The sequence below is a fragment of the Shimia sp. MMG029 genome (assembly GCF_027947445.1).
Classification (GTDB): Bacteria; Pseudomonadota; Alphaproteobacteria; order Rhodobacterales; family Rhodobacteraceae; genus Shimia.
In genome coordinates, this window is sequence record NZ_JAQJIM010000009.1 from 57,672 (window position 1) to 114,097 (window position 56,426).

General features: G+C 57.2%; 53 protein-coding genes and 1 pseudogene (2 of these 54 cut by a window edge). 20 read left to right on the forward strand and 34 right to left on the reverse strand.

Annotated features, from left to right (window positions below; translation table 11 throughout):
• Window positions 1-2,803: the 5' portion of a calcium-binding protein gene (locus PJL69_RS17765; RefSeq protein WP_271310867.1), read on the reverse strand. Its footprint begins 167 nt before the window's first position; 2,803 of the gene's 2,970 nt are visible here — the first part of the coding sequence; it begins with the start codon at window positions 2,801-2,803; the stop codon falls past the left edge of the window.
• Window positions 2,804-3,026: 223 nt separating this feature from the next.
• Between PJL69_RS17765 and PJL69_RS17770 the strand changes: the two genes are divergently transcribed.
• Complete coding sequence (locus PJL69_RS17770; protein ID WP_441347509.1) at window positions 3,027-4,268, forward strand: serine hydrolase domain-containing protein; 1,242 nt, start codon at window positions 3,027-3,029, stop codon at window positions 4,266-4,268.
• A 98-nt stretch (window positions 4,269-4,366) separates the two neighbouring features.
• On the opposite strand, the gene PJL69_RS17775 is transcribed toward PJL69_RS17770, so the two are convergent.
• The 3 genes from PJL69_RS17775 to PJL69_RS17785 are packed head-to-tail and all read right to left on the reverse strand — an operon-like array spanning window position 4,367 to window position 6,409.
• Window positions 4,367-5,167 (reverse strand): metal ABC transporter permease, encoded by an 801-nt coding sequence (locus PJL69_RS17775; RefSeq protein ID WP_271310938.1) that lies wholly within the window; start codon window positions 5,165-5,167, stop codon window positions 4,367-4,369.
• A 1-nt stretch (window position 5,168) separates the two neighbouring features.
• Complete coding sequence (locus PJL69_RS17780) at window positions 5,169-5,927, reverse strand: metal ABC transporter ATP-binding protein (protein ID WP_271310868.1); 759 nt, start codon at window positions 5,925-5,927, stop codon at window positions 5,169-5,171.
• Window positions 5,924-6,409: a transcriptional repressor gene (locus PJL69_RS17785; RefSeq protein WP_209098134.1), complete on the reverse strand. Its 486-nt coding sequence runs from the start codon at window positions 6,407-6,409 to the stop codon at window positions 5,924-5,926. The genes PJL69_RS17780 and PJL69_RS17785 overlap by 4 nt, the downstream gene beginning before the upstream one ends.
• A gap of 92 nt (window positions 6,410-6,501) precedes the next feature.
• Between PJL69_RS17785 and PJL69_RS17790 the strand changes: the two genes are divergently transcribed.
• Window positions 6,502-7,665, forward strand: coding sequence for a zinc ABC transporter substrate-binding protein (locus PJL69_RS17790; protein ID WP_271310869.1), 1,164 nt, complete (start codon window positions 6,502-6,504; stop codon window positions 7,663-7,665).
• 18 nt (window positions 7,666-7,683) lie between these two features.
• On the opposite strand, the gene PJL69_RS17795 is transcribed toward PJL69_RS17790, so the two are convergent.
• On the reverse strand, window positions 7,684-9,345 hold the full coding sequence (locus tag PJL69_RS17795) for an ABC transporter substrate-binding protein (RefSeq protein WP_271310870.1): 1,662 nt from the start codon (window positions 9,343-9,345) through the stop codon (window positions 7,684-7,686).
• 257 nt (window positions 9,346-9,602) lie between these two features.
• Here PJL69_RS17795 and PJL69_RS17800 point away from each other — a divergent pair, with 257 nt between their 5' ends.
• From PJL69_RS17800 to PJL69_RS17815, 4 genes are all read left to right on the forward strand, one after another.
• Entirely contained in the window at window positions 9,603-10,682 is a 1,080-nt protein-coding gene (locus PJL69_RS17800) for a glycosyltransferase family 2 protein (protein WP_271310871.1), read from the forward strand.
• Between the two features lie 44 nt (window positions 10,683-10,726).
• Entirely contained in the window at window positions 10,727-12,991 is a 2,265-nt protein-coding gene (locus tag PJL69_RS17805; protein ID WP_271310872.1) for a glycosyltransferase family 2 protein, read from the forward strand.
• Window positions 12,992-13,090: 99 nt separating this feature from the next.
• On the forward strand, window positions 13,091-14,632 hold the full coding sequence (locus tag PJL69_RS17810) for a hypothetical protein (protein ID WP_271310873.1): 1,542 nt from the start codon (window positions 13,091-13,093) through the stop codon (window positions 14,630-14,632).
• Window positions 14,629-15,534: a phosphoadenosine phosphosulfate reductase gene (locus PJL69_RS17815; RefSeq protein WP_271310874.1), complete on the forward strand. Its 906-nt coding sequence runs from the start codon at window positions 14,629-14,631 to the stop codon at window positions 15,532-15,534. Before PJL69_RS17810 ends, PJL69_RS17815 begins: the two co-directional genes overlap by 4 nt.
• Before the next feature lie 20 nt (window positions 15,535-15,554).
• Here the strand turns inward: PJL69_RS17815 and PJL69_RS17820 are convergent, their stop codons facing one another.
• The 4 genes from PJL69_RS17820 to PJL69_RS17835 all read right to left on the reverse strand — a co-directional run bounded on the left by PJL69_RS17820 (window position 15,555) and on the right by PJL69_RS17835 (window position 19,321).
• A complete protein-coding gene (locus PJL69_RS17820; protein ID WP_441347510.1) occupies window positions 15,555-16,571 on the reverse strand; it encodes a LacI family DNA-binding transcriptional regulator in 1,017 nt (338 codons plus the stop codon).
• A gap of 96 nt (window positions 16,572-16,667) precedes the next feature.
• Window positions 16,668-18,221, reverse strand: a complete 1,554-nt coding sequence (locus tag PJL69_RS17825; RefSeq protein ID WP_271310876.1) for a DUF427 domain-containing protein — start codon at window positions 18,219-18,221, stop codon at window positions 16,668-16,670.
• A 121-nt stretch (window positions 18,222-18,342) separates the two neighbouring features.
• Window positions 18,343-19,047 (reverse strand): winged helix-turn-helix domain-containing protein, encoded by a 705-nt coding sequence (locus PJL69_RS17830; RefSeq protein ID WP_271310877.1) that lies wholly within the window; start codon window positions 19,045-19,047, stop codon window positions 18,343-18,345.
• On the reverse strand, window positions 19,019-19,321 hold the full coding sequence (locus tag PJL69_RS17835; RefSeq protein ID WP_271310878.1) for a hypothetical protein: 303 nt from the start codon (window positions 19,319-19,321) through the stop codon (window positions 19,019-19,021). Before PJL69_RS17835 ends, PJL69_RS17830 begins: the two co-directional genes overlap by 29 nt.
• Before the next feature lie 174 nt (window positions 19,322-19,495).
• On the opposite strand from PJL69_RS17835, the gene PJL69_RS17840 reads away from it, so the two are divergent.
• The 4 genes from PJL69_RS17840 (at window position 19,496) to PJL69_RS17855 (ending at window position 23,472) form a co-directional block, all read left to right on the forward strand.
• On the forward strand, window positions 19,496-19,957 hold the full coding sequence (locus PJL69_RS17840; RefSeq protein WP_271310879.1) for a hypothetical protein: 462 nt from the start codon (window positions 19,496-19,498) through the stop codon (window positions 19,955-19,957).
• 106 nt (window positions 19,958-20,063) lie between these two features.
• Window positions 20,064-20,696 (forward strand): ribonuclease HII, encoded by a 633-nt coding sequence (locus tag PJL69_RS17845; RefSeq protein ID WP_271310880.1) that lies wholly within the window; start codon window positions 20,064-20,066, stop codon window positions 20,694-20,696.
• Window positions 20,697-20,789: 93 nt separating this feature from the next.
• The gene (locus PJL69_RS17850) at window positions 20,790-21,905 is read left to right on the forward strand and encodes a site-specific DNA-methyltransferase (protein ID WP_271310881.1); all 1,116 of its coding nucleotides are present in this window, start codon (window positions 20,790-20,792) and stop codon (window positions 21,903-21,905) included.
• Between the two features lie 172 nt (window positions 21,906-22,077).
• A complete protein-coding gene (locus tag PJL69_RS17855; protein WP_271310882.1) occupies window positions 22,078-23,472 on the forward strand; it encodes an adenylate/guanylate cyclase domain-containing protein in 1,395 nt (464 codons plus the stop codon).
• 39 nt (window positions 23,473-23,511) lie between these two features.
• Here PJL69_RS17855 and PJL69_RS17860 read toward each other — a convergent pair whose 3' ends face one another.
• Complete coding sequence (locus tag PJL69_RS17860) at window positions 23,512-24,645, reverse strand: alkane 1-monooxygenase (protein ID WP_271310883.1); 1,134 nt, start codon at window positions 24,643-24,645, stop codon at window positions 23,512-23,514.
• Window positions 24,646-24,708: 63 nt separating this feature from the next.
• Window positions 24,709-25,761, reverse strand: coding sequence for an A/G-specific adenine glycosylase (gene mutY, locus PJL69_RS17865; protein ID WP_271310884.1), 1,053 nt, complete (start codon window positions 25,759-25,761; stop codon window positions 24,709-24,711).
• An 86-nt stretch (window positions 25,762-25,847) separates the two neighbouring features.
• On the opposite strand from mutY, the gene PJL69_RS17870 reads away from it, so the two are divergent.
• The gene (locus PJL69_RS17870; RefSeq protein WP_271310885.1) at window positions 25,848-26,363 is read left to right on the forward strand and encodes a DUF721 domain-containing protein; all 516 of its coding nucleotides are present in this window, start codon (window positions 25,848-25,850) and stop codon (window positions 26,361-26,363) included.
• Window positions 26,364-27,047, forward strand: coding sequence for a DsbA family protein (locus tag PJL69_RS17875; RefSeq protein ID WP_271310886.1), 684 nt, complete (start codon window positions 26,364-26,366; stop codon window positions 27,045-27,047).
• A gap of 27 nt (window positions 27,048-27,074) precedes the next feature.
• On the opposite strand, the gene lpxK is transcribed toward PJL69_RS17875, so the two are convergent.
• From lpxK to PJL69_RS17950, 15 genes are all read right to left on the reverse strand, one after another.
• Window positions 27,075-28,082, reverse strand: coding sequence for a tetraacyldisaccharide 4'-kinase (lpxK, locus tag PJL69_RS17880; RefSeq protein ID WP_271310887.1), 1,008 nt, complete (start codon window positions 28,080-28,082; stop codon window positions 27,075-27,077).
• Between the two features lie 10 nt (window positions 28,083-28,092).
• Complete coding sequence (locus PJL69_RS17885) at window positions 28,093-29,307, reverse strand: 3-deoxy-D-manno-octulosonic acid transferase (protein WP_271310888.1); 1,215 nt, start codon at window positions 29,305-29,307, stop codon at window positions 28,093-28,095.
• A gap of 7 nt (window positions 29,308-29,314) precedes the next feature.
• On the reverse strand, window positions 29,315-29,557 hold the full coding sequence (locus PJL69_RS17890) for a DUF4170 domain-containing protein (protein WP_271310889.1): 243 nt from the start codon (window positions 29,555-29,557) through the stop codon (window positions 29,315-29,317).
• A gap of 126 nt (window positions 29,558-29,683) precedes the next feature.
• Window positions 29,684-30,475 carry a 3'(2'),5'-bisphosphate nucleotidase CysQ gene (locus PJL69_RS17895; protein ID WP_271310890.1) on the reverse strand — a complete coding sequence of 264 codons (792 nt, stop codon included), beginning with the start codon at window positions 30,473-30,475 and terminating at the stop codon, window positions 29,684-29,686.
• A complete protein-coding gene (locus PJL69_RS17900) occupies window positions 30,462-31,808 on the reverse strand; it encodes a TldD/PmbA family protein (RefSeq protein WP_271310891.1) in 1,347 nt (448 codons plus the stop codon). Before PJL69_RS17900 ends, PJL69_RS17895 begins: the two co-directional genes overlap by 14 nt.
• A gap of 55 nt (window positions 31,809-31,863) precedes the next feature.
• A complete protein-coding gene (locus PJL69_RS17905) occupies window positions 31,864-32,622 on the reverse strand; it encodes a TIGR02186 family protein (protein ID WP_271310892.1) in 759 nt (252 codons plus the stop codon).
• On the reverse strand, window positions 32,622-33,539 hold the full coding sequence (locus PJL69_RS17910) for a sulfite exporter TauE/SafE family protein (protein ID WP_209098156.1): 918 nt from the start codon (window positions 33,537-33,539) through the stop codon (window positions 32,622-32,624). The genes PJL69_RS17905 and PJL69_RS17910 overlap by 1 nt, the downstream gene beginning before the upstream one ends.
• Before the next feature lie 109 nt (window positions 33,540-33,648).
• Window positions 33,649-34,659 (reverse strand): ABC transporter permease, encoded by a 1,011-nt coding sequence (locus PJL69_RS17915; RefSeq protein ID WP_271310893.1) that lies wholly within the window; start codon window positions 34,657-34,659, stop codon window positions 33,649-33,651.
• Window positions 34,659-35,753, reverse strand: coding sequence for an ABC transporter permease (locus PJL69_RS17920; RefSeq protein WP_271310894.1), 1,095 nt, complete (start codon window positions 35,751-35,753; stop codon window positions 34,659-34,661). Before PJL69_RS17920 ends, PJL69_RS17915 begins: the two co-directional genes overlap by 1 nt.
• A complete protein-coding gene (locus PJL69_RS17925) occupies window positions 35,746-37,329 on the reverse strand; it encodes an ABC transporter ATP-binding protein (RefSeq protein WP_209098159.1) in 1,584 nt (527 codons plus the stop codon). Before PJL69_RS17925 ends, PJL69_RS17920 begins: the two co-directional genes overlap by 8 nt.
• On the reverse strand, window positions 37,326-37,682 hold the full coding sequence (locus PJL69_RS17930; RefSeq protein WP_271310895.1) for a molecular chaperone GroEL: 357 nt from the start codon (window positions 37,680-37,682) through the stop codon (window positions 37,326-37,328). Before PJL69_RS17930 ends, PJL69_RS17925 begins: the two co-directional genes overlap by 4 nt.
• Window positions 37,683-37,768: 86 nt before the next feature.
• Window positions 37,769-38,758, reverse strand: coding sequence for a BMP family lipoprotein (locus tag PJL69_RS17935; protein WP_271310896.1), 990 nt, complete (start codon window positions 38,756-38,758; stop codon window positions 37,769-37,771).
• A gap of 166 nt (window positions 38,759-38,924) precedes the next feature.
• Window positions 38,925-39,338 carry a GNAT family N-acetyltransferase gene (locus tag PJL69_RS17940; RefSeq protein ID WP_271310897.1) on the reverse strand — a complete coding sequence of 138 codons (414 nt, stop codon included), beginning with the start codon at window positions 39,336-39,338 and terminating at the stop codon, window positions 38,925-38,927.
• Between the two features lie 6 nt (window positions 39,339-39,344).
• Window positions 39,345-39,938, reverse strand: a complete 594-nt coding sequence (tsaB, locus tag PJL69_RS17945; RefSeq protein ID WP_271310898.1) for a tRNA (adenosine(37)-N6)-threonylcarbamoyltransferase complex dimerization subunit type 1 TsaB — start codon at window positions 39,936-39,938, stop codon at window positions 39,345-39,347.
• Window positions 39,939-39,947: 9 nt separating this feature from the next.
• Window positions 39,948-40,511, reverse strand: coding sequence for a NifU family protein (locus PJL69_RS17950; RefSeq protein WP_209098164.1), 564 nt, complete (start codon window positions 40,509-40,511; stop codon window positions 39,948-39,950).
• Window positions 40,512-40,963: 452 nt separating this feature from the next.
• Here PJL69_RS17950 and PJL69_RS20415 point away from each other — a divergent pair.
• From PJL69_RS20415 to PJL69_RS17975, 6 genes and pseudogenes are all read left to right on the forward strand, one after another.
• Window positions 40,964-41,122: pseudogene (locus PJL69_RS20415) on the forward strand (double zinc ribbon domain-containing protein); the annotation flags it as partial.
• 18 nt (window positions 41,123-41,140) lie between these two features.
• Complete coding sequence (locus tag PJL69_RS17955; protein ID WP_271310899.1) at window positions 41,141-44,335, forward strand: adenylate/guanylate cyclase domain-containing protein; 3,195 nt, start codon at window positions 41,141-41,143, stop codon at window positions 44,333-44,335.
• A 64-nt stretch (window positions 44,336-44,399) separates the two neighbouring features.
• On the forward strand, window positions 44,400-45,341 hold the full coding sequence (locus PJL69_RS17960; RefSeq protein WP_271310900.1) for a hypothetical protein: 942 nt from the start codon (window positions 44,400-44,402) through the stop codon (window positions 45,339-45,341).
• Complete coding sequence (locus tag PJL69_RS17965; protein ID WP_271310901.1) at window positions 45,328-45,795, forward strand: hypothetical protein; 468 nt, start codon at window positions 45,328-45,330, stop codon at window positions 45,793-45,795. The genes PJL69_RS17960 and PJL69_RS17965 overlap by 14 nt, the downstream gene beginning before the upstream one ends.
• Window positions 45,792-47,699, forward strand: coding sequence for a GMC oxidoreductase (locus PJL69_RS17970; protein WP_271310902.1), 1,908 nt, complete (start codon window positions 45,792-45,794; stop codon window positions 47,697-47,699). The genes PJL69_RS17965 and PJL69_RS17970 overlap by 4 nt, the downstream gene beginning before the upstream one ends.
• On the forward strand, window positions 47,696-48,781 hold the full coding sequence (locus PJL69_RS17975) for a ferritin-like domain-containing protein (RefSeq protein ID WP_271310903.1): 1,086 nt from the start codon (window positions 47,696-47,698) through the stop codon (window positions 48,779-48,781). Before PJL69_RS17970 ends, PJL69_RS17975 begins: the two co-directional genes overlap by 4 nt.
• A 75-nt stretch (window positions 48,782-48,856) precedes the next feature.
• On the opposite strand, the gene PJL69_RS17980 is transcribed toward PJL69_RS17975, so the two are convergent.
• The 8 genes from PJL69_RS17980 to PJL69_RS18015 form a co-directional block, all read right to left on the reverse strand.
• Entirely contained in the window at window positions 48,857-49,153 is a 297-nt protein-coding gene (locus PJL69_RS17980; RefSeq protein WP_058238271.1) for a 50S ribosomal protein L23, read from the reverse strand.
• The gene (rplD, locus tag PJL69_RS17985) at window positions 49,150-49,767 is read right to left on the reverse strand and encodes a 50S ribosomal protein L4 (protein WP_209098173.1); all 618 of its coding nucleotides are present in this window, start codon (window positions 49,765-49,767) and stop codon (window positions 49,150-49,152) included. The genes PJL69_RS17980 and rplD overlap by 4 nt, the downstream gene beginning before the upstream one ends.
• The gene (gene rplC, locus PJL69_RS17990) at window positions 49,764-50,483 is read right to left on the reverse strand and encodes a 50S ribosomal protein L3 (RefSeq protein WP_209098175.1); all 720 of its coding nucleotides are present in this window, start codon (window positions 50,481-50,483) and stop codon (window positions 49,764-49,766) included. Before rplC ends, rplD begins: the two co-directional genes overlap by 4 nt.
• A 12-nt stretch (window positions 50,484-50,495) precedes the next feature.
• The gene (gene rpsJ, locus PJL69_RS17995; protein WP_044028221.1) at window positions 50,496-50,804 is read right to left on the reverse strand and encodes a 30S ribosomal protein S10; all 309 of its coding nucleotides are present in this window, start codon (window positions 50,802-50,804) and stop codon (window positions 50,496-50,498) included.
• 308 nt (window positions 50,805-51,112) lie between these two features.
• Entirely contained in the window at window positions 51,113-51,706 is a 594-nt protein-coding gene (locus tag PJL69_RS18000) for an ORF6N domain-containing protein (protein ID WP_271310904.1), read from the reverse strand.
• 113 nt (window positions 51,707-51,819) lie between these two features.
• Complete coding sequence (locus tag PJL69_RS18005) at window positions 51,820-52,275, reverse strand: universal stress protein (protein WP_209098177.1); 456 nt, start codon at window positions 52,273-52,275, stop codon at window positions 51,820-51,822.
• A gap of 96 nt (window positions 52,276-52,371) precedes the next feature.
• A complete protein-coding gene (locus PJL69_RS18010; RefSeq protein ID WP_271310905.1) occupies window positions 52,372-53,235 on the reverse strand; it encodes a branched-chain amino acid aminotransferase in 864 nt (287 codons plus the stop codon).
• A 181-nt stretch (window positions 53,236-53,416) separates the two neighbouring features.
• The gene (locus PJL69_RS18015; protein ID WP_271310906.1) at window positions 53,417-54,919 is read right to left on the reverse strand and encodes a DUF2125 domain-containing protein; all 1,503 of its coding nucleotides are present in this window, start codon (window positions 54,917-54,919) and stop codon (window positions 53,417-53,419) included.
• Window positions 54,920-55,083: 164 nt separating this feature from the next.
• On the opposite strand from PJL69_RS18015, the gene PJL69_RS18020 reads away from it, so the two are divergent.
• On the forward strand, window positions 55,084-55,836 hold the full coding sequence (locus tag PJL69_RS18020) for an SDR family oxidoreductase (protein ID WP_271310907.1): 753 nt from the start codon (window positions 55,084-55,086) through the stop codon (window positions 55,834-55,836).
• Window positions 55,833-56,426, forward strand: the 5' portion of a protein-coding gene (locus PJL69_RS18025; protein ID WP_271310908.1) for an enoyl-CoA hydratase/isomerase family protein. It continues 24 nt past the right edge of the window; only the first 594 of its 618 coding nucleotides appear in the window; its start codon is at window positions 55,833-55,835; its stop codon lies off the right edge, out of view. The genes PJL69_RS18020 and PJL69_RS18025 overlap by 4 nt, the downstream gene beginning before the upstream one ends.

Genomic DNA, 56,426 nt, shown 5'->3' on the forward strand with positions numbered 1-56,426 from the left:
GCCCGCCCCCACCGTGCAATAGATCCCCTCTGCCTCGGGCCACCAGAATATCATTGCCATCTCCGCCCAGCAGCACATCACGCTTGCCCGTGCCCTCCAGCCGGTCGCGCCCGTCGCTGCCCAGATAGATACCACCATGCAAAAACGCATCTTTCGTGCGCGCCTCCGTCCAATGCGCGCCCTCCAGATTATAGGCGGTCAGCGTCTCGTGCCGTGGGCTCTTGTCCCACAGATGGCGCAGATGCCCCCAGCTGCCCCATTTGCTGGGGCGCCCAACATCGCTATAGCCATTGAACCCCTGTCCGCCCAAAGCACGCCACGCGGCAAGCATTTCACTGTATACTTCTGCCAGTTCGTCGCTGGTGCTGAACGCGGTGAACATATCCGTAAGCGCATCATCGTTGGCCTCTTCGCCTACGCCCACCACATGGCTGCCGCCTTCATACATCAGGAGATCCAGGCCCTCCGCACGGGCGCGTTCAGCGTGATAGGGCAGATACTCCTCGGTCATCTGCCGCAGATCGCCGGTGCGCAGCGCCTCAGCGGCTTTTGCAAACACCCCATCATGGCGGCGCGCCTGCACAAAACTGCGCAACGCCGCCCGTTGCAGCCCCTCCGCCGCGCCCGCTGCCTCAGCGGTGGCGCGTGCCTCTTGGAGCCAGCCACGCACCATTTCCGCGCCGTCTTCAACCCCCAGCGAGACACCGAAATAGCCTGTGACAGCGTAGGCCTCAAACAGATCGACCGGCGCTGGATGGCCTTCTGCCTGCCACAGCGGCGCCTTGAGCAAATCGTCCTCATATCCGGGCCAGCCTGTGTGCACAGCGATCACACGACGCAGGCGTGTGTCCGCGTCATCGCCGTAAACATCCCCCCAGATCTGCGCCATTTCCGCGGCTTTCATTCCGGCAAACTGCATCTGCACATTGCTGCCGTTGCCCCAGCGGGCCTCACCTTCGCGCAACACCCATTGCGCCTGTTCAAACCCCCAGTTCCAAAGCTCGTTGGAATATTCCACATGGGCCACAAGCTCAGGATCAAGGTGGTCGCGCACATAGGTGGCAAAGCGTGTGATATAGTCCGGCTCAGCGAGATGCGGCATGTTAAACCACGGATCAGCGCCGATTTGATTGGCCAACGCCACCATCACCTCAACCGGGACGCCACGCCAGGAATAGGTAAAATCCTGTGTCGCGGGCCGCGCAGCCCAGGCGGATTGCGTGGAGGCATTGGTCTGCATCCAATCCATAAACCGGACCTGCCGCAGGTCATCCACAACATTCAACCAGTCCGGGTTGAAAATCATACCCGCCCGGGCCAAGGGGATATGGACCATCGCCAGCACTTCAATGTCGCGGATGTAGTCCCCTGAAAGATCTGGGTCAGGATTGCTGATCCTGAGCCCAACCAACCCCTCGCCAGGGGTGTAGTCAAACCAGATGGTATTGGCCTCTTCGCGCACCACACGTGCGCGGCCCGTCACCTCGATTGCCCCCTGACCTGTCCAGGTCACGCGGTAGCGTCCGGCCAGTCCTGTGGACTCCTCCGGCTGATCCGTGAACAGTACCGTTTCAATGGCTTCAATGTCCTCAGGCAACCCCCAGATCCAACCTTGGTCATCCACAAGCCCAAGATCCTGCAAATCTTCGAAGTTCAATGCGCCCCAGCGGCCATCGACGTGGCCCACCCAGGGGCGCGCTGTCTTCATGCGATTGAGAAATGGGTGCTGGGTTGACCAGTCTTTGACTTCGCTCAGCCCCATGGATAGCGCTGGGTTTGCCAGTCCCAGGCCAGCCAGTGAGGCGGCGCTGTCTTGCGCCGCTGACAGCCCGCTCTGCGCCAGTTGGATGCGTTTCTTTTCTGCCTCAATCGGGCGCAGCACCAGCCGGTGAATTTCATCGCGCACGGCTTCCCAATAGGTGCGCACATCTGGATCGATGGTGGCAGGCAGCGCAACGGCCAAAGGCAGCTCTGCTTCAAACAAAGTTACATATGTGATCGCCCCGGCGAGCAGATAGAGGGTGGCCGTGCCATGGGGGGCATCGTCGGTGAAAAGCACATCAGAAGGGATCCCTTCCAGAACGCCGCCATCCAAAAGCTGAGTGAGCACTGTCGCCACGGGAACAAGGTCAATTTGCACCTCCGGCCGGGCCGCGCGCAGTTGGGCCATATAGGTGTCAAACCAGTCGCGATACGCGCCCGTGTTGTGGCGCAGATATCTGACCATCTGTTCCGCATCCGGCGGAAAACTGTCGATCTGATTGCCCATATACGCCCAGCCCTCATAAATCGCGTAGCGCACAGGGGCAGCGTCTTGCAGGCGTCCTTCAATATTGTCGATGACCGCCAAAGTGGCAGAGAGCGGCGACGCATTGGAGGGGTTGCTGTCTTCATAAGGCAGCTCTGGGGCGCGGTATTGAATGAAATTGGCGGGGGTGATCAGCACCGTGTCCCAGCCAACATCGCCAAAATTGCGATAGGCACGGGTCCAGGCCCGTTCAACGTCTTGCAGGCGCCAGTTGGCAGAGGGTCGGCCGCTTTCGGCAAAATCGCGCAAAAACCCCCATTGCCCATCAAGGCGCAGCTCGGTTCCGGCCGCTTCAGCCAAAACAGCCATCCAGTGTGGCACTGTGGTCTCGTCGCTGTCCGTGAGATGATGAACCAGACTGTTGCCATAAACATATATGCGCTGGTCGTCAGTTTTGTCGGTGTTGGCGTCTGTCTGTGCCAGCGCACCCTGCGCAGCGCACATCATGGCGACCAACGCCAGACCGCGTCTGATCCACAATATCGTATCGATCATGGTTTCTCCCTGACCCGCAGCTTCTTGCCGCCCGAATTCCTGTCCGAAGTCACATCTACACAATCACTATGCTGTGATTCCCACACAGCATCAAAGCCGATGAGCTTTAATAGATCGTGCCATTGCGTGGTTTTGTTCAAAAACTACGTAGTCTTACCACCTTGCCCGCCCAGAGGGCTGCGGGCAGTGTTTGGGCATGTGCGATGGACTTGGGAGGAGCACAATGATCGGCAATGCGCGTCCGGAAACCCGTGGCTTTGCGCCACAGCGACTTGCGGTCCTGTCTGGCTGGATGGATCAGTTGGTGACAGATCGCAAATATGCGGGCTGTGGCCTTCTGATTGCGCGCGAGGGGGATGTGGTGTTCGATCACAGCACCGGACAGCGCAGTCTGTCGCGCAACCTGCCGTTTGAACGTGACACCGTTGCCCGTATTTACTCCATGACCAAACCGATCACCACGGTTGCCCTCATGATGCTGGTTGAACGGGGGCTGGTGCATCTGGATGCCCCGGTGTCTGAGTTCATCCCAGGCTTTGCAGACAGCCACGCATTGATTGCTGGCGCGACGTCAATGGATCAGGTGACGCCCTGCGCCAGCCCGACCTTGCATCAACTGGCAACCCACACCAGCGGTCTCACCTATCCGTTCAATCCGGGCCTACTGGCGCAGGCGATGGAGGCCGACGATCTGATTTTCAAACCCAATCAGGGTCCTCTTGAAGGCGTCGTCAACAAAGTTGCCGCGCTGCCGCTTGCCTTTGTGCCGGGGCAGCGGTGGGAATACTCTGTGGGCATCGACATTCTGGGCCGGGTGATCGAAGTGGTTTCGGGCAAGTCTCTCGAAGCGTTTCTGCGCACAGAGATCCTTGATCCGCTTGGCATGACCGAAACAGGGTTTTCCGTGGCGCCTGGCACACAGTCGCGCTTTGCCGATCTTTACACCCCGCTGGAAGGGGACGCGATGGCGCTCAACGCAGCCAAGGCTGGTGCGGATACTCTGCGCGAGGTCGACAGCGCTGAGAGCTCGCCTTTCCTGAAGGCGGAGACGTTCTCCGGTGGTGGCGGGCTTGTGGGCACCATGGATGACTACTTGCGATTTGCCGAAATGCTGCGGCGGGGTGGCGCGCTGGGCGAGGCGCGTCTGCTCGCGCCACGCACCGTGGATTTCATGATGGCCAATCACCTGCCCGGAGACATCGCCTCCATGGGGCCTCAGAGTTTTGCCGAGCAGCCGATGGATGGCATGGGCTTTGGGCTCGGTGGTGCTGTCGTGCTGGATCCCGCGCGTGCACGTTGCCCGGGCAGCGTCGGCGATTTCAGCTGGGGGGGCATGGCCTCAACCTTCTTCTGGGTCGACCCAAAAGAAGCCCTATCCGTGGTCTTCTTCACGCAGCTGTCTCCATCAAGCTCCTATCCAACGCGCGCGCAGCTCAAAGCACTGGTGCAGGCAGCGCTCCTGTAGAAGGGCTGCCACAAATGTTAACGCGTTTTGGTGGGCCGAAATTCCACCTACGCAATACCGTTGGGATACCGACGCAATACCGACGTCTCTGCAAATGGTTAATTTTGCGCTGGGCGCAGCACGCGCCCTGTGATGGTCATCACCAGAAACAGCACCGCTGCCACGCAGACCACTGACGGTCCAGCCGGCGTATCCATTTGATAAGACAGGCCCAATCCGCCCACAGCCGCCGCTGCACCAATCGCTGCCGCCCCAAAGGCCATCGCTTCCGGAGACCGCGCCACAGCCCGCGCCCCTGCCGCTGGAATGATCAGCATCGCCACAATCAAAAGCGCCCCAACCACCTTGATCGCCACCGCCACAACAATGGCCAGCGCAAAGGTCATAAGCTGTTGTTCTATATGGGGATTCAGCCCGCTGGCATAGGCCAGATCCCGGTTGAGCGTGGCCGTCAGCAGCGCTTGCCAGCGCCAGGCCATGATGCCCACAACCAGCGCAGCACCCGCCCAAATCACAATCAGATCCGTCTTGCTGACCGCCAGAATGTCACCAAACAGATAAGACATGAGGTCCAACCGCACCCCTTGCAAGAAGGACACCGCCACCAGTCCAAACGCAAGCGCCGAATGGGCTAGAACCCCCAGCAGCGTGTCCACGCCAAATCCTTTTTCTGAAAGATTTGAAACGGTTAGCGCCATCGCGAGCGCAATCGCCATGGCCCCAGCAAAAATCGACACGCCAAGCGCCAAAGACAGCGCGACCCCAAGGATCGCCGCATGGGCCGTGGCGTCCCCGAAATAGGCCATCCGACGCCAGACCACAAAACAGCCTAAAGGCGCCGCAGCAAGGGCGACGCCAACGCCTGCGAAAAGCGCGCGAACAAGAAAGTCGTCAAACATATCAGGAGGTTCCGTGATCGTGATGCGCGTGGTCGTCGCAATTGTCGTGATGATCGTGGTGGTGATCATGCTCGTGTCGATAGAGTGCCAGCGCGCCATGCGTACCCGTGCCAAACAATGCACGATATTCGGGAGCCGAGGCGACAATTTCCGGTGTGCCGTGGCAGCAAACATGCCCATTCAGGCACACAACCCGATCAGAGGCGCTCATCACAACATGCAGCTCGTGGCTGACCATCAAAATGGCTGCCCCTGTGTCCTGACGGACCTGTTCAATTTGTGTGTAGAGGTCGGCCGATCCGGGCTGATCCAGCCCCGTTGTGGGTTCGTCCAAAATCAGCAGATCTGGCGCGTCCATCAGCGCACGCGCCAAAAGCACCCGCTGAAATTGTCCGCCTGAGAGGCCCGCCATGGGCCGGTGTTCCAGGCCTTGTGCGCCGACTTGCGCGAGCGCTTCTTGTACCTGTGCTTTGCCGCGCTTGACGGGCAGCGACAAAAAGCGGGCTGCTGTCAAAGGCATCGTTGCATCAATTGCGAGGCGCTGTGGCACATAGCCGATGCGCATGCCGGCTGCCCTTAAAATGGTGCCGTGATCTGGTTTCAGCGCGCCGATAATACAACGCAAAAGTGTCGATTTGCCGCTGCCGTTTGGCCCCACGATGGTGACAATCTCGCCTTTGTCTATCGTTAGATCCACGTTGCTGAGCGCCTGATGCGAGCCGCGTTTCACCGACATTTTGTTGACGGTCACCAGTCTCATGCGGGCGCATCCGCCATTGGTGCGCAGTCCGGGCAAAGGCCCTCGGCCTCAACCACCGTGCTTTCGACGACAAAGCCCATTGATTTCGCGGCTGCGCCCAAGGTGGATTTCAAAGACGCAGCGGTTTCCCCAACTGTGTTGCATCCTCGGCAGATCAAGAAAATTGGCGTGTGTGTGTCACCGGGATGGGCGCAAGCCACGTAGGCGTTGAGTTTCTGTACCTTATGGACAAAGCCATTAAGGACCAGAAAATCGAGCGCACGATATACAACTGGAGGCTGTGAGGCGTAGCCCTCATCTGAGAGGATGCCCAGAATGTCATAGGCCCCCATCGCACGGTGTTCTTGCAGTAGAATTTCCAGCACGCGCCGACGCCCTTTGGTCAGTCGCAGGCCTTTGGCTGCACAGGTTTCTTCCGCTGCGCGCAATCCACTTCCCACACAGGCCGTATGGTCATGGCTTTGAAATCCCACGGTTTGCATGGTGTCTCCTGATGGTTTCAGACGATTTGTCACTTGATATAGTATAACGTTTCAAATACAGCCAGCCCCGTAACAACAAAAGGAGCGCTGACATGCGATTCATTCCTATGGTCTTCGCGGCGACCTTACTCGCTGCGCCTCTGCGGGCAGAAGCGCCTCGCGTTGTCACCGATATCCTACCAGTCCAAGCTCTGGTCGCCAAGGTCATGGAAGGTGTTGGAACACCTGAGCAACTTCTCCCCGCAAATCAATCTCCCCACAGCTACGCCCTACGCCCGTCAGAGGCCCGTGCGCTGCAAAACGCCGATCTGGTGGTTTGGATCGGTGCCGAACTCTCGCCAGCGATGGACGAAGCAATCGACAGCCTTGTGAGCGAAGGGGAGGCATTTTCCCTACTCCATTTGAATGGCACGCGCGAGCTGGAGTTCCGCGAAGAAGGGGCTTTCCTTGAGATCTCGTTGAACGAAGATGGCGATCACGACGATCACGGCCACGACGATCATGCGGATGACGGTCATGATGATCACGGTCATGATGATCATGACGATCATGCAGACGAACATGATCACGACGATCACGCGGATCACAAAGACGACGATCACGCGGGGCACGACGATCATGATCATGGTGAGGAAAAGCATGCCGATCATGACGCGCACGACGCACATGAAGGCCACGACGATCACGATGATCACGCAGAAGCAGGCCATGATGATGAACATCATCACGACCACGATGGTGTCGATCCTCATGCGTGGCTCGACCCTCAGAATGCACAGTTCTGGATGGGCGCAATTGCCGAGAAACTGGCAACGCTTGATCCTGAAAACGCCGAAACGTACCGCGCCAATGCCGCCGCAGGTCAGGCCGAACTGGAAGCGTTGAGCACGGAAATCGCGGCAGAGTTGGCCCCGCTGAAAGGCCACGGTTTTGTGGTCTTCCATGACGCTTACCAGTATTTTGAAACGCGTTTTGGTCTGTCAGCGTCCGGCGCGATCTTGTCGGGTGATGGCGCGGCCCCAAGCGCCGCGCGCTTGGATGCGGTGCGGGATGTCTTGCACAAAGAAGGCGTCACCTGTGTCTTCACTGAGCCACAGTTCAACGCAAAAGTTGTGAAAGCGATCAGCTCAGGTTTGGATTTGCATTCCGAAGAGCTCGACCCCCTCGGCGCGACGCTTGAAACAGCGGATTATCCCGCTCTGCTCCGCAATATGGCAGAGCAATTTGAGCATTGCCTTGGTGGTCACGACCACTAAGCAATCGCCTTTATAGCGTCAGGTCCAGCGCAATTCGGCGGGGCGTATTTCAAAGGAAATATGATGCGCCCCGCCTTCCAGCCCTTCAACGGTATGGTTTGCCAAAGCGCGCCAATAGGGTTGGATGGTCACGGCGTCGTCCTGTAGCATCCGCTCCCCGCGCTCGACCAGCGCGCGCCGCTTGTTTAAGTCAAGCGTACCGATGGCCTCATCCAGCAAGGCGTCAAATGCGGGGTTTGCATATCCAAACTCATTCCAGGCTTCGCCGCTGCGATAGGCCAATGCCCAGATCTGCACACCCAGTGGGCGGTGGTTCCAGTCCGTCGCGCTGAAGGGAAATCTGTCCCAGTTTTCCCAATAGACATGGCTGGGCACAATCGTGGTTTTGGCCTTGAAGCCCGCGTCGCGCAATTGGGCAACCACCGCATCGGTGGTATTCTTGCGCCAGAGATCGTCAATGGTATGGACCTCCATTTCAAACCCGTCCATGCCCGCGTCTTTTAGCAACGCGAAGGCTGCACGTGGATCATACGCGGGCTGCCCTATATTGGTGTATTCTGGATGCGCGGGGCCGATATGGTGATTTTCCGCGGGCATGCCGTGTCCGTCATTGCCCAGTTCGAGCACAATCTCATTGTCCACCGCCATGGCAATCGCACGCCGCACACGTGGGTCTGCATAGGGGGTCTGGCCGCCCACTTCTGCAGTTTGGCGCGGGCGCACGACCACCGTTGCCATTGAGATCACGTCGTTTTTGATCCAGTTTTCGGTCCCGCCAATCAAATCTGCATATTCGCCTTCAACGGAGTAGGTCATGTCAATTTCGCCAGCTCTTGCTGCGCGAGCCCACACTGCGGGGTTTGTTCCCAAATCAATGAAGTCGATCTGATCAACCCATGCGCCGTTGCCAGCGTTCCACCATGTATGATCCATATTGCGCTTCAATACGCCACGTACGCCAACCTCCAGGCTTGCAGGCAGATAAGGTCCGGATCCTATAGGGTTTTCCAGCATGGTCTCAGCATCAAAATCGGCCGGCACTATCGCCGCCGGGTAATCTGTCATGCTTGGAATCAGCGTGATGTCGGGTTTGGGAAGATTGAGCCGCACAGTGTGCTGATCCAAAAGCTCGATGGCGCCCGCCAAAGCGGAGTTGGTGCTAGGATCGATCAATGTGGAAAAGCGCCCCGCCATGGAGTTGCCAGCAACATTGCGTTCGCACCACCGCATAATATTGCGCGCCACGTCTTCTGCCGTGAACGCCGCGTCATTGTTCCAGCGCACGCCTTTGCGCACGTTTAGTGTATAGGTGCGCGCATCTTCTGAAATCTCCCAGCTTTCCAAAAGGGCAGGGCGAAATGTGCCATCGGTCTCATAGGTGACAAGATACTCCAGCCAACCTCGTGTGAAGTTCGCAATTTGTGGCCAATCAAATAGTCTTGGATCCTTGAGGGCGCGCACGTCTTGCTGAATGCGCACAACACCGCCGCTGGAGGCAACGGCCTGTGCCATAGCGGGGCGGGTTTGTCCAAGCATCGCATAGGCCGTGGAGGCGCTGGCGCCAAACGAACTTGCGAGGGTCAGAAATTCTCGTCGCGAAACCTGATCGCGTCCAGCGATTTGCGCCTGGTCAATCAGGCTTTGTGGCAGTGGGGTTCCTGTGCGGCTCAGAAAAAGCATTGGCGTCCCTTTGGGGGTGGCTAGCGTATGTGCGAATAATTCTGTTTGTCGGAATGTTTGGCCTTCATGGCTCAAATGTCAAAGCTTCGCGGTTCATAATTCGGGCTGAGGGCGCATTTCTTTTTGCAGTAGCCCGCAGTTTTTTCGGCACATACTCTACGGCGTATGTGTACCTGCGAAGTCTCATGTGTGATGCAACCTTTGAGGATTTTGTCGCAGAGGCTTTGCACGCCCTTTCCCTGTGATATGCAGACCCTATGAAACTTGCCCGCGACATGGCGCGAATGCGCATTCTCAGCGTCACTTCCGTGCGAAATGAGGCGCCATATCTGTTGGAGTGGATCGCACACCACAAAGCTGCGGGCGTCACGGATTTTCTGATTTTCTCCAATGATTGCGATGATGGCACACACGAGATGCTGGCCACGCTAGACAGTGCTGGTGTTCTCACCCATGTGCCGCACGCGCCCACGTCAGGCAAAAGCATCCAGTGGCAGGCGCTGCGCCAAGCCTGGAAGCATTCGCTTCGTAAAAAAGCTGATTGGATTTTGGTCTCCGATATAGACGAGTTTCTAAATATTCATGTGCCCGGTCATCGGATCCCTGATCTGCTTGCCGAGTTGCCTGACGAAACTGACGCGATTGTCCTGCCTTGGCGGTTGTTTGGGAACAGTGATCAGGTGTTGATTGAGGACCGTCCGGTCACAGAGCAGTTCACGCGGGCGATCGCGGCTGATGCGCAATATCCCGTTGCGGCAAGCCTGTTCAAAATGCTGTTCCGTACCTCGGGTCCATTTAATCAGCTTGGGGTGCATCGACCAAAACAAAAGGCCTCGGAGAAGGCGGGTTTGCCCAATATCTGTGATGGCTCTGGTTACCCTGCGCATCCGTATTTGGCAGAAAACCCAGCAAGGCTGTCTCTCTATGGGCTTGGTGTGGCGCGTAACTTGGTCGAACTCAATCATTACGCCGTGCGTTCAGCAGCATCGTTTGTCGTGAAAAACGAACGCGGTCTGCCCAATCGGACAGGCAAGAAGGTTGATCTGGCCTATTGGGTCGAACGAAACTTCAATTCCGAAGACTGCCGCTCCATTGCGAAGATGCGCCCAGCCACCGAAGAGGTGCTGGGGGAATTGTTGTCGATTTCTGGGATCGCGGATCTCCACAAGGCAGCTGTGACCTGGCACCAAGAACGGTTTGTGACGCTTGTGACGCGACCAGAGGGGCAAGAGCTTATGTCTCAAATTCTGACTGCAGGCAGCAGTCAGGTGCCACCCCAGCATTTGCAGCGGCAGTTGGTAAGGTGGTATCAACGTGCAAACAATAAAATGTCCTGAGGGTAACTTGCAGTCAGGACAGCAGGCGAGGCAAAGGCGAACATATGCGTAAAGCTGCATTTCAACTGCGCGAAGTGAGCAGCGTCGATCTTGCCGGGGCAAGGTTGCTCTCTTGTGTTACGAGCTCTGAGGGTGAGGGCGGTGAAGCCCAGGCGTTTTTTAAGTCAGGTGTTGATGCCGCGGCTTTCGAGGCACGGACAGGCACAGAGATCTTGGGGAGTCGCAGCATTGGCAGCGCGGCAGTGCTTCACCTCAGCTACACGGGTATCAACCCGCAGCTACACTTTCAGAACTCACAATTCAGCTTGCCGCTAACACAATCAGAGAGAGAGTTGTTTGAGGGGCTGAATGTTGCGTTGGCGGTGCGCAATGGCGAAACGGCGACGGCCACACTGGCTTGGCTGCGGTATCATTGTGCACGTCACAACCTGCAAGGCGCGGTGATTCTGGATCGCGCGCCGCCGGATGCCGATCAAGACTACATTGCGGATGTTGAGGCCGGACTTTCCGAAATTAAGGACCTAAAGCAGGTCATGGTCGTGCGCTTTGATGTGCCGCTTGGTCATGAGGATCAGCCTGCAGAGGCACATCCGATCAACGCGCCGGATGCCCCTGGCAAAGACCGTATGGAGATTCCGAAGGCCGCGCCGTGGGAGTCCCCGCTCGGGGAGGTGCAGGTTTTTGAGTTGCTGCGGCACCGTTGGCTTAACAGTGCACGGGCTGTCGCCTTGTTGGATATCTCTGATCTGGTGAGCGAAACCACCGGGAAAGGGACCAAAGGGCGCACGTTGTTTGATATGGCTGTAAAGTCGGAGAGCGGTGTGGTAACGCTCTTGGGACAGCATTGCTATCCGTGGCGCGTGCGGAAGGATCAAGATGCCACGCATGGCGACCATATTTGTGTTCAGTTTGATGCCACCAAACTGCGCCGCCGTTGGGTGATCGCCCCTAAAAAGGCGGCAACAAATGTGGTTTGGCGTTTGATCCGCGTGGTTGGCGCCCAAACAGAAGCCGACGAATGGGTTAAGTTTTACCGCTGTATGGCCTTGCGCCATCCAACACCGAATGTTGGGCGTATTGTGCCCAAGACATCTCTGATCGAGGACCGCGAACTTCTCAAGCTTGCGCGCAAGAAGTTTGATCACAAGCCACTTCGCATGCCAGAGATCCCAGCGCCGAAAGTAGATCCGGCAGAGAATGATGTGGCCATCATTACCTGTATGAAGAACGAAGGCCCCTTCATTCTGGAATGGCTCGCGTATCACCGGGCGATCGGCGTGAACAGGTTCCTTGTCTATACCAACGATTGCAACGACGGCACAGATAGCTTCTTGGATTTATTGCAAGAAAAGGGGTTTGTTCAACACAGAGACAACCCTTTCAAAGGCACGGACCTCAAGCCGCAACATGCGGCATTGCAGGCAGGTGAGACTGAACCAGTGATCCAAAACGCCGATTGGGTCATCTCTATGGATGTGGATGAGTTCATCAATGTGAAAACCGGCGACGGCACGCTGGCGGCACTTTTCAAAGCTGTCGGGGATGCCAATTTGATCTCCTGCACATGGCGGCTGTTTGGCAATTCTGATGTGCATGAATACAGCGATGCGCCGCTTATGGCACAATTCACACGTTGTGCGCTTGAGCAAACCCGTAAACCGCATCAAGCTTGGGGATTTAAGACGCTCTATCGAAACATCGGGCTTTTCAAAAAGCTGGGTGTGCATCGACCCAAGGGGCTCAATCCTCAGCTTTGGTCGCATATCCATTGGGTTAACGGCTCCGGACAAGCATTGCCCAAAGACATGTATCGCAATGCATGGCGATCCACGGCGAGTACCGTTGGCTATGATCTGGTGCAGCTCAATCACTACGCCGTGCGATCTGCGGAGAGCTTTCTGGTAAAGCGTGATCGAGGTCGTGTGAACCATGTCGACCGAGACCAAGGCATGGCCTATTGGTTCCGAATGAACAACAATACAGTGGAAGACACCTCCATTCAGAGAATGATCCCTGCTATGCAGGCCGAAATGGATCGCCTTCTGTCAGATCCAGAGATCGCCGCAGCACATGCGTTTTCGGTTGAGCGCCACCAAGAAAAGATAAGAGAGCTCCGGGAAACATCAAACTATTCAAAGTTCTATGAGGACCTGACGGGCGCACGGCAAGAGCGGTTGGCGCGCTTGCATCCGCACTTCGGAGCCAATGTTTTCTTGGCGGGCCCTGAGGTCGTTCCGGATTGGGTGGTGGAACGTGACCTGCCTGACGATTTCTTTTTTACAGTCGAAAAACAAGACACTGCACATTGAGTATCCATCGGATTGAAAATCAAATGGAAACAGTGCAGCGTGTCACGAGCACGCCCGATAAGACGGCGAAAGATCTAATATGAAACAGGCGGACTGGGAATGAAGCTTCCAACGATTGCGGCACTTTGGATGGAAGGGCCACTCAGCTATCTTGAGCAACTTTGCTTGAAGTCTTTTGTGGACGCTGGGCACCGGGTTGTCCTGTATCACTATGGGCCTTTGCAGAATGTGCCTGATGGGATTGAACTTGCGGATGCGAGCCCGATTTTGCCCAGAACAGATTTTCTGACACATCAGCGCACTGGAAGCCCGGCCCTGCATTCCGATCTGTTCCGCTACAAGATGTTGGCGCAAAGCGAAAACACCATTTGGGCGGACACCGATGCCTACTGCATGAAACCGTTTGAGACACCCAACGGTCACTTTTACGGTTGGGAAAGTTCCAAGCATATCAACGGTGGCGTTCTGGGCTTGCCGCAGGACAGCGAAACATTGCGCGCTTTGCTGGAGTTCACATCCGATGAATTCGCAATACCGAGCTGGTACGGCAAAGAGTACCAGCAGGAACTGGAAGCGGCACGTGATGCTGGCCAGCCGGTTCATGCAAGTGAACAGCCTTGGGGCGTCTGGGGTCCACATGCTGTGACACATTTCTTGCATGAAACAGGCGAGGCGCGTTTTGCGCTGCCTCAAGAAGGGCTCTATCCGTTCACATTCAAAGACCGCCGAAAAATGCTGCGTCGCAACTTTGACGTCAGTCCTTACATTACGGATAACACATTCTCTGTTCACCTCTATGGGCGGAGAATGCGCGCTCGGCTCGTCGAGCGGGAAGGTGGCGTGCCTCATCCCAAATCTCTATTGGGGACATTGCTCAAAAAACATGATGTCGACCCTCTGAAGGCGCCTATCCCGGCGAAGCCAAAGCCTGCTGGTGTTGCCCCAGTTCAAACCATTGAAAAGGTCGGACGCGGGCAGGTGAACCTGACAGACCTTGCCGACAGGCTCGAACTTGATCGGGGATCTTCTAAGCACCGTTATACCGAGCTCTATCAACTCCTGTTGTTGCAGTATCGCAATCGCAAGATTGAGTTCATGGAAATTGGGCAAGAGGCGATGGCATCGCCGGAACAAGGCCATGCTGACGGTGCGGAAGTCCCTTCAGTTCAGATGTGGTTAGAGTATTTCCCTAAAGGCCAAGTTTCTCGACTGGTGCATGGCGAGGAGGCGGTCTTTGCGGATGATCGACGCGCTCAGATGGCTTGTCGTCTGGAGGATCGTGCGAGCATCAAGGCAGCGGTCCCGCTGAACAGCAAATTTGACGTGATTATCGACGATGCCACCCAAGCAAGTCATCATCAGCAAAATGCATTTCTGGAACTGTTCCCGAAAATCAAATCCGGCGGTATCTACATTATTGAGGATTTACGCTGGCAGCCGAACAAGCTTGAGATTTCTGGTGTCACCAAAACGTCTGAGCTTTTTGAAAGTTATCGCAAGACTGGCGTATTTGAGCACAGTGACAAAGACATCGCTGATGCCTTTAATGCGCTGCGAGTGGACTTTTCTGGCTGCTTCATGTTTCAGGTTGATTTTGATAAGTCCAAACGCAACCAACTGCTTGTGGTCCACAAACGATGAGTGACGTTGCTTGGGAAGATCAAACCAAGGCGCAGTGGCAAGCCGAGATGGCGCGGTTCGGTGAGGAGCGCGGGTTCTTTGAAGCATTGGGAGACGAGCACAGCGCGCTTTATGTCAAGAACGGCAAAACTCTGATCGTGACATTTGAGAACTTGGATCATGTTTACTCTCGTGCCGAAGATCGCATGCCCTGGGGCTATGATTTTGTGACGTCCAGAGGGTGGTCGATGCTGGGTCTGATGGCACATGGCTGGACATGGTATCGCGATGAGGCCGTGTTCGACTTCTTTGACCGTTTGCGCGATGAGGGGTTTTTTGCACAGTTTGACAACGTTGTTTTCTACGGCGCTTCGATGGGAGGCTATGCCGCTGCGGCGTTTTCTTCTGCGGCACCGGGGGCAAATGTAATCTGTATTTCGCCACAAGCGACTCTGGATCGAGACATCGCTGGCTGGGAGACGCGCTATCATAAAGCGTGGCGCCGCTCCTATAGCGGCCGGTATGGGTATGCGCCGGATTTGATTGAGGGCGCGCAGAAAGTGAGCTTGTTTTATGATCCGCGTTCACACTTGGATGCGATGCATGCAGCGCTCTTTCGTGGGGGTAATCTGACAAAATACAGATGTCGGTTCATGGGGCACAGGCTCGCATCTCTGTGGCAGCAGATGGGGGTGTTAAAGCCTGTGGTCGAAGGCTGCGTGGCGGGAAGTATGACGGAATATGATTTCTATCGGCTTATGCGCAACAGGCGTGAAATTGCTCGTTTTCAGAAGCAACTTCTGAAGACACTCGAAGACAAAAACAGGCCGGGGCTGATCGCCCAGTATTGCGCTGCAGTGCTTGCGCGTCGGCGCGCTCCACATTTTCGAAGAGCGCTCAGAGCGGCGCGGTTGCAACTTTAGGCCGACTGCACCTTTGCAACTCAGCTGTGCTTTAGCGTATCGCCAAAGCTGATGGTGGGGGCCAAGGTGACAGCTGCGTCTTTTTCTATGCCTTTGGTACGCGCGGCAATGATTTCGGCAGCTTTGATGCCAATTTCGCGACGGCAGGCATCCATGGTGGCCAATTGTCGGGGCAGGCCCTGTAGCAGTTCAACGCCATTGAAACCTGCGAGCCCGATCTGGCCCGGCACGTCGATGCCTTTCTCCAGAAGGTAGAGCAGGCCGCCTGCGCCGATCATGTCGTTGCTGTAGTAAATGAAATCAATGTCGGGGCTGCGCTCCAGCACGGCTTGGGTCATCTCGCGGCCCTTTGCGAGAGCAGATCCGCCGGAATAAAATTCCCGATCTGCCACTTCTATTCCAGATTTGGCGAGAACTTCGGTGAATCCTTCGAACCTTTTGCGGGCGCGGTGGTCGAGCGGCATCTTGGTGCCCAAGAACGCAATCTTTTTGTAGCCTGCCTTTAGAATGGCTGCTGCCATTTCGCGGCCTGCACGGCGGTGGGAAATGCCCACCATGGCGTCTACGGGTTCGCCATCGGTATCCATGATTTCCACAACGGGAATGCCGCTTGCATTCAGCATGGCCCGCGCCGCTTCCGTATGTTCAAGCCCGGCAATAATCACGCCTGAAGGGCGCCATGACAGCATTTCATAGAGCACCTTTTCCTCTTTTTCCGGGAGGTAGTCGGTGACGCCCACAACGGGCTGAAGCTCGGTATCTTCGAGCACCTGACTGATGCCGCTGAGCACTTCTGGAAATACCATGTTGGAAAGCGAAGGGATGATGACGGCGACAAGGTTGACCCGTTGGCTTGCCAGAGCGCCGGCAATTTTGTTGGGCACATAGCCCAGTTCTTTGGCGGCACGCAGGACCTTGTCGCGGGTTGCGGGTGAGACATCTCCGCGATTGCGCAACACGCGGCTGACCGTCATTTCAGACACCCCCGAAGCCTCAGAAACATCACGAAGGGTCAAAGAACGATTTTGTTGAGTCACAGACTGTCATCCCCATATGGTCGCTTTGATGTTATCGCGATCACCGGCGCGTGTTCAAGCGATCAGTCTTCAGACTGTACCGATAGAGTGTTATGATTAAGTGTCTGCTGATATGGCAAAACAGGTTACGGGGTCTTTTACATTGTGCAATGTGACCTCGCCCAAGGATTTACAGCCCACTTCGTGACGTGCCACCTCGTCTGACACCACAATGCGGTGGCCAAGCTTTTTGCCATAGTCGCCCAGCCGTGCGGCGACATTTGCGGGCCTGCCGATGACGGTGAAATCCAGACGTTCGCGGGATCCGACATTGCCGTAGGTGACACGGCCGTAGGATATTCCGATCGAGCAATCGCAGCGTATGGGCGGGTCTTCGTCGCGCAGCGCCTCAAGCTGTTGCACAATTTCGCGCGCGGCGTGCAAGGCGGCGGCCCCTGCATCGGTGCCATCTTCGGTGTCTGGAAACACGGCCAGCACAGCGTCGCCAATGAATTTGAGCACTTCGCCGCCGTGGTTTTCAATTATGGTGGAGGCGGTTTCAAAAAATGTGTTGAGCAGGTCGATATAGGCTGCGCGGCCCAGTTCCTCTTCCATACGAGTGGAGTCGCGCAGATCGCAAAACATGATGGCGGCGTCGATGTCATCGCCATCGCCGCGCCGGATTTCTCCGCCCAGAACGCGTGCGCCTGTGCGCGGCCCAACATAGGTTTCAAGCAAAGATTGTGCGTTTTCTTTTTGCGTGAAGACCTCAAAGAAGCGGCTGATCACGCTGGAGACTTCAAAGATCAGACCAAGATTGGCAGTGGTGAAACCTTTGGGGTGGTCGCTGGTCAGTGTCAGCACATTGATTTGGCCGTTTGAAAAAAACAATGGCATGGCCACATAGTCCGTGGCGCCCTCGGCCCTCAGTTCGTCCATGATTGGGAATTTCATGTCCAGCCCTGGCACATCAAGCTTCTGGCGGACGCCACCAAGGCCCTGGCTGACGTGATAGAGCGGACTGTTTAGATAGCTTGGGTGGCTGTGCAGATCGTAGGACGGGGTGTAAGTGGTGATCTCGTCGGTGTCGCGTGTCCAGATATAGTGACGCCCTGCGATCATTGGATGTAAAGACCAAATCATGGCGGCCATGCGTTTGATGGCGATACCGCTTTCCTGCATTTTGCGCCCCAGAGCCGCCATGAAATCTTCTGGCGTCTTTTCAAATGCCGCCCATCGCATCAGCCAGTCGACCAGAGGGCCGGTGATATTGCCATCGGTTACAGGCTCAAGCTGAGCACCGCCAAAATCCACCTCCACGCCTGGCTCGGGCATGAAGCCAATATGGCCGTTGATGGCGCGGCTCTCTGGCATGGCGTCATCATAAGACCAGACGCCATTTGCGATGGTGTGACCGTCCAGCAGGATATCGCGGTAGCGGGCGGTGCCCTTGAACGGGCAGAAGGTTTTCAGCGCATTTTGCGGCGAAAGCGGCACGAGGATGTCATCGCGCGGGATGTAGACCTGTGGTGTCAGCCGGGTTTCATACATGACCTTGGCGCTACGGCTTTCGGCGAGCACCGTTCCGTTGCGCAATATGCGGATGTTTGTATCAATAGGTTTGATCTCTATGCCGTAGCCGGCGTTGGTCCCAAATCTTGAGCCTTCCATGGCTGGTCTCTCCCTGCCGCGCGTGGTCCGGTCTAATGTGGGACCTGAGGGCGGGCCCAACAAGATGTGTGTGCTGGTTTCACCCTATCGTGTCTGGTGTGTCGTGAGGCAGCACACGCGGTCAGAGCACCTCGATCACCTTTTTGTCGATGGAGAGCACATAGCCTTTGCGGGCGATGTTTTTCACCAGAAGCTGGCCGACCATCTGGTTGCCAAGGGAATCCCGCAGGCGTTTGATGCGGGTGGCCCCGGCGGCTTCGTCACAATCGGCTGCGGATTTGCCAGAGATCATGCTTTCCAGTTCGACGCCGGAGAGCACATCATCATCCATGCGCGCCTCGGCCAGAACGGAGAGTGTCTCCATAGCGGCATCGGTCAGTTTGAAGCCCATTTCGTTGAGGTAGACGGTTTTCTCTTCGCGGCTGACAATCAGGGAGGTTACCTGAATGCCGGCGCGTTCGATCTGTGCCATGCGGCGGTTCAGCATCACAAGGGCCACCAGGCAGATCAGAGCGGCGAGCATCATGGCGGTGGCAAACACCAGCAGCACGAGGATCACGAGCCGGTAGCTTGACAGCGTGTCGGCAAAGGCGGTGCCTGATTGGGCAAGAATTTCCAGCAGCTTGATTTCGGCCTGCCCGGTCAGGGCGTCGTTTTCCATAAACAATTGCTCAACGCGGGCGTTGAATGCATTGGCGTCAGGCAGGGTCAACAGCAGGACTGCGGCCCCGATTAGCAGGATCGAGGCCACCGCTCCGATGCCGAAAATCACAATTCGCCCGCCGCTGCGTCGTGTGTCAATAACGGAGGTAGAATTGTCCTGCACTGTCTTTTTTCCCGGAGAGTTCTGAGGTGTCAAATACGGAGAGGACGTTTAGCAGCGTCCAGCCATCGCGGCCAATGCGCGCGGCGACTTCCTGCTGAGCGGAGGCTTTGTCACAGCCCTGCTGCAGCGCAACCACACCGTAGTGCAGGCGCAGGGGGCCGTCTTTCTTGGCTTTGTAATCGGCGTAGCATTCCGCAGCGAGGGCCCCGTTTGGCAAGGCCAGGGCGGCGGCGCAGAGGGCGGCGCAAATCGGGTATCTGATCCTAATTTTCATGGCGCCACACTGCGCTGTGCGGCGTTGATATTCAATAACCAATCCGCATGCGGGGGCGGATATGAGATAACAACCGCCTGATATTGTGAGATTTTATTGATCTGGTCGAAACAGACGACATCCGCCGGTCACTGAACCGGTTTCTTTTGAGAAAACCCGCGAAAGGATGTTGTTATGACTTCGAAATCTTTCATTGCCGCCGTGTTGAGCGCTGCTCTTGTGATCACCGGCGTGTCTGCCCCCAAAGCCCATGCGCTTGATGAAGATGCGATCGGAGCGCTGCTGTTTGGCGGGCTGGCGCTGGCGGTGATCGGGGCGGCGGTTGCAGATCACAAGGATGATAAAGACGACAAACCCCGCTACACATACGAGCCGAGCGAACCGCAAAAACCAGTGAAGCCTGAACAGGTGAAAAAGCGCAATTCCTGGCTGCCGAGCCACTGCTCCAAACGGTTTGAGACCCATCGTGGCAAAGTCATTCAGGCCTATGGTCAACGCTGTCTGTTCCGTGCGGAGTATCCGGCCTACCGCTTGCCTGAAAAATGTTATTTCGAAGCGCGGGGCAAAAAACGCAAGATTTCCGGCTATCGCACCAACTGCCTGAACCGCAATGGCTATCAGGTGGTGTGGCGGTAAACACCAGCGTTTCAGGTAACCAACACCCCGAAAGGCTGGGCAGCAGGAGACGCTGTCCGGCCTTTTTTCTTGCGCATTGGCTGCGAAGATGGTTGTCACGTCGTCTATGACAACACCTGATTTTTTGCTGGAAGAAGCGGCGCTCAGCGGCGGCGCAACACGCGTTGCAGGCGTGGATGAAGTGGGCCGTGGCCCTTTGGCGGGGCCAGTCACGGCGGCGGCTGTGGTGCTCGATCCTAAGAATATTCCTGAGGGGTTGAACGACTCCAAGAAGCTGACGGCGAAGCGGCGCGATGCGCTGGCCGCAGAGATTTTGAAGGTTGCCGATGTCTGTATCGCGCATGCCTCGGTGGAGGAGATCGACGAACACAACATCTTGCGTGCCAGCCACATTGCGATGGAGCGGGCGGTCACCGGATTATCGACTGCGCCGGACCACTTGCTGATCGACGGGAACATGATCCCGCGGGGGCTTACGCTAAAATCTGAGGCGATTGTCAAAGGGGATGCCAGATCGTTTTCTATCGCAGCGGCCTCTATTGTTGCCAAAACAGCGCGTGATCACATAATGATGGATTTGGCGCAACAGTTTCCGGGCTACGGTTGGGAGACCAATGCCGGATATCCGTCAAAAAGCCACAAAGCGGCTTTGCTGGAGCTGGGGATAACCCCACATCATAGACGTTCGTTTAAACCTATCCACAACATGTTGTATCAAGTTAAAAAACTAACACCTTGATTCAAAAAACAAATTGACGCCGATTCTCGTTTGACTCAAACTTATCCACATCAACGAGCGCATTAAAAAAACCGCGCCGTAATGAGGCAGAGAATGAAAACGATGACAAAAGCGAAGGGCGCATCCGCGCTCCCGATCAATAGTATATTGTCTGGTGACTGCATCGAGGTGATGAACAGTCTGCCAGAGAACTCGGTTGACCTTATTTTTGCGGATCCACCTTATAACCTGCAGCTGAAGGGCGATTTGCACCGTCCAGACAATTCCAAAGTCGACGCTGTGGATGATGAGTGGGATCAGTTTTCGAGCTTCGCAGCCTATGACAAGTTCACCCGTGAATGGTTGAAAGCCGCCCGTCGGTTGCTGAAGCCCAATGGCGCGATCTGGGTGATTGGCAGCTATCATAATGTGTTCCGTATGGGCGCAGAGCTGCAAAACCAGGGTTTCTGGATCCTCAATGATGTGGTGTGGCGCAAATCCAACCCAATGCCAAACTTCCGAGGCAAACGGTTCACCAACGCCCATGAAACAATGATCTGGGCTTCCAAGTCTGAAGGCGCCAAATACACCTTCAATTACGAAGCGCTGAAAGCCCTGAACGAAGGCGTGCAGATGCGCTCTGACTGGGTGCTGCCAATCTGCACCGGCCATGAACGTCTGAAAGATGAAAACGGCGACAAGGCCCATCCAACCCAGAAACCGGAGAGCCTGCTGCATCGTGTGTTGATTGGTTCCACCAACCCCGGTGATGTGGTGCTGGATCCGTTCTTTGGCACAGGCACCACCGGTGCGGTTGCCAAAATGCTGGGCCGCGAGTTTATTGGGATTGAACGCGAAGCGGCCTATCGCAAAGTGGCGGAAAAACGCATTGCCAATGTGCGCAAATTCGACCGGGAAGCGCTGCAGGTTTCGACCTCGAAGCGGGCGGAGCCACGGGTGCCATTTGGCCAGCTTGTTGAGCGCGGCATGCTGCGTCCGGGTGAGGAGCTGTATTCGCTGAATGGCCGCTACAAAGCGAAGGTGCGCGCAGATGGCACGCTGATCGGTGGGGACATCAAAGGGTCTATTCACCAGGTCGGCGCGCATCTTGAAGGGGCTCCAAGCTGCAACGGCTGGACTTACTGGTCTTACAAACGCGAAGGCAAGAAAGTGCCTATCGATCTGCTGCGCCAGCAAATTCGCGCAGAGATGGCCGCGCGTCCGAACTGATCTGATCTAAGAACAAGATAGATAAGCGGTAGAACACCGCCGGTGCCTGTCGCCGTACTGACTGAACAGGCACCTAAACTTACCCGCCGGGAACGGCGGGTTTTTTTGTCTGTGTGGGTGTTGCATGCGCTTGTTCATTCCTATTTTGAAAGTGACACGGAGGGCTCTGCGGATGAAAGAGGGCGCGCTATCCAAAACACAGGGCGTGATCGCACCAACTGTAGATCAAGAAGACAGCTATACCGAAGCGGTCTTGGCGCGCCACAAACGTGAAGGGCTTGGGCTTGCGGTAAAGGCGCGCTGGTGGGCGATGTCCTTTGTGGGCGTGTTTCTGCTGTTCGTCGCGCCTTGGCCGCAGGTGCTGTACTACGAGTTTATCCTTTTGCTTTTGTGTGCGAATGGTTGGCTGATCCAGCGTATGGGGCGCGTAGGGCGGTCTCGCATGGAATTGTTGCTGATCTTTCTGGATCTGCTGCTGATGACGGTTGGCATGGTTGCGCCCAATCCATTGGGCGAGCACGATTGGCCGGCAGCAATGCGCTATCAGTATGATAACTTTCAGTATTTCTATCTGATTTTGGCCGCTGGTACCTTGGCCTATTCTTGGCGCACTGTGATTGCGATCGGCACCTGGACTGGGGTGATGTGGCTGATTGGTGTGGGGCTGTCTGTGTGGCTGGCGGAGCCGGTGCACGGCTTGAGCCAGGCTGTGGCAGACGCGCTGCCAGCATTTCCTGAGCTGGCACGCCAGCTTGACCCAAATGCTTTCAGGTTGGACCTGCGGATCCAGGAGGTATTTGTCTTCGTCCTCGTTGCACTGACTCTTGGGCTGACGGTGCGCCGGTTCAACGCGCTGTTGCGCTCCAACGCGGCACTAGAACGAGAGCGCACCAATCTTTCGCGGTATTTTTCCCCAAATGTGGTGGAGGAACTGAGCCAGAACGATGAGCCGCTCAAGCAGATCAGATCTCATGATATTGCGGTGCTTTTTGTGGACATTGTGGGCTTTACCGAATTTGCTGCCGTGCGCAGACCGGAAGAGGTGATTGGGACATTGCGTGAGTTTCATGGGCTGATGGAAACAGCCGTATTTGCCCATGAGGGGACGCTGGACAAATATCTGGGCGATGGGTTGATGGCGACCTTCGGCACGCCGAGCCCTTCTGATAAGGACGCTCAAAACGCACTTCGCTGTGTGCGCCAGATGATGCGTGATGTGGATGATTGGAATGAAGCCCGAATTGCCCAAGGGATAACGCCGCTGCGGGTTGGTTTTGGAGCGCATTATGGGCCGGCTGTTCTTGCCGATATTGGTGCCAATCGGCTGGAGTTTGCGGTAGTTGGCAACACGGTCAACGTGGCGTCCCGGCTTGAAAGCATGACCCGCGGATTGAATGCGCGACTTGTGATTAGCGATGGGATGCGCGCTGAGGTGCTGCGTGAAGGCGGGGATGAGTGCCTCGAGGGACTGCAGAAGTTTACAGATCAGGATATAAGAGGGGTCTCTGAGAAGCTCACCGTCTGGGCATATGAGCGTCCGCGAGAGCATGGAGTTACGTCCCCCTAGGTGCTCGCGTGACATAGCGGACTATGAGCGTGGCACCGTTTAGCGCGGCATCGGGTTTTGTGCTTTATTGTAGGGATTCCAGTCTGTGATCTCTGGATAATACATCGCGCGCCATTTGCGTACTTTGGGGTTCATCACACGCCGCCAAATCGGCGGGACCATGGCAGCAATCGTCATGATTGGATAGCCAAATGGAAGCTGTGGTGCTTCCGCATCGCTGTAGTTTTGCAACAATGGAAACCGTCTGTCCGGTTTGTAGTGGTGGTCAGAATGGCGCTGTAAATTGATCAGCAGCCAGTTGGATGCTTTGTGTGCGGCGTTCCAGCTGTGGTGGGGGCGGACGTGTTCATATTTGCCCTCTCCCAGGTGTTTGCGGGTCAACCCATAGTGTTCGACGTAGTTGACCAGCTCCAGCTGCCAAATTGCGATGTAGGCCTGCCAGATGAACAGCGCGAGACCAAGCCAGCCCCCCAGCAGCAGGGCGAGCAGCAGCATGGCGCCTTGCAACGCCCAATAGCGGAAGAAGGGGTTGGAGAGATCGGTCCAAGGTAGGTTTTTGCGCGCGAGCTTGGCTTTTTCTGCGCGGAATGCGGATTTCAGGCAGCCGACCAGCACGCGAGGGAAGAAGCGGTGGAACCCTTCGTTGTAGCGCGCGGTGACTGGGTCGCGCGGTGTGCCGACGTAGCGGTGATGCACGAGCAGATGCTCGCTGCGGAAATGTGAATAGAGCACCATGGCTAGTAAGATGTCGCCGAGCCAGCGCTCTTGTTTGGGCTGCTGGTGCATGAGTTCGTGGCTGTAGTTGATCCCGATCGTGCCGCTGAGGACGCCAACGCCAAAGAACAGGCCGATAAGTGCGCCGGTGCTGAGGTGGTCTGCGCGGGTGGCATAGAAAATCATGCCAAAGATTGTGGCAAACTGGAGCCATGGCCAGATCATCGTGACCATGCGGTACCAGTTCAGATCGCTGTCGGCAGTTTCAAGATCTGCGTTTTCCAGATTCAAGCCGGTAATCGCGTCCAAGATTGCGAAGAGATACCAGGTGGTGAATGGCACCAGAACCACCCACCAGCCGCCAAGCGATGCGGTGATCCAGACCAGAGGGATCAGCAGGAGCGAGCACCAAAACGGAAGAGCACTAGAAAAACGGGCCAGCTGAGCGGAGGAGATCATAACGCATAGACTCTTATTTTATCACAAGAATTATGTGTTGAACCACGCCCAAATGCAATGCGTTCAAGTGCCGCGATAGAGATCAAACGCCTTACGCATGGCGGTGGGAAGGTCGCTTGGGTCAAAGTCTTCGGCGTCGATGAATTGCCCGATGGCGGGTTTGCGATCCATCGGCACCAGCGCGCTGCAGACGGTCAGGCGCAGGTGGAAATGGGTAAACGTGTGCCGGGCCTCGGCATTGATCGTTTTCCATTCTGCCTTGATCGGTGCGTCATGGGCCGGGGCTGCTTTTTCCTGCCATTCGGAACCGGGCCAGCCGAGCATGCCGCCCAGAAGGCCGCTGTCGGGGCGGCGCTCGAGCAGAAACGCCCCGTCCACGCGACGGGCGATATAGACCACCCCATGCCGGATGGGTTTGGGCTTTTTCGGTGTCTTTTTCGGCAGTTCGGCTGCGGTGCCGGCTTTCTGCGCCTCACAAGGGCTGCGCCAAGGGCAAATGCCGCAAGCTGGATTGCGCGGGCTGCAAATGGTTGCCCCCAAATCCATAACCGCCTGCGCATAGTCCCCGGGCCGCTGTTTCGGTGTGAGACTTTCGGCGAGTTCAGTCAGCGCGGGTTTGGCAGCGGGCAGAGGCGTGTGCACATCAAACAGACGCGCCATGACGCGTTCGACATTGCCATCCACCACGACGGCGGGCCGATCAAAGGCAATGGAGGCCACTGCCCCTGCGGTGTAGGGGCCTACGCCCGGCAGCTTTAACAGGCCCTCGACAGTGTCGGGAAAAATGCCATCTAACTCATCACGTACGAAGCGCGCACATTTCAACAGGTTCCGGGCGCGGGCGTAGTATCCAAGACCAGCCCATTCTGCCATGACATCTTCGTCCGCAGCTTCAGCAAGATCGACTACGGTTGGCCAACGCGCGGTAAACCGCTTAAAATAGTCTTTCACAGCGGCAACTGTTGTTTGTTGCAGCATAATTTCGGACATCCATACGCGATAGGGATCTGGTTTTATGCCTGCTTTGCGTTCTGCCGGGCCGATCCGCCACGGCATCTTGCGCGCACTATGGTCATACCATGCCAGGAGGTCGGTACTTTGGGGCAGTTCACGCAAGATTTATCCTCGCTTTGGGTCGGTTTCACTGGCACAGCTGGGCCGGGCCACTAAAATAGCGCTGGACAAGAGGATGCAAGACCAACATGCGCCGTACCACCACCAAAGGGTTTAAACGTACCTCCTCGCTGTTGCGAGATCGCATCCGCAAGGCTAGCGAAAGCAAGGGGTTTGCGGAAACGCGAGTGCTGACCCACTGGGCGGAAATCGTCGGGCCGGATATTGCGCGCATCTGTCGGCCTGTGGACGTGAAATATGGCCGTAAGGGATTTGGTGCGACGCTCACGGTTCTTACAACTGGCGCAAATGCCCCGATGTTGGAAATGCAGAAAGAGACATTGCGCAGCCGTGTAAACGCGGCCTATGGCTATAATGCAATTGCACATTTGCGGATCACGCAAACAGCGCCAACCGGGTTTTCTGACGGGCAGGTGCAGTTTTCCGCACCGCCTAGGAAAGAGGTGACTCGACCCGATCCTGTAACCCAGCAAGAGGCCGCAGAGGTCGCAGCCCCGGTGCAAAATAATGAATTGCGGCAAGCGCTTGAACAGCTTGCAGGCAATGTTCTCATGAAAAATAAAAATGCTAAGAAAGGTTTCTAAATGAACCGTTTTGTTCCCATGATCGCCGCGGCGGCTGTTGCTGTTGCTGGCGGGGCGTATTGGATGACTGCTGGCCAGTCCTCAAGTGTTGCGGTGTCCACGGTTTTGCCAGCCGTGTCCAATATCCAGACGGTTTCCTCTGAGAGTGCAGAGTCCTCAGATATTGTGGAGATGGTGATCGGGTCAGTAGACGCACCGATCACAATCGTTGAATACGCCTCTTTCACTTGCCCACATTGCGCAAGCTTCCATGAAAATGTCTTTAAAGATCTGAAGGTTGATTACATCGACACCGGGAAAGTGAAGTTCATTTTCCGTGATGTCTATTTTGATCGCTATGGCCTTTGGGCGTCGATGGTGGCGCGCTGTGGTGGGCAGGAACGTTTCTTTGGCATGACCGACATTCTGATGGAGACACAGCGCGAGTGGACCAGCTCTGGTGATCCGGTTGCGATTGCGGATGCGCTGCGCAAAACTGGCCGTCTTGCGGGACTGGAGGATGATGCGTTGCAGGCCTGCCTGCAGGATGAAGAGAAGGCCAAGGCGCTGGTGGCATGGTTCCAAGAGAACGCAGCGGCGGATGATGTTCAGGCGACACCCACCCTGCTGATTGATGGTGAAAAGCATTCCAACATGAATTACGCCGACCTGCGCGAAATTCTGGATGGCAAACTGGGCGAGTAACCCCCAGCCATTCTTGTCCCGTGCGATTTAGGATCGCACGGGCAGACCGATGCGGTCCAAAATGGCTTCAATAGGGCGCCAATCAGAGATCGCAAGCCGCACGGGCAAAGTAAGCACCTCTGCGCGCAGCTCTTTGGGGAGGCGCACAGCGTCTTTCTCTGTTGTGACCAACTGTGCGCCGCGCGCGCGGGCCTCTGTCATCAGACGTGTGAGCAAGGCCGGTGGCAGTGCCTGATGGTCATCAAGGGCTTCTGTGTGCACCAGTGTGGCGCCGAGCGCGCGCAAGGTTTCAAAGAACTTCTCCGGATGGCCGATCCCGGCAAAGGCCAGAAACGGTGTTTCGCGCCAATCCATGCCGGTGGGCAGCGGCTCTAGCTGTGCTGTGATATGTGGCACCGATATTGCCGGGCCCCAGCGATCTGAAAACTGCGCCTGAGCGGCTGCGTTGCCAATCGACAAAAGCGCATCAGCCCGCGCAAGGCCCGGGCTGATGGGTTCGCGCAGCGGCCCCGCCGGAATGCAGCGCCCATTGCCAAATCCGCGTGCGGCATCCACCACCAGAAGGCTTGCATCTTTCTGAACGGTTGGATTTTGAAACCCATCATCGAGCAGGATCACATCTGCGCCTGCGGCCTCTGCGGCGGCGACGCCTGCGGCGCGATCTTTGGCAACCCATGTTGGCCCGAAAGCGGCGAGCAGGAGCGGCTCATCCCCGGTTTCATCTGCGTGATGTGTGCGCTCGTCCACCTGGATCGGCCCCTTTAGGGTGCCGCCATACCCACGGGAAACCACATGTGGTGTGTTGCCGCGAGATTGCAGAAATTGCAGCAGAGCGATGGTTGTCGGAGTTTTGCCGGTGCCGCCCGCGTTCAAATTGCCGACGCAGATCACCGGCACGTCGGCTTTGTGGCCTTGCTCGTTCCGGCTGATGCGGTGGCGTGTCGTTGCGGCGTAGAAGGCACCCAGCGGCGCCAGCAGGTGGGCTTGCCATCCCGGCTTTTGGGGTGGGTTGGACCAGAAGCTAGGCTCTTTCATGTCTGCCCTTTCACGTCGAGGCCCTTTGCCCGTCTAGTAGAGAATGTGCGTGCTCAATCACCATATCGGATACTGCGGCGTTGGCGGAGACAACCTGCCAGCCTGCGTGTGCCATAGCTGCGGCATGGTCGGGAGCAGCCAAAAACATCAAGGCAGCCGTAAGACTTTCTGAGTCTTTGACGATTCGTGCGGCGCCAACACTGGCAAGGCGGGTGTAACTGTTGAGATATCTGCGCACAGATGGACCATAGAGAATTGCGCTGCCCAGAGCTGCGGGTTCCAACGGGTCGCGCCCGCCTGCACCTGATTTTAGTGACGATCCGACGAGGCTCACAGGGGCCAGCCGGTACCAGAGGCCGAGCTCGTCAGTGGTTCTGGCAAATAATACTTGGGTGTCTTCCCCCGGGAAATCGCCAGCTTCCCAATCCGCTATGCGCCAGCCATCGTCGCGGATTGCGTCAAACATAGTGTTTGCATCTTCAACCTTGTCCGGCACCACCACCAACACTGTTCGAAAAGACAGCCGGAGCATTTGGCGATATGCAGAAAGGACAATTTGTAGCTCTTCGGGCTGAAGGCGCGCGGCGAGCCAGACCGGGCGTCCAGACAAAGACGCGCGCAACTCCTCCAAATCACCTTCTTGAACGGCCAGTGGTGGGGCCTCCTCTGACAAGTCGCCAGACAGTGTTACGGCTGCGGTGTCTGGAAGCATGCGTTGGAGTCTGGCTTTAGCTTCTTGAGATTGCGCAAAAATCTTGGTGAAACGCATCAGAGTTGCTCGAGTGGGCTCTGGCCCCCAGCGAAGCTTCTGATCAATTTTGGTGCGGTTGGCTTCAAGCAATGCACAAGGGACGTCGCACCGAAAGGCAGTATCAATTAACGCTGGGCGCAGTTCAGGCCCAAGCCACAACAAAAGATCTGGACGCCAATGCGATAAAAACTTGATGGTATCTGAAGGGTTCTCTGAGGGACAGCTTTGCCAAAGTGCTCCTTCGGGGAGGCCGGGTGGTTGCGCACCTTGATTGGTGGTAAGCAGAAAGTGCTGCGTTCCGCGTTGGCGCGTTAAGCGCTGGCCCAGCTTAGCAAGCGTGCGAACACGCTTTGGATCGGCGCAATGCAGCCATATCAGCTCTCCGTCCGGGCGCGGAGTGCTGATGGATTTGAGTTTCGGTTGCTGGCGGCGCGCAAACGCCAGATATGTCGCCAGACCAAGCGAGCGCGCCATACCGGTCTTATCCGAGCTCTTCTGTGGAAGAGGCGGGGACGCCTTCGTCGCGCAGGCGGTGCAAATGGGCGATAAAATAGCGCATGTGGGCGTTGTCGACAGTACGCTGAGCTTCAGCCTGCCAAGCGTTATAGGCACTTTCGTAGTTTGGGAAGATGCCGACGACATGGATGTCGTCGACGTCTTTGAAAGCGGTTTTTGTCGGGTCGATGAGCTCGCCGCCAAAGACGAGATGCAGTCGCTGTGCCATGGGCCACTCCTTTGTGGTGCGGATTTGCGCGCAACCTAAGCCGCTTGTGTCACAGGCTCAAGAGGGCAGACGGCGCAGAAGCGATGGATTGGGGGAAGGTTGGGCAATAAATTCTGCAATGCAGCACTATTGCGCGCGGTCATGGGGCGCAAGGGCGCCACAGATCTGCGCATGTATCCTTGGATTGGCTGCAACGATGCCGGCAAGACGCGGATCTGCATTGTTAAAAATCAGCGGAGCTCCGTGTCGATCCGAGGTTGCGGCACCGGCTTCGCGCAGGATGAGATCTCCTGCGGCGATGTCCCATTCCCAAGTTGGGCGCAGCGTCAGCATGGCGTCAAAACGTCCTTGTGCCACCAATGCAGTGCGATAGGCCAGAGAAGGGCGGTAGCCGCGTTTAAAGTCTGGTGGCGTTTCTTTCCATAGGGCTGCGTCCATGGCCGGGCGTGCAACTAGAACGTCGGCACCCTGCATCACAGCATTGGTGGAGACCTGCAGCGGCTCAGTGTTGAGCGTGGCCCCTTGACCTTTGGACGCAACATAAAGGCGGTTTCGGCGCGGCAGATAAATCACCGCCGCTGTCACCTCGCCAGCTTCGGCAATCGCGAGGGAATGGGCCCATGTGTCTGAGCCTTCGATAAAGCTGCGCGTGCCATCAATCGGATCTATGATAAACACACGGTCATTTTTCAGACGGTCGCTTCCGTCCAGTGACTCTTCGCTGAGCCAGCCATAATTGGGCCGCGCGGCACGCAATTCGCGCTCCAGCATGTCATTCACAGCCAGATCGGCCTCTGTTACCGGGCCAGCGCCTTCGGGTTTGTGCCAGGTTTTGGCCTGTCGTCCGTCATAGCGTTTTGCGATCTCACCGGCCTCTTGTGCGGCATCGATGAGCAGTTGGAGGTCAGCTGCCTGCAAGGGTCATCCCTTCCACCAGCAATGATGGTACCACGCGTGACAGATAGCTACGCGCATCATTGGCGGGCACGATGGAGAGCAGCATGTCATGCAGGTTGCCCGCAATGGTGCATTCATTCACCGGATAAGCGATTTCGCCGTTTTCAATCCAGAACCCGGCCGCACCACGCGAATAATCGCCCGTGGTCGGGTTGATGGTGGAGCCAATCAGCGAGGTCACCAAAAGTCCGCGCCCCATGTCGCGGATCAAGGCATCGCGCGATTGGGTCCCTTGTGTCAGCGCCACATTCCAGCTGCTTGGGGAGGGGGGGCTGGACACGCCCCGTGCGGCGTTGGCGGAGGATGCCATGCCCAGTTTGCGCGCGTTGGCGAGATCCAGCGTCCAACCGGTCAGCACACCTTTGTCAACAACTGCACGTTTTGCCGTTGCCAGACCTTCCGCATCAAACGGGCGGGAGCCGGATACGCGGGGGCGCAGGGGATCTTCGATCAACGACAGTGTTTCCGGCAGAACTTGCGCACCCTGTTTGTCGCGCAGCCAGCTTGAGCCGCGTGCCACCATTGCGCCATTGGCTGCCGCCAGCAGATGCCCGATCAGCGAAGAGGAAATGCGTTCATCAAACAGCACGGGGAAGGCGCCTGTTTCTGTTCTGCGGGCGTTCAGCCGTGCAATGGCGCGCATCCCGGCCTCGGTGCCGATGTCGGTGGCCGTGCGCAGATCGCCCTGAAAAATACGCGAGTCGCCATCATAGTCACGCTCCATCGCTTCGCCGGTGCCAGCAATGGCGGTGGTGTAGATTGCGCGGCTGGTGCGGTCATAGCCGCTGGAAAACCCGTTGGTCGCCGCGAGATGTACGGTTGTGTGGCTGTAGGCGCCGGTTGAAGACTGTACCTGAGTGACACCATCCACCGCCATAGCGGCGGCCTCTGCTGCCAGCGCGTCTGCCTGTAAGGCGTCTGGCGCGGGTTCTGCGGTGGGGTCACAGAGCTGCAGCGCGGCGATATCGGGATTTTGGGCAATCTCATTGGCAGCGGCAAGCCCCACATAGGCGTCTTCGGGCGCTTCTTTGGCCATCGCCACCGCACGTTCGGCCATTGTGGTGATGCTTTCGGGGCGGGTGTCGGAGATGGAGACATTGGCCTGACGTTGCCCGATCAGCACTCGCAGGCCCAGATCCACACCTTCGGAGCGCTCAGCCTGTTCCAACTTGCCTTCGCGCACTTCGATGGACACAGATGTGCCCGACACCACAAGCGCATCCGCGGTCTCAGCCCCGGCTTTACGCGCGGCCTCCAGCATCATTCCTGCAAGCGTTTCCGGTGTCTGCGACATAGGCTGTGCCCTTCTTTGCGTGTGTAATCAGGTGGTCGGCGCGCGCGGTTGAGGATCAGTTGCGCCGCAGGATCTGGAAGGCTGCGGAGGCCAACCATCCGGCGGCAATTGCAATGGCCAGTGACATGATCCCGTAAATCAGTGGTTGATTGCGCGACAGATCGTAGAGCCAGCGTTCCAGGCCGACCTTGTTTACATTGATGACTGTTTCAAACTGCGACACCACTTTGCCGTTGCGCGTGAGGAAAATCCGAGTTGGATAATCACCCTCGGTGAGGTTGGCGGGCATCTGAATAGAGGTGCGAAACAGGGTCTGCTCTTCGATCTGGACGGTGTTTTCGCGCAGCTGGTAAAGGCCTTCATCCGTGCGAATGCGGATCACAGCCTCGCTGAAGCTTTGGGCGTCTTCGACTTCCATAGGGGCACCGATAGAGCGGATCGCGCGGGGGATCGACACTTTGTGGCGCTGATCTTCGACGTTTGAGATCACTTCGTTGAAGGGGGCTGAGGTGGCCACGGCGTAAAAACTTGGTGCGGCGTCGATTTCCACGGCATCCGTATTAACCCAAATGCCAAACTTGCGTTCTTTGCGGCGCACGGTGAGCGGGCCTGACGGGCCGGAGACGGCAATCACCACGTCCAGCGGCTCTTCGGGGATTGGGGCCTCGCGTTTGACGGCGCCAAAGAGCAGGATTTCAGAACCGTCGAAATTGGTGGTGATGGCCACTTGATCCTGACTGAGCCCCAGCACCACTTCTTCGGTGTGGGCCGTGCTGGCGATCAGGGCGAGACAGAGGGTGAGAAAGCGCAGCATCAGTGCCCTCCCGCTGCGCCAAGCGAAAAGAGCTCGCTGGGCTGAAGCAACAGATCCAGCGCCAGTTTGGCGCAGACCATAATCACCAACAGTGCAAGTAGGATGCGCAATTGCTCGGCTTTCAGATATGTGCCAAGTCGCGTGCCTATCTGCGCGCCGATGACTCCGCCTACCAGCAGTAGAACTGCCAGTGCGATGTCCACGGTGTAGTTGGTGGTGGCGTGCAAGAGCGTGGTGAAGCCGGTGACAAAGATGATCTGAAACAGCGATGTGCCGACAACCACTTTGGTCGGCATCCCCAGCAGATAAATCATCGCAGGCACCATGATGAAGCCACCGCCTACGCCCATAATGGCGGATAGAATGCCGACCAGTACACCCACCATCAGGGGCGGGATCACCGAGATATAGAGGCCAGAGACGCGGAAGCGCATTTTGAGCGGCAGGCCATGCACCCAGTTGTGTTTTTTGCGTTTGGGTGGGCCTGCGTTTTTGCGCGATTTGCGGATTGCGTTGAGGCTTTCGACAAACATCAGAGAGCCGATCACGCCGAGAAACACGACATAGCACAGCCGCACCAGCAGATCGACCTGTCCCTGCGATTTCAGGTAGTTGAAGACCACGACCCCAAGTGCCGCGCCGATCAGACCGCCGCTGAGCAGGACCGTGCCCATTTTCAGGTCAACGGTTTTGCGCCTGAGGTGGGCCAACACACCGCTGAACGAGGAGGCGACAATCTGATTGGCCTCGGTGGCTACAGCCACTGCCGGGGGGATTCCGATGAAAAACAGCAACGGTGTCATCAGGAAGCCGCCACCAACACCAAACATGCCCGACAGGATGCCCACCATGCCGCCCAGACCAAGCAGCAGAAAGGCGTTGACGGAAACTTCGGCGATGGGGAGGTATATTTGCATATTTTTTTGATACCGTCAGAAGCCGTTTAAAAGCAACCTGCCAGCGTCTGCAAAACGCTGGCAGGGTCAATCTTTGATAGCGTGCCGGGCTTAACGCCCGGTTGCGGGTTTAACGTTCTTTGACATAGGGTTCACCGCTGGCGCGGGGCGGGATTGCCTTGCCGACAAAACCTGCGAGGATCACCACGGTCAGGATGTAAGGCAATGCGCCAAGCAGCTGGACCTGCACCTTGAGGCCAGAGACGTTTTCAATGATGTCAGGGCGCAGTTCCAGAGCCTGGAACAGACCAAACAGCAAGCAGGCCCAGAGCGCATAGACCGGACGCCATTTTGCAAAGATCAGCGCCGCCAGAGCGATAAAGCCGCGCCCTGCGGTCATGTCTTTCACAAAGCCGGCTTGCAGAGCGGAGGACAGATACGCACCAGCCACACCACACAGCACACCGCAGATCAGCACCGCCGCATAGCGCAGCCAGACCACGGAGACCCCGGCGGTGTCGACTGCTGCCGGGTTTTCACCAACCGCACGCAGGCGCAGGCCAAAGCGGGTGCGGAACAGAAGCCACCAGGTGAAGGGTACCGTCAGCAGCGCCAGATAGACCAGAATAGAGTGGCCGGAGATCAGCTCCGAATAAAACTGCTGTAGCGGGCCAGCCTCTGCGATCAGCTGGCTCAGCGGGCGATCAGCCGCTTCGGCATCGGATGGGCCAATGGCAAAAGGCAGCTCAATCGGGTTAAAGCGCGCCGCGCCTTCCAGCGGCGGCGTGCGGCCCCCTTGGCGGAACCAGCTTTGCGCCGCGAGAACGGTCATGCCAGCCGCAAGGAAGTTGATCGCCACACCGGAAATCAGCTGGTTGCCACGGAAGGTGACAGAGGCCAGTCCGTGGATCACAGCCAGCACGATGGATGCGCCAACGCCGGCGAGCAGACCCACCCAGGCATTGCCAGAGTAATAGGCGAATGCGGCGGCAAAGAAGGCTGCTGCCAGCATTTTGCCTTCAAGGCCGATGTCGACCACGCCGGAGCGTTCCGAATAAAGGCCCGCCAGACAGGCCAGCAGCAGCGGGGTCGCCAGACGGACAGATGTGTCCAGCACCTGAAGCAGTGTCAGAAAGTCCATCAGGCGTTCCTCCGGCGCAGCGCAATAAAGAGTTTCTCAAGCGGGTGACGCACCATGTTGTCCAGCGCGCCGGTGAAGAGGATCACCAGAGCTTGGATCACCACGATCAGCTCACGCGGGATGCTGGTCCAGAGCGCCAGTTCCGCACCACCCTGATAGAGGAAGCCAAACAGGATGGCTGCGAGGAACACGCCAAACGGATGGTTGCGCCCCATCAACGCCACAGCGATGCCGATGAAGCCTGCGCCTTCGGTACTGTTGAGGATCAGACGCTCGCTTTCCCCCATGGTGGTGTTGACCGACATCATGCCTGCCAGCGCACCGGAGATCAGCATGGCGATCACGGTGATGCGCACCGGGCTGATACCGGCGTATTTGGCAGCGGTTTCAGACTGGCCAAAGGCCCTGATTTCATAGCCAAGCCGGGTGCGCCAGATCAGCGCCCAGACCACAAAGCAGGCAATCAGAGCGAGGAAGAAAGTTACGTTTGCCGGGGCACCACGGAACATTGGGGTGTCTGCGGTGGAGAACATATCCTGGAATGAGGGCAGGTGGGTGGCCTCCGGGAATTTGGCGGAAGCCGGATCCATCGCGCCCACAGGCCGCAGCATTTCCACCAACACATAGTTCAACAGTGCCGCAGCAATGAAGTTGAACATGATGGTGGTGATCACGATGTGGCTGCCGCGTTTGGCCTGTAGATACGCCGGGATCAACGCCCATAGCGCGCCAAACAGCGCGGCGCCCACAGAGGCGCCCAAGATTGACAAGGACCAATGAGGCCAAGGGACGTAGAGGCACATAAGGGCCACGCCGAGGCCGCCCAGCATCGCCTGACCTTCGCCGCCGATGTTGAACAGGCGCGCGTGGAACGCGACCGAGACCGCAAGGCCCGTGAAGATGAAGTTGGTGGCATAGTAAAGCGTGTAGCCCCAGCCAGCCGAGCGCATCAGCGCGCCGTCAATCATCAGTTTCAGCGCGTCGATCGGGTTTTCGCCGATGGCCAAAATCACCAATGCGGAGAAGAAAGCCGCCAATAGCAGCGAGATAAGGGGGATCAGGACGATGTCAGCCCATTTAGGCATCTTATCCATCGGCGTGGACCTCCTGTTCAGTGGTGTCATTGCCGCCGTTGCCTGCAACAGCGGAGGTGTCGGTGATCCCGGCCATCAGCAGGCCCAGCTCTTTTTCATTGGTTTGCGCCGGATCGCGCTCGCCCATGATGTGGCCGTCAAACATGACCGCAATCCGGTCTGACAGGGACATGATCTCTTCCAGCTCAACAGAGACAAGCAGGATGGCTTTGCCCTGATCGCGCAGGTTCACGATTTGCTGGTGAATGAACTCAATCGCGCCTATGTCCACGCCGCGGGTCGGCTGACCGATCAGCAGAAGATCCGGGTTGCGCTCAATCTCACGTGCCAGAACGATTTTCTGCTGGTTGCCACCGGAGAAGTTTTTGGCGGCCAGTTTTGGATCCGGCGGGCGCACATCAAAGCGCTGCATCTTGGCGTCGGCGTCTTCATAGATCGCTTTGTTGTCCATCAAGAGGCCGCTTTGGATCTCTGGTTCCAGATGATAGCCAAATACGGTGTTTTCCCATGCTGAAAACTCCATGATGAGGCCTTCACGCTGGCGGTCTTCGGGCACGTGGCCGACCCCTGCTGCGCGCCGTGCCTGACCGTCAGCCCCATGGCCGGTCAGTGGGATCGGGCTGCCGTTTACCAGAATGGTGCCGGTGCCATCTGCATAGCCGCCGAGCACTTCGAGGAGTTCGGACTGACCATTGCCCGCCACACCGGCAATGCCGACGATCTCGCCTGCGCGCACCGTCAGATTGATGCCTTTGACGCGTTCAACCCCTGCTTCATCCACAACGCGCAGGCCCTGCACGTCGAGCACGGTTGCGCCGGGCTCTGGCGGTTTTTTGTCAACGCGCAGAAGCACTTTGCGGCCAACCATCAGCTCCGCGAGCTCCTCGGGCGAGGTTTCGTTGGTTTTGACGGTCGCTGTCATCTGGCCACGGCGCATGACCGAGACCGTATCGGTGTATTCCATGATTTCGCGGAGCTTGTGCGTGATCAGGATGATGGTTTTGCCTTCTTCGCGCAGACGATCCAGAATGCGGAACAACTGATCGGCCTCTGCGGGTGTCAGAACCCCGGTGGGTTCGTCCAAAATCAGGATTTCGGCTTTGCGATAGAGCGCCTTGAGAATTTCCACGCGCTGCTGATGGCCGACAGAGAGGTTTTCGATCACTGCATCTGGATCGACGTTCAGCCCATATTCATCGGCCAGATGTTTCAGTTCGCGGCGCGCGTTGCCCAGAGAGGTGCTGAGCATTGCGCCATCTTCGGCCCCCAGAATGATGTTTTCGAGAACTGTGAAATTCTCCACCAATTTAAAGTGCTGAAACACCATCCCGATGCCGGCGCTGATGGCGGCCTGACTGTCTGGGATCGGGGTTTTTTGTCCTTTGATAAAGATCTCCCCGGCGTCGGCTTTGTAAAAGCCATAGAGGATCGACATCAGCGTGGATTTCCCCGCGCCGTTTTCGCCGATGATGCCGTGAATGGTGCCCGGTTGCACCGAGATCGAGATATCCTTGTTGGCCTGAACGGGGCCAAAGGCTTTGGATATGCCTTTTAGTTCAATGGCAGGCGCTGTCATTCAGGCTCTCCCAATCCTGCGAAGCCGACCATGCGCTGCGCGCGCCCGTCTGCATCAAGTTCCACAAAATACTGGCCAAGCTGCTCTTTGCCGTCGGCCATGCGAAAGGCAACGGTCACTCTGTGATGACCTTTGGTTTCGCCGGTTCTGACCACCTGCGCAGATGCGCCGGGGGCGTATTGGGTGAACATGCCAATATAGCTGTTCAGCGCCTCCAGATCGGAAATCATCTCTGGGGCGTTGGGGTCGCAATAGGAAAACGTTTCAGCCATGACATCGGTAAGCGTGGCGCGGCGTTTGTCAGCATCTGTCTCTGCCCAGATGGCAAAAAAAGCCGTTACGGCGTCTGGCATGACCTTGTCCCCCTTTTACGTTTTAGGGGCCGCACCGCCATGGCACGGCCCCTTTAAAGAGCTCCGGGATGGATCCCGGGCGCCTCTTATTCCACTGGGCAGCTGTTGTCACTCATGTAATCGTGCACTGCCAGCTCACCGGAGGCGATTTTGCCGCTTGCAACATCTACCGCGGTGGCCATGTCTGCGGAAACCAACTCAGCGTTGTATTCATCCATCGCATAGCCCACGCCGCCATTGGCCACGCCCATCACGTTGAAGCCTGTTTCCATCGCTTCGCCGGCTTTCATGGCCTCATAGACTGCGTTGTCGACGCGCTTGGTCATGGAGGTCAGAACTTTGCCGGGGTGCAGGTGGTTCTGGTTGCTGTCCACGCCGATGGAGAGGATGCCCTCATCCGCGGCGGTCTGCAGAACACCAACGCCGGTGCCGCCTGCTGCTGCATAGACAACGTCTGCACCCTGGCTGATCTGTGCTTTGGTCAGCTCAGAGCCTTTGACCGGGTCGTTCCATGCGGCGGGTGTTGTGCCGGTCATGTTCTGGATCACGGTGGCGTCTGGGTTCACCGCTTTCACGCCCTGAACGTAGCCACAGGCAAATTTACGGATCAGCGGGATGTCCATGCCGCCAATGAAGCCAACGGTGCCGGACTTGGAGGCTTGCGCCGCCATCATGCCGACCAGATAGGAGCCTTCGTGCTCGTTGAACACAACGGAGCGCACGTTTGGTGCATCCACAACCATGTCGATGATGGCAAATTTGGTGTCAGGATAATCGCCGGCCACTTCGCCCAGCACGTTGCCAAAGGCAAAGCCGGCCATGATGATTGGATTGGCACCGGCTTCTGCAAAGCGGCGCAGAGCCTGCTCACGCTGTGCTTCGGATTGCAGTTCGATCTCGCGGAAGCTGCCACCGGTTTCTTCTGCCCAGCGGGTTGCGCCGCCAAAGGCTGCTTCGTTGAAGGATTTGTCGAACTTGCCGCCAAGGTCAAAAATCAGCGCCGGTTCTGCCAGGGCCGCACCTGCGGAAAGGGCCGCAGCTGCCGCAGCGCCAAGAAATTTGTGCATCAGGCTCATCTAAGTCTCCCAGTGTTGAGCGGGTCGGTCATTTCGTTGCGAGCGCCGTCCCGTCTTATGTTCAAGTCCCGCCGGACATCATGTAACTAAGGCTATTGATCACGAAGCGGTCAACTTTTTTCTGACCATTTGGCCAAGATAGCTGATATTCGAATCAAACCTACGGTCAGTTTAGCGCCTTTCTCAAAAGGCTTGCAGCGATTTGCTGCCCGTCTGTACGTGTGTAGTAGCGGGGCCGCGTGCCATATGTTTCGTAGCCGCAGCGCTCATAGAGCGCAAGCGCTCCGGTGTTGTCCGCTGCCACCTCCAGAAAGCTAGTGACAGCCCCGCGTGCCTTGGCTTCGGCCTCGTATTTTTCCAACAATAACAATCCGAAACCACGCCGCCGCGCATCCGGGTGCACGGCCACTGTCAACAGCTCACATTCATCTGCCACCGCCCGGCCCAAAGCGAACCCGGCGTCAACCGAGACAAAAAACACCAGCCGCGACTGGAGCAGCCCGTCTATTTCTTTGGAATCCCATGCGCGGCTGTCTGAAAATGCGGCGCGGTGAATCTGCGCCATGGTCTCTGGGGTCATGGGGGATCACTGATCCAAAATGACCGGAGCAGGGTCCTTGGGCGGCGCCGCGTCCGCGGGCTTGATATAGAGTGGTGCCGGGGCCGGGGGGCTGTCTTGATAGCGTTGTGCCGCCAAACGGGCGATTTGTTCTACCAAGCTATCCGGCTTTGGGGACGCCAGTGCCACATCTTGCGAGATGTCGCTGAGCTCTTGTTCCGTCGCGAGATAGGGCGCTTTTCCTTTGGGAGAGAGATAGCCCTGCCCGCGCGGTCCGAGAACGACGGGCACTGCGGCATGGTCTAAGCCAGCTTCAATGGCGTCAAAAATGTTCACGCCAACAGCCGGAATGCCAAGTCCGAGCCCCAGGCCGCGCGCGGCGGAGACGGATATGCGGATGCCGGTGAAATTGCCGGGGCCGACCCCCACGCCAATCGCATCCAGATCTTGCCAGCTTTTTCGTGCTTCTTTCAAAACCTCTTCCAGCATCGGCATGAGGCGTTCTGCCTGACCGCGCTTCATCTCTTCGACTTTGAAGCCAATGATCTGCTCACCAGACAACAAAGCGGCCGCGACATGCGCGGCCGATGTGTCAAAGCTCAATACAAGTGGGGTCGTCATGGAAGCGGATTACACCGCGACCGGACGCACTTCGGTCACTTCGGGGATGTAGTGACGCAGAAGGTTTTCGATGCCCATTTTCAGAGTGAGCGTGGAAGATGGGCAGCCAGCACAGGCTCCCTGCATGTGCAGGTACACCACACCGCGGTCAAACCCGTGGAACGTAATGTCCCCACCGTCCTGTGCCACAGCAGGGCGAACGCGGGTGTCCAAAAGCTCTTTGATCTGTCCGACAATTTCGCCGTCTTCGCCAGTGTGTTCGGCGTGACCGGACGGTGCGATTGCTTCTCCTGCCATTACAGGCTGGCCGGATTGATAGTGTTCCATAATCGCGCCGAGGATCGACGGTTTGATATGATCCCACTCAACACCTTCGGCTTTGGTGACGGTCACAAAGTCGTTGCCAAAGAACACACCTGCCACGCCATTGACCGCAAAGATGCGGGTTGCGAGCGGAGACGCTGAGGCGCCCTCAGCGGTCGGGAAATCAGCGGTCCCCATTTCCAACACGGTTTGCCCGGGCAGAAACTTGATCGTCGCGGGGTTTGGAGTCGATTCCGTTTGAATGAACATAGTCAGTCCTTTCTTCTTGCATTCGATATGCGCTTGCCACGGCTATTAGTCAAGGTTTAGATTCATTCTAAATAGGGCTGAGATACCCGAATTGCGTGCGACATTGGTCTTAGGCCAGCTGCAAAACAGGGATGTGATTGCGATCAGGGCGCACCCGGTTAGACCGTTGGTTGCCGCCCGGAGGGGGCTGGCGGGTGATCTTTGAAGGAGGCCCAATCTTAGGTCGAAGGGGAGAAGCACCCTTTCCCGCAAGGGCTGAACTTCTTGGGAAAGTCTGAAATTGAAAGGACAATCGCGCCCAATTGTGTTACGTGTGTTCGACAATTTGACCTGTATGATTGACTTTATCGTTTCGCAAATTGGCTGAGATCGCAGAGTGCATTCTGCATGACCTATGCGCTGGTGTGCGACGCCACGTCCCGTGAGCCATTTTGAAACGACCTGTATTTTGAGTGTGTTGGGAGTGCCAGTTGGAAGGCCTCGTTAGTTCTTGTTCGCAGTGCGGTACAGAGAATCCGGTTGGTGCCAATTTCTGCCAACAGTGCGGTGGCTCTTTGAAGGATGCGTGTCAGAATTGCGGGCATGTTAATGGGCTGGATGCAAGGTTTTGTACACAGTGCGGTAAGGCCTTGGCTGGCGCTGGTGGCGCAACGCCGGGTGGTGCCGGGGTCACGCAAGCATCACAGAGCGGAACCGCTTCGCCAGCACAGGAGGATGTTGCAGAACGTCGTCTGTTGACAGTTCTGTTCAGCGATCTTGTGGGGTCAACGGCGCTTTCTGCGCAGCTTGATCCAGAAGACTACAGGGATCTTATCACGCGTTATCGGGAGCTTGTGGAGGCTGTTGTCTACAAGTTTGGCGGCAAGGTCGCCAATTTTGCAGGTGACGGGGTCGTCGCGATTTTTGGCTATCCTGTGTCCAAAGAAGGCAGCCACTACGCAGCCGCAATCTGCGCGCTTGAAATTGCGGAGCGGGCCAAAGAAATTTCCAGTGCTCTGGAAGAGACATCTGTGCAAACGCAGGTGCGCCTTGGATTGCATTCCGGGCCTGTGGTGGTGGGTGCAGCCAACAGTGCGTCGCTTGATGAAAAAATGTGGTTGTTTGGCGATACGCCAAATGTGGCCGCGCGCGTGCAATCTGTTGCAGAGGTTGGTCAGGTTGTGGTGACGGAGGCCACGCGCCGCCTGATCGGGCGCAGATTGGAGTATACGTCGCTTGGCGCGCCACCGCTCGCGGGGGTGGAGGCCTCTTTGGAGCTGTTCTCAGTGTCCAACGGTCGTGGGGTCTTTCAAACGCCGCATAAAGAGTTTCTTCAAAATGATACGCCGATTATTGGGCGCACAGCGGAGATTGCATTGGTGCAGTCGCGCTGGGACGATGCGCTGGAAGGCGATGGACAGGTGCTGTTGCTGACCGGGGACGCGGGCGTTGGCAAATCAAAAATAGCGTTTGCGCTGGGGCGCGATGTGTCTGAGGCGGATTTTTGTCAGCTGACTTTTTTCGGCTCGCCTATGCATCAGAGCAGTGCGTTTTTTCCGGTGAAGACAGCGCTGGCTAATGCCATGCAGCTATCGCCGTCAGCGAAACCCGCTGAAAACAAAGCGCAAGCGATCGCTTTTATGCAAAAACTGGGTGTGGATGTGACCATCACCGGGGGGCCGGTGCTGCGTCTGATGGGGTTTGATGAGGGGACAGGCAACACAGCGCCGATGGCCCCTGAGCGGGAGAAGGCGGCGCTGATCAGCGCGCAGTTGCAGATATGCGGCGCGCTGGAGGCCGGGCATCCGTTGCTGTTGTTGTTGGATGACGTGCATTGGATGGACGCCTCGACATTGGAGTTTGTCGACACCTGGATTGCCCGTTTGGCGGATCGGCGCTGTTTGGTGCTGATGACCGCCCGTAGTGAATTTGAATCGCCCTGGCGGCATCATCCGCATGTGACCACGCTTGAGCTTAATCGGCTTGGACGGGCGGACACCTTCAAGTTGGTGGAAAGTATTGCAGGTTTGCGGCCTCCGAAAAACATCCTCAACCAACTGGCGGAGCGCACGGATGGCGTGCCGCTGTTTGTGGAAGAGCTGACCAAGATGGCGATGGAGGCTGGTCTGTTTGATGACCGCTCTCACAGCACTGCTGAGTTGTCGCTAGCGATCCCGGAGTCTTTGCAGGATTCGTTGATGTCGCGTCTGGACCGGCTGTCAGCGAGCCGGGAGGTGGTGCAGGTCGCTGCGGCCATTGGCCGGATCTTTGCTCATGATGTTTTGCGCGAGGTGCTGGGCTGGGAAAATCTGGAGACGCGGCAGGCGTTGGAGCAATTGCTGGAAGCCGAGCTGATTGTCCCGGCTGGCGTGCCCGGCGATCTGCCGTCTTACAAATTTCGCCACGCGCTGGTGCAGGATGCGGCCTATCAATCCATGCTGCGCTCGACAGCGGCCAAGTGGCATGGCCGGATTGCGCGTGTGCTCGACAGCGAGGTGGAAGATGGATCAACTGTTGAGCCAGAGATCCTCGGGTATCACTATCAAAAGTCGGGACATTTCGCCAAGGCAGAGCGCTATATGCTGCTTGCGGCGCGGCGGGCCACTTTGCAGTCGGCAAATGTAGAGGCGATTTCGCACCTTCAGAATGCGTTGGAGTGTCTGGCGGCGCAGCCTGCGTCGCAAGAGCGCGATCACAGAGAAATAGATCTGCAGATCCTTTTGGCCGTGCCGCTGGCCTTTGTGCGCGGCTATGCGCATGAAACCGTCACGCAGGCCTATGCGCGGGCGCAGGAATTGTGTCGGCAATATGGGGAAATCGAACGTCTGTTCAAAGTGATCTACGGCCAGTTTCGTTCGATGATGCTGGGCGGAGAATATGCCGCCTCGCAAAAGAATGCGGATTTGCTGGTGTCGCTGGCCAAAGATCTGGCGAGCCCCATGACGCTGGCTGCAAGCGAGCGTTCGATGGGGGCACTGCAAACCTATTTGGGCCATCCACAGGAGGCGATGCGCTTTCTGCAGGCAGGCATATCTGTTGATCTGACCCTTGAGGACCGCAAGCGGGGGTTGAACTTTGATGTGGTGGATCTTTCGGTTGCTTTGAACGGGTATCTCGGCTTGTCGCGCTGGCTTGCCGGTGATGTGGTTGGGGCTGAAGAGGCGAGTGGGCAATGTTTGTTGCATGCGGAAGAAACCGCGCATCCCTTCAGTGTTTCGTTTGCCAATGCCTTTGCCGGATGGCTTGGCCAATTCCGGGGAGATGAGCGCCGGGTGGCGGAGACATCAGCGCGCCTGATTACCCTGTCAGAGGAGTATTCGTTTCAGTTCTGGCGGGGCTGGGCCCGGGTGATGAATGGCTGGGCGCAGCGCCATGATCCTCAGGTGAATGCGCTGGATGAAATACAGCTGGGTCTGAACGAGTGGCGCGAAACCGGGTGTCGTCTTGGGTTGAGCTACTTCCTGTATCTTTATGCTGACGTTGCCCTGCTGCGCGGGGAGTTTGAGCTTGCCGAAAAACTGCTCGGGGAGGCGGGCGATTTTGTGACCATCAGCGGAGAAAAATTCTGGGCGGTTGGTCTGGCGGGGCTGGAAGGCAGAGTGGCCTTTGCGCGCGGAGAGCGAGAGATCGCGGTGGCCCATCTTGAGCGCGCGATCGCGCTGGCCTTCGAATTGGGGCATCACGGCGCCTTGCCCGCAGCGGTCGCGGATCTGGCCGCCATTCCATCGGCGGCTGGCAAGCTACGTGATGCGGCCGCCCATATGAAAGCAAAACTTGGCAAAGCAAAAGGCAAAGACCCTGCTTTGGCACAAGCCTGGAAGACGCTGGCCAAGCTGGCCACTTAACGAACGGAGAAACACGCAAGCCAATCGTCAGTTGCCCAAACGGGCAGCACAATGGGAGGGACCTATGACCGACGAAAGCCAGACTCAAACCCCGTGTATGCAGATCAACGTGGCGGGCGTGATGCCCAAACTGCCCAAGGAATTCGACACGTTCCCCTTTTATTATGCGTCTCTGCAGTGTCAGTGGATGTACTGGTACACGGATCCAGAGGTTGCGGAGGCCTTTGTCAAAGGCACCGGCCTTTGCGTGGCCAAGTTCCCCGATGAAAATGGCAAAGACCGGGCCGTTATTCTGCTGAACTTTCAACGCTACACCGCGCATTATGACAATGCGCTGGGCTTTGTGAACGAGGTGGAATTCAACCTTCTGGCCTATCCGCAAAATCGCGTTCCCGGGGTGCCGCAGGTTTCGCTGACCGAGTATCTGCACGGTCGCGATCAGACCAAAACCATTGGCCATCTGCGCGTGCATGTTGCTGCGGACAATGCCATGGCGGTGAAAGCCGGGCGGGAGGCTTTTGGTGAGCCGAAGTTTCTTGGCCACTTCAATTACAAAGTGCCTTCACTCAATGCGAAGATGGTGGGGGATCCGCCACGTCAAAGCAAAAAATGGTGGATACAGCTGGTCAACCCGGATGACCCGGAAACCATTGTTTATGATCTGACCGCAGACTTTGGCCTGCTGACGGGCGATCACTGGGCGATCACCAATTGCACGCCGATTCCGGAGTTTGCCACCGGGCTTGGGCGCACAGTCTGGACCCGTTGGACCATTTCCGGCCTGTTTGAGACGGCGATGTTGACCGATGATGCAGGCAAACAGATTGCGGCGACGTTTCAGTTAAAACTTGGCGAGAACGATTTCCCGATGACGCGAGACATGCGCACTCTATTCACCGACATGACACCGGTTGCCATTCAAGTGTTTGAGAGCCCGCCTGTCTGTTTTGAGCCGCGCGGTTTCTATGTCGATGCCATCGATGGAGATCGCCATGACACAGCATGATCCTGATTTTGAGGCATTTTTGACCATAAGCGCGGTGCTGACCGGATACTCGGTTGCTGAATTGCAGGGCACGGGGTGTGCGCCTGAATATTGGACACAGTTCCAGCAAGTTTTGTCAGATGATGTTTGTGCAAGTTTTCTTGCCGGGGCGGCGGAGTTGTCCTGCCAAGACAGTGACAAGGTTGTGCGCGATTTTTTTCTGTCTGACCCCTGTCACGGCCCCGTCGCCCGTGCCCTGGTCCAGCTTTGGTATCTCGGCCAATGGTCGCCTTTGCCACAGGACTGGACCGACATGTATGGGGCGTCGCGGTTTGACACCGCCCGTATCCTGTCGAGCCGCGCCTATAAAGAAGGGTTGGTTTGGGACGCAATTGGTGCGCATCCTATGGGGGCGAAACAGCAAGGTTTCGGGGCCTGGGCGCTAGAGCCTCCTGCCGGGAGGGCCGGGTCATGAGCAAGGATGTGTTTGAAGAAGACCGTTTTTACGACGTGATCATCGTTGGAGCAGGGATCTCAGGTGGCATTGTCGCCAAAGAGCTCGCTGCCGCCGGTCAGACTGTTCTCATTTTGGAGGCGGGCGCAGATCATGGTGAGACCTGGCAGACCTATCGCAGCTATCTGGACCAATACTATCTGTCGATGGCCAAGACGCCGAACTCGCCCTATCCCAATCTGCCCACTTTGCCGTCGCCCTCAGTGCTCGACATCACGGCAGTGCGCGGCACCCAGCCCGACACCAATGGCTATTTTGTGCAGAAAGGCCCGCTGCCGTTCAGCAGCAACTATCTGCGGGCTTATGGCGGCACCATGTTACATTGGCTGGGTACCAGTTTGCGGATGATGCCGGCTGATTTTGAGATGCAGACCCGTTTTGGGAAAGGAGTGGATTGGCCGATTTCCTACCAAGATCTGCGCCCGTACTACGAGCGTGCGGAGTGGGAGATTGGTGTCTCTGCCGACGTCACGGAGCAAACCCCTGAGGCGCTGGGCATTCATCTGACGCAGCCGGAGGATCACACGGCCTATTTTGCAGAGGGCTATGACTATCCGATGCACCCGATCCCTTCGTCCTATGTGGATGGGTTCTTTGCCAAGGCAGATGATATGCCGATAGACATTGGCAATGATGATGGGCCAGTGCATCTGAAGGTATCTAACACGCCGCAAGGGCGCAATTCGACACCACGCAGACCCAAGGCAAAAGGCGGAACCTTTCCGGTGGGCGATGAGGTGCGCGATCCCTTTGTGCCGCGTGGCGCAACAGGGGCCTTTGCCTTCATGGGCCAGCGCTGTGAGGGCAATTCGAGCTGCATTCCGATCTGTCCGATTCAGGCAAAATACAATGCCATGAAAACCTTGGGAGACGCGATCTATCTGGGGCAGGATCGGCTGCGCAAAGTCACGCAGGCGGTTGCATCCAGAGTGGAGGTTGGCGAAGACGGGAAAATCACCGGGATCGTTTACAAGAAATACCCTTTCCCCGGTGTGGCGCAGTTTGATCTGCGTCGGGTCCGCGCCCGTCAGTATGTGCTGGCCGGCGGCGCAGTTGAGAATGTCACGCTGGCGCTTGCCTCTAATCTCTGCCGCAGCAGCGGCGAGTTGGGGCGCAACCTGATGGACCACCCTTACATGATGTGCTGGGGGGCGGCGCCTGAGCCTGTGGGGCCGTTTCGTGGCCCCGGTTCAACCTCGTCTTATGCGAATTTCCGGGATGGCGATTTCCGCGGGCGCAAAGGTGCCTTTCGGCTCGAGATTGGCAATTGGGGGTGGAACTTTGCGGCGGGCTCGCCCAATTCGGATGTGGCGCGACTGGTGGAGCAGGACAACCTTTATGGCACGGCGTTGCGCGACAAGTTGCATCATGATGTGCAACGGCAGGTCCGCCTTGGCGTTTTGGTTGAGCAGCTCCCGCAGGCCTCAAACCGCGTGACAATTGACCCGGCCTATCGCACGCTGATGGGCGATTTCCGACCGGTGATTGCCTATGATCTGGATGATTACTCCCGCGCCGGTCTCGCCACAGCGCGCGATGTCTGCAAGCAGATCTTTCAGCGCCTTGGGGTGAAGGATCACACCGCTTACGATCCCAATTCTGCGGGCTATTTCACCTACAATGGTAAGGGGTACACCTTCTGGGGCGCGGGGCATCTGGTGGGCACGCACCGAATGGGCTCGTCACGAGACACCTCTGTCACCAACAGTGTGTCGCAGACGTGGGATCATGAAAACCTCTGGATGGTTGGCTGCGGTTCGATGCCCACAATTGCCACCTCCAATCCGACCCTGACGTTGGCGGCTTTGGCGTTTCGCGCGGCGGATGCCATTAAACTGGCTCTGAAAGAGGAGGCTGTGGCATGACACAGGATCTTGCTGACGCCCGCGCCGAACTCTGCACCTTGTTGCAAAAGGCGCTGATGCTGGAGTTGTCCACCATCCCACCCTATGCCACAGCGCTTTATTCGATCCTGCAGGAGGGGCAATACAACCGCTCTGACCCAGAGCTGGTGAACGCGGAGCCGATTGAGGTCATCCGGCAGGTGATGGTTGAGGAAATGCTGCATATGGTGCTGGTGGCCAATGTGCTGAACAGCATTGGTGGCACGCCGCAGATGACCAACCCGAGCCTGCTGCCGACTTACCCCTATGATCTTTTGGGAGGGCGTGGGCCGACCGTTTATCTGCGACGGTTTACCCACAAGCAGGTGAAGCTGTTTCGCCAGATTGAGACCGCGCCGGAGAGCCCTGAGCCCGGTCGGCGGGGCGACTATCACACCATTGGAGGGTTTTACATTTTCATCAAAACCCGGCTCAAAGATATCTGCGATAGCTTCGGGGTTGAGGAGATCTTTATTGGAGAGGAAGACCGCCAGATCACCAATGATGACTATTACGGGGCCGGAGGGCATGTGATTGAAATTACGGGCTCTGCACACGATCGGTATGACGCGGCCATGGAGGCGATTGATGAGACTATGGAGGAAGGTGAGGGCGCGTGCCTTGGCCATCGCGCCGGTGACAAAGACCCGATCCCCGGCCCGGAAGGCCATGAGGACGTGGCCCACTTCTTTAAGTTCAATGAGATCTTGCACAGTCGGTATTACCACCCTGATGATCCGGTCGAGGGCCCGCCTACGGGCAAGGATCTGATCGTTGACTGGCGTGCGGTGGCGCCCATGCGTGACAATCCGGCGCGCGATCACATTGCGGGGCACCCTGACATTGAGGCCATGTCGCAGGCGTTCAATGTGACGTGGTCCAAGCTGCTCTGGGGGCTCGAGCGGGCCTTTAACGGCGAGCGTGCTGCGCTGCGTCAATTGGTGCCGGTGATGTATGAGCTAAAGTCAAGCGCGACCAAATTGATGCGTACCCCATTGCCGGATGGCTCTGGTGAAACGGCAGGGCCGACTTGGACGTTCCTCTCTGGCGGCGGCGAGATGTGACGCAGCCAGTGGACAAACAAAAAGCCCCCCGGACTGATGCCGAGGGGCTTCTCTATTTTTCAAAGAAAGCAGTCTTTACAGACCGGTGGACACGTCGATTGTGTTGCCTTCTTCCAAGGTCACGTAAGCCTTTTTCACGTCTTTACGCTTGCCGAGCTGGCCGCGGAAACGTTTGACTTTACCCTTGGTGATGGTGGTGTTGACCGCTTTGACCTTTACACCAAAGAGCGCCTCAACGGCTTCTTTGATCTGTGGCTTGTTGCTGTCGATCGCCACTTCGAAAACCACTGCGCCGTTTTCGGACGCCATTGTGGATTTCTCGGTGATGACCGGCTTGCGGATCACATCGTAGTGTTCTGCCTTCGCGCTCATTTCAGACGAGCCTCCAGTGCTTCGATCCCCGCTTTGGTGATCACCAGAGTGTCACGCTTGAGGATGTCATAAACGTTCGCGCCCATGGTCGGCAGGATATCCAGACCTTCGATGTTGCGCGATGCTTTCAGGAAGCCTTCGTTCACGGATGCGCCGTCGATGACCAGAGCACGTTTCCAGCCCAGGTTTTTCACCTGCTTGGCCAGAGCGGCAGTCTTGCCTTCAGACGCTGCGTCTTCGATCACAACCAGCTCGCCTGCTTTCGCTTTGGCGGACAGAGCGTGCTTCAGGCCGAGCTTGCGGAATTTCTTCGGCAGGTCGTGGCCGTGGGAACGCGGGGTCGGGCCCTTGTAGATACCACCTTTACGGAAGATTGGCGCGTTACGGTCACCGTGACGTGCGCCACCGGTGCCTTTTTGGCGATAGATCTTCTTGGTCGAGTAGGAGGTCTCGGAACGGGTCTTCACCTTGTGAGTGCCGGCCTGTGCGTTGTTGCGCTGCCAACGAACCACGCGGTGCAGGATGTCTGCACGTGGCTCCAGACCAAACAGGTCTTCGGACAGTTCAATATCGCCAGCTTTGCCGCCGTCGAGTTTGATCACGTCAAGTTTCATGCTTCACCACCTTCCGCAGGCGCTTCTGCTGCTTCGGTTGCTGCTGCCTTGATCGCCGCCGGGAATGGCAGACCTTCAGGCGCTTTCTTCTTCACGGCGTCCTTAACGGAAACCCAGCCACCTTTGGAGCCAGGTACAGCGCCTTTGATGAAGAGCAGACCACGCTCGGCGTCGGTTTTCACGACTTCGAGGTTTTGGGTGGTTACGCGAACCGCACCCATGTGACCGGCCATCTTCTTGCCCTTGAACACGCGGCCCGGGTCTTGACACTGACCGGTGGAACCGTGCGAACGGTGGCTGATCGAAACACCGTGTGTTGCGCGCAGACCGCCGAAGTTGTGGCGTTTCATGGCACCGGCAAAACCTTTACCGATCGAAGTGCCCGCTACGTCCACTTTCTGACCTTCAACGAAGTGCTCTGCGGAGATTTCCGCGCCCACTTCAATCAGGCCGTCTGCTGGAACGCGGAACTCAACCAGTTTGCGCTTTGGTTCCACTTTCGCTGCTGCGAAGTGGCCACGCATGGCTTGAGAGGTGCGTTTTGCCTTGGCAGAGCCAGCGCCGAGCTGAACGGCGGTGTAGCCGTCTTTCTCTTCGGTGCGCTGTGCAACAACCTGAAGGCCGTCGAGCGAAAGAACGGTCACAGGAATCTGCTTCCCGTCTTCCATGAACAAGCGGGTCATGCCCACTTTCTTTGCGATAATACCGGAACGCATCAGATATTCTCCTTAAACAGAGATCTGTACGTCCACGCCGGCCGCCAGATCGAGCTTCATCAGCGCGTCTACGGTCTGCGGGGTCGGATCTACGATGTCGAGCAGACGCTTGTGCGTACGGATCTCGAACTGATCGCGGGATTTTTTGTCTACGTGAGGACCACGCAGAACGGTGAACTTCTCAATCTTGTTGGGAAGCGGGATCGGGCCACGAACCTGCGCGCCGGTGCGCTTTGCAGTGTTCACGATTTCCTGTGTGCTGGCATCCAGGACACGGTAATCAAAAGCCTTCAGCCGAATGCGAATGTTTTGACTTTGCATTTCGTCAGCCTTTTTTAGGCGTTGGAGTTGAGAGGAGGACCTGCGACCACCGCAAACCCTCATCGAACTCAAAAAGCGGGAATCATCCCGCCTTCCTGTTCCCATAGGGAACCAGCGCCCTTTACAGGCGATTTGCCAAGCGGGCAAGGGGTATTTGTGGTATTTAGACGCCGTTGCTTCTGACGAGGGAGCGCATACCTGCGTTAACTTTTCATGGCCTGCAGCAAATCCAAGAGCGTTTTGCGATCATTGTCGTCGGGGAAATCACCATTGGCAAGTCGTTCGGCGATGCGCAGGCGAAGTTCTTCTTAGCGCAGGCGGATATCTTCATTTGCGGTTTCTGCAAGTGTCTTCATGATGGTGGCGACGGCTTGCTGTCTTTTTGTGGTTGGGTTGGCAATATAGTCCAGCAGGCTTTTTTGACCGGATTCCAATATGCTTTCTGCGATGTGGCGCAGCTGCTCTCCATTGGGCAGGATCGGCCCGGTTGCGGTTTCCACAGATATGAGGGCCGCTTCTGAGGAGGGCGCATCTATTATCGCGTTGGCACCGTCGACAAAGGCCTCTGTGATCATCCGCGTGATCTGGATCGCAAGGGGGTCGCGAAACAATGTGGAGGCGATCGCAACACCATAGTCGGTGTAAACCCAAGGGTTCACGCGACGTCCTCCGCGGCCTTTTGGCTTTGAAATCACGTTCTGTGACTGCAAATCGGCAACTTCTTCGTCACTCAGTTGAAAGCGATACCCGTCAAACAGGTCTTTGTTGCGTGTGACAGCCTGATTGAATGCGCTGACTGATTTTCCATAAAACCCAGCCAAATCCTCCGCCAGCACAACCCGCTTTCCGCGCACTTGTTGAATGGCGTTTCGCACTGCATCGGCGCTTGGTAAATCTGTCATGAGGCGGCCTCAAAGATTGGGATCACAAGTTGTGATTTCAAACTGGCGCAGATGAAGGTGACAGGCAACCGGTGGCTTTTTAGGCGTGTTGCCGAAACGAGCGCGCGCGGATTTTACGTAATCGCTTCAAGCTGCTCTTTGGTCAGGTCGCCAGGCACCACGGTGATCGGAATCGGCAGGCTGCCGGAGTTGCGCGACATCTGCGACACCAGCGGACCCGGACCTTTGCGGTCGTTGCCCGCGCCCAGCACCAAAACGCCGATTTCAGAATCTTCGCGGATTTCAGAGAGGATCTCTGTCACCGCTTCGCCTTCGCGGATCTTCAGCTCAGGATCGACGTTCTGGCGGTCACGCATCCATTTGGCGAACACTTCATAGTGCACTTCAATGCGTTCGCGGGCCTCTTCGCGCATCAGATCGCTTACGCCGATCCAGTGGTTGAATTCTTCTGGAGGAATCACGGAGAGGATTTTGACGCCGCCACCTGTGCTTGCGGCACGCATGGCTGCGAACCGCATCGCATTAAGGCATTCCCGACTGTCATCCAGAACGACGAGGAATTTGCGCATCACTTTTCTCCCTTTCGGAGATCATGCCGTTTCGCCAGGGACGGTGCAATATCTGTTTGGATCGACCGCATTTGCCGCGACTGCTGTGTGCGCGGGTCAGGCCGCAGAGGCAGCCCAATCCCAATACAGCTCGCGCACGCGGCGGGTGATGGGGCCGATCTGATACTGGCGGTCATCAAAGGCGCTGACTGGGGTGACTTTGTTCATATTGCCGGACATGAAGACTTCATCTGCCTCCTCAAAATCCTGATAGCCGAGCACGGTTTCATGCACGGTCACACCATCCGCGCGCAGGTTTTCGATGTGGCGCGCGCGGGTGATACCCGCCAGGAAGGTGCCGTTTGGCACCGGCGTGAAGACTTCGCCGTCGCGCACCATGAAGATATTGGCGGTGGCGGTTTCTGCGACATTGCCCATCGCGTCACAGGTCAACGTGTTTGAGAAACCCTTGCTGCGCGCCTCGCGCAGCATGCGGGCGTTGTTTGGGTAGAGACAGCCCGCTTTTGCGTTGACCACCGCGCTTTCAAGCACCGGGCGGCGGAAGCGGGTTTTGGTCAGGGTTGCGGCTGCCTCTGGTGGCGCCATGGGGATCTCTTCGAGACACAGCGCAAAACCAGTTGTGTCTGCGCTGGGAACGATAGCTGTAGCATCCCCATCAACCCCCCAATACATCGGGCGCACATAGACCGCCGCATCGGCCGAATAGGCTTTCAGCCCTTCTTGCGCGATTTCAACCATGTCTTCGGTGCTGACGGTTGGGGTCAGTAGCAGCGCCTCCGCAGAGCGGTTGGTACGGGCGCAGTGTTTTTCGAGATCCGGTGTAAGGCCGTTTGCCAGACGCGCGCCATCAAACACGGTTGTGCCCAGCCAGGCCCCATGGTCGGCCGCGCGCATGATAGGCGCATCGCCGTCGTGCCAACTGCCGTTAAAAAAGGTGCGGATATTTTTGCCGGTTGCCATGGTCAAACCCCTTTCAGTGTTGCGTGGACCCTAGGGCGCACTTGCTCTAAGGTCCATACCAACAATGGCAAAAAAGCTGACCTTTTTACTCGCGGAGGTGTCGGCGGTGAGCTGGGGCGGTAATAGAAATGCCCCGCCAGATCCGGCGGGGCTGAGTGTTGGGTATTGTGCAGCGTGGCGCTTATTTCAAGCGCTGGCCGTTGGCCAAAACATGGCCTTTGTCGTTGACTTCAATTTTGGAGGTCAATGTGTCTTCACCATCGCCCGGTTTGGTGAAAGTGCCCATCATGAAGCGTGCGGCAAGCGCTTGATCTTCGGGCAGCAGGCCCATGCTGACCAGCGTGTCCATCAGGCCGTTCACACCTTTGATGGTCAGGTTTACGGCCCCTTCGGGGCGTGGCAGCCCGTCGAAGCTTTCCAGATCGCTGTTGTCAAAGGCAAAGTCACCAGCACCTTCGACGCTCGCGCCAGCAACGTTCAAGCGGAGTTCATTCAGGGTCAGGCTGTTCAGCTCGCCCGGCACTTCGGTGGTGGTCTCGTCCAGTGTGAACAGGTCGGTCTGGATCGTGCCTTTGCCAGCGATGTCCACAATCAGGGTGGCCGGATCGCGTGGCAGGGCCTGTGTTGGGTCAAACAGGCTCCACAGCAATTCAGAGATCGCAAGATCCTTGAGGGCCAGTTTCAGGCCGAAGTCTTGCTCTTCTTCGGAGGCAGACAGGGGGACGTTAAAGCCATAGGCGAATTCACCGAAAGTCACATCGACCGGAATGGGCAGTTCGCCACCCGCGCCGGCGAAATGTGTGTCGGTGGCATTGCCTTCATAAGAAATCAGCGCGCTGCTAATATCCAGCGTGAAGGCGCCTGCGCCACTCTTGAGGGAGAACTGACCTGGCGCGCGGCCGTCATTGTAGCTGACGTCTGCTGTCATGCCGTCATAGGTGTAGCCGCCGGCAATGCTGAAGGCGTCGGTGAACAACGCGGCGGGATCACTGCCAAATGGCACATCCGGCAAAATGCTTTCCGCGTCTGCTTTCATGCCGCTCAGCGTCACTTTGGCGTCAACAGATTCCTCATCTTCTGGCGCGCGGCCGGTCAGATTGAAGGTCAGCGTTTCGATCTCGGTGGTGCCGCGGTTGGTTGTGTCCTCGCCAAGAATGATTTCGGACATGCCGCTGAAGCCTGACAGCACCAAGCCCATGTCGACGCCTTCGACCGCTTCGTTTTCGACCAGAAGCTCAGTGACGGCAATGGTCGCCTCTGTTGCGCCATAGGTGTAGGTCATCGCCTTTGGGTCACCAGAGACGATGGTGTTCAGGTCGCCATTGAGGGTGAGCGTGACGGCAAACGCTTCGTCGCCTTCATTTGAAGAAATCGCGATCTGTTTGTTGTCTGGCAGAACAACAGACACGGTGCCGTCGCCATTTTCCACCAGATCCATTGCACCAAAGTCGACGGCCAAGTCGGCTTCTTCTTCGGGGAATGACATCACCACATTGATGTCTGAGATCGACAGGGTGTTGCCGTTCTTGGCTTCGGTGGCTTCAACTTTGTAGCCAGAGGTGGCCATATAGTCCTGCCAGTGGGTCCAAACGTCACGTGCTGTTACGTCTGCCAGTGCGGACTGTGCGATAAAGATCGTTGCCACGGCAGTGGTTGAAAAGACCCCGGAGGCTGAAATATGCATGACTTAGTCTACCTTATAAAAGCATTTGGCCTAAACTCTGATGAAGCTTGAGGAGGGTCAAGAGCGAAGCGACACCAAAACCATTTTCTGGAGCGCTAATAGGCTGGACGGATCCATGCGCGCGCATTACGCCATGGCTAAAGCAACACGATAGGGGGTGTTATATGAATGATTTTACTGGAAAAACCGTGGCTATCACCGGGGCGAGTCGTGGGATTGGGGAGTCTGCTGCGCGGCTTTTCGCCGAGGCGGGGGCAAATGTCGTGCTTCTGGCGCGGAGCGCATCGGACATAGAGGCCATTGCTGGCGAAATCGGTGAGCGTGCGCGTGCCATAAAGTGTGACGTGGCGGATTATGCTCAGGTCGAAGGGGCATTGCAAAGTGCAGTCGACACGTTTGGTGGGCTCGACGTGTTGATAAACAATGCTGGGGTTGTGGAGCCGATTGCGCATCTCGTCAGCTCTGACCCAGCGGAATGGGGTCATGTCATCGATATCAATCTCAAAGGCGTTTATCATGGGGTGCGTGCGGCGCTGCCGATTATGGAAGCGGCTGGCGGCGGCTCCATCCTGACGATTTCTTCGGGGGCAGCCCATGGTCCGGTCGAGGCCTGGAGCCATTATTGTGCGTCCAAGGCGGCCGTGCACATGCTGACGCGCTGTGTGGACAAAGAAGCCCGCGACAAGGGTATTCGTGCGATTGGTCTGAGCCCGGGCACTGTTGCCACGCAGATGCAGCGGGAGATTAAAGCGAGCGGCATCAACCCGGTCAGCAAACTGGAGTGGTCCGATCACATACCCCCTGAATGGCCTGCCCGCTGTTTGATGTGGATGTGCGGAAGCGAAGCGGATGAATGGCTGGGAGATGAAATCTCCCTGCGTGCGGAAGATATTCGTCGCAAAGTTGGGCTGATATGATTTCTTTGGTCAAAGAAGACACCGGGCTTTGGATCGCGACGATCAATCGCCCGGACAAGGCCAATTCACTCACCGAAGCAATGCTGGACGAACTGGCCGGCATTGCCGAGGCGGCGCAGGGTGCGCGCGCACTTATCCTAACAGGGGCTGGGCGGGTCTTTTCGGCGGGCGCTGACCTTGATGAGGCGCGTGCGGGGCTTGCCACAAGCGCGGTCTGGGAGCGTCTGTCACATGCGATTGCTGCTTTGCCGGGGCTTACCATTGCTGCGTTGAATGGCACGTTGGCAGGCGGGGCCAATGGCATGGCGCTTGCCTGTGACCTGCGTGTTGCCGTGCCAACAGCCAAGTTCTTTTATCCTGTTATGAAGTTGGGGTTTCTACCGCAGCCTTCCGATCCGGCACGGCTTGCGGCGCTGGTCGGCCCTGCGCGCGCCAAGCTGATCCTGATGGGGGGTGCGAAGCTTTCTGCGCAGGAAGCCTATCACTTTGGGTTGGTGGATCAACTGGTGGAAGATGGTGATGTGCTGGCAGCGGCGCGTGTTCTGGCGGCGGACACGCTCGCTGCGGATCCTGAAGTTGCGGCGGGTATC

Excerpts from the sequence above, each read along its gene's own strand:
- PJL69_RS17770 (WP_441347509.1), top strand. The coding sequence starts at position 3,027 with ATGATCGGCAATGCGCGTCCGGAAACCCGTGGCTTTGCGCCACAGCGA.
- PJL69_RS17775 (WP_271310938.1), bottom strand. The coding sequence starts at position 5,167 with ATGTTTGACGACTTTCTTGTTCGCGCGCTTTTCGCAGGCGTTGGCGTC.
- PJL69_RS17780 (WP_271310868.1), bottom strand. The coding sequence starts at position 5,927 with ATGAGACTGGTGACCGTCAACAAAATGTCGGTGAAACGCGGCTCGCAT.
- PJL69_RS17785 (WP_209098134.1), bottom strand. The coding sequence starts at position 6,409 with ATGCAAACCGTGGGATTTCAAAGCCATGACCATACGGCCTGTGTGGGA.
- PJL69_RS17790 (WP_271310869.1), top strand. The coding sequence starts at position 6,502 with ATGCGATTCATTCCTATGGTCTTCGCGGCGACCTTACTCGCTGCGCCT.
- PJL69_RS17795 (WP_271310870.1), bottom strand. The coding sequence starts at position 9,345 with ATGCTTTTTCTGAGCCGCACAGGAACCCCACTGCCACAAAGCCTGATT.
- PJL69_RS17800 (WP_271310871.1), top strand. The coding sequence starts at position 9,603 with ATGAAACTTGCCCGCGACATGGCGCGAATGCGCATTCTCAGCGTCACT.
- PJL69_RS17805 (WP_271310872.1), top strand. The coding sequence starts at position 10,727 with ATGCGTAAAGCTGCATTTCAACTGCGCGAAGTGAGCAGCGTCGATCTT.
- PJL69_RS17810 (WP_271310873.1), top strand. The coding sequence starts at position 13,091 with ATGAAGCTTCCAACGATTGCGGCACTTTGGATGGAAGGGCCACTCAGC.
- PJL69_RS17815 (WP_271310874.1), top strand. The coding sequence starts at position 14,629 with ATGAGTGACGTTGCTTGGGAAGATCAAACCAAGGCGCAGTGGCAAGCC.
- PJL69_RS17825 (WP_271310876.1), bottom strand. The coding sequence starts at position 18,221 with ATGGAAGGCTCAAGATTTGGGACCAACGCCGGCTACGGCATAGAGATC.
- PJL69_RS17835 (WP_271310878.1), bottom strand. The coding sequence starts at position 19,321 with ATGAAAATTAGGATCAGATACCCGATTTGCGCCGCCCTCTGCGCCGCC.
- PJL69_RS17840 (WP_271310879.1), top strand. The coding sequence starts at position 19,496 with ATGACTTCGAAATCTTTCATTGCCGCCGTGTTGAGCGCTGCTCTTGTG.
- PJL69_RS17845 (WP_271310880.1), top strand. The coding sequence starts at position 20,064 with ATGACAACACCTGATTTTTTGCTGGAAGAAGCGGCGCTCAGCGGCGGC.
- PJL69_RS17850 (WP_271310881.1), top strand. The coding sequence starts at position 20,790 with ATGAAAACGATGACAAAAGCGAAGGGCGCATCCGCGCTCCCGATCAAT.
- PJL69_RS17855 (WP_271310882.1), top strand. The coding sequence starts at position 22,078 with ATGAAAGAGGGCGCGCTATCCAAAACACAGGGCGTGATCGCACCAACT.
- PJL69_RS17860 (WP_271310883.1), bottom strand. The coding sequence starts at position 24,645 with ATGATCTCCTCCGCTCAGCTGGCCCGTTTTTCTAGTGCTCTTCCGTTT.
- PJL69_RS17870 (WP_271310885.1), top strand. The coding sequence starts at position 25,848 with ATGCGCCGTACCACCACCAAAGGGTTTAAACGTACCTCCTCGCTGTTG.
- PJL69_RS17875 (WP_271310886.1), top strand. The coding sequence starts at position 26,364 with ATGAACCGTTTTGTTCCCATGATCGCCGCGGCGGCTGTTGCTGTTGCT.
- lpxK (WP_271310887.1), bottom strand. The coding sequence starts at position 28,082 with ATGAAAGAGCCTAGCTTCTGGTCCAACCCACCCCAAAAGCCGGGATGG.
- PJL69_RS17885 (WP_271310888.1), bottom strand. The coding sequence starts at position 29,307 with ATGGCGCGCTCGCTTGGTCTGGCGACATATCTGGCGTTTGCGCGCCGC.
- PJL69_RS17890 (WP_271310889.1), bottom strand. The coding sequence starts at position 29,557 with ATGGCACAGCGACTGCATCTCGTCTTTGGCGGCGAGCTCATCGACCCG.
- PJL69_RS17900 (WP_271310891.1), bottom strand. The coding sequence starts at position 31,808 with ATGTCGCAGACACCGGAAACGCTTGCAGGAATGATGCTGGAGGCCGCG.
- PJL69_RS17905 (WP_271310892.1), bottom strand. The coding sequence starts at position 32,622 with ATGCTGCGCTTTCTCACCCTCTGTCTCGCCCTGATCGCCAGCACGGCC.
- PJL69_RS17910 (WP_209098156.1), bottom strand. The coding sequence starts at position 33,539 with ATGCAAATATACCTCCCCATCGCCGAAGTTTCCGTCAACGCCTTTCTG.
- PJL69_RS17915 (WP_271310893.1), bottom strand. The coding sequence starts at position 34,659 with ATGGACTTTCTGACACTGCTTCAGGTGCTGGACACATCTGTCCGTCTG.
- PJL69_RS17920 (WP_271310894.1), bottom strand. The coding sequence starts at position 35,753 with ATGGATAAGATGCCTAAATGGGCTGACATCGTCCTGATCCCCCTTATC.
- PJL69_RS17925 (WP_209098159.1), bottom strand. The coding sequence starts at position 37,329 with ATGACAGCGCCTGCCATTGAACTAAAAGGCATATCCAAAGCCTTTGGC.
- PJL69_RS17930 (WP_271310895.1), bottom strand. The coding sequence starts at position 37,682 with ATGCCAGACGCCGTAACGGCTTTTTTTGCCATCTGGGCAGAGACAGAT.
- PJL69_RS17935 (WP_271310896.1), bottom strand. The coding sequence starts at position 38,758 with ATGAGCCTGATGCACAAATTTCTTGGCGCTGCGGCAGCTGCGGCCCTT.
- PJL69_RS17940 (WP_271310897.1), bottom strand. The coding sequence starts at position 39,338 with ATGACCCCAGAGACCATGGCGCAGATTCACCGCGCCGCATTTTCAGAC.
- tsaB (WP_271310898.1), bottom strand. The coding sequence starts at position 39,938 with ATGACGACCCCACTTGTATTGAGCTTTGACACATCGGCCGCGCATGTC.
- PJL69_RS17950 (WP_209098164.1), bottom strand. The coding sequence starts at position 40,511 with ATGTTCATTCAAACGGAATCGACTCCAAACCCCGCGACGATCAAGTTT.
- PJL69_RS17960 (WP_271310900.1), top strand. The coding sequence starts at position 44,400 with ATGACCGACGAAAGCCAGACTCAAACCCCGTGTATGCAGATCAACGTG.
- PJL69_RS17965 (WP_271310901.1), top strand. The coding sequence starts at position 45,328 with ATGACACAGCATGATCCTGATTTTGAGGCATTTTTGACCATAAGCGCG.
- PJL69_RS17970 (WP_271310902.1), top strand. The coding sequence starts at position 45,792 with ATGAGCAAGGATGTGTTTGAAGAAGACCGTTTTTACGACGTGATCATC.
- PJL69_RS17975 (WP_271310903.1), top strand. The coding sequence starts at position 47,696 with ATGACACAGGATCTTGCTGACGCCCGCGCCGAACTCTGCACCTTGTTG.
- PJL69_RS17980 (WP_058238271.1), bottom strand. The coding sequence starts at position 49,153 with ATGAGCGCGAAGGCAGAACACTACGATGTGATCCGCAAGCCGGTCATC.
- rplD (WP_209098173.1), bottom strand. The coding sequence starts at position 49,767 with ATGAAACTTGACGTGATCAAACTCGACGGCGGCAAAGCTGGCGATATT.
- rplC (WP_209098175.1), bottom strand. The coding sequence starts at position 50,483 with ATGCGTTCCGGTATTATCGCAAAGAAAGTGGGCATGACCCGCTTGTTC.
- rpsJ (WP_044028221.1), bottom strand. The coding sequence starts at position 50,804 with ATGCAAAGTCAAAACATTCGCATTCGGCTGAAGGCTTTTGATTACCGT.
- PJL69_RS18000 (WP_271310904.1), bottom strand. The coding sequence starts at position 51,706 with ATGACAGATTTACCAAGCGCCGATGCAGTGCGAAACGCCATTCAACAA.
- PJL69_RS18005 (WP_209098177.1), bottom strand. The coding sequence starts at position 52,275 with ATGCGCAAATTCCTCGTCGTTCTGGATGACAGTCGGGAATGCCTTAAT.
- PJL69_RS18010 (WP_271310905.1), bottom strand. The coding sequence starts at position 53,235 with ATGGCAACCGGCAAAAATATCCGCACCTTTTTTAACGGCAGTTGGCAC.
- PJL69_RS18015 (WP_271310906.1), bottom strand. The coding sequence starts at position 54,919 with ATGCATATTTCAGCCTCCGGGGTCTTTTCAACCACTGCCGTGGCAACG.
- PJL69_RS18020 (WP_271310907.1), top strand. The coding sequence starts at position 55,084 with ATGAATGATTTTACTGGAAAAACCGTGGCTATCACCGGGGCGAGTCGT.